Origin of the sequence: Kocuria sp. PD6 (assembly GCF_031844145.1) — a bacterium.
GTDB lineage: Bacteria > Actinomycetota > Actinomycetes > Actinomycetales > Micrococcaceae > Kocuria > Kocuria marina.
In genome coordinates, this window is record NZ_JAUZUS010000005.1 from 113,937 (window position 1) to 170,910 (window position 56,974).

Consider the following 56,974-nt stretch of genomic DNA (forward strand, 5'->3'; position numbering starts at 1 on the left):
TCTCCGAGTCCTTCGGGTGGGAACACGGCGTCTTCCAGGGAGCCACGCTGTCCTCCGAGACCACCGCGGCCGCCAAGGGCGCCGTGGGTGTGGTGCGCCGTGACCCCATGGCCATGCTCCCGTTCATCGGCTACAACGTCAATGACTACCTGGAGCACTGGCTGGACACCGGCGCCCGCGTGGGCGAGGAGAACATGCCGCGGATCTACTACGTCAACTGGTTCCGCCGCACCCCGGAGGGCGGTTTCGCGTGGCCCGGCTTCGGGGAGAACTCCCGCGTGGTCAAGTGGATCGTCGAACGCCTCAAGGGCACCGCGGAGGGACACGAGACCCCCGTGGGTGTGGTGCCGGGCAAGGAGGACCTGGACCTGACCGGCCTGGACATCTCCGACGCCGATCTCGAGGCCGCGCTGCGCGTGGACAAGGACGAGTGGCTCAAAGAACTGCCCGGGATCGACGAGTGGTTCGCGCGCCTCGGCGACGTGCCCGAGGTGATCCTCGAACAGCGCGCCGGGCTCGAGGACCGGTTGCGCAACAGCTGACGCCGGTCTCCCGATCCGCGTTGCCACGCGGGCCGGGCCATCCTGTATGATCACGCCGCGCGGCCAGACCGGCCGCGCGGCGTCGTCATCGGTGGGCTGAGGGCGGGCCGGTGACGAAGGGACAACTGTGCGGCTGACAGCTTTTTCGGACATCGCGCTGCGGGTGCTGCTGCTCATGGGAGGGCTGCCCCCGGACACCATGATGTCCACGCAGCGCATCGCGGACGGCGTGGGGGCGCCGTACAACCACGTGGCCAAGACGGTGGCCAAACTGCGCGGGATGTCCCTGTTGTGCTCGCAACGCGGGCGCGCTGGCGGGGTCATGCTCACGGACGAGGGCCGGGAGGCCAGTGTGGGCCAGGTGTTGCGGATCCTGGAGGCGGACACCGCGATCGTGGAGTGCGAGGCGGACGAGGTCGCGTGCCCGCTCAACCATGGCTGCCGGCTGCGCCGGGCCCTGGCCGGGGCGCGTGAGGCCTTCTACCGGGAACTGGACGGCATCACCATCGCGGACCTCGTGAACCCCCGCCAGGTGGGCCCCATCGCGGTGCAACTGGGGCTGCGTCCCCCGAGCGTGCGAACCCCCGCCACCAGGGATGGAGCGCCGGTTCTTTAACGTGCATTTCAAATGCTAAATTGACTCTCGTCACACCGCGATGAGAGGAAATCATCATGCTGTCCCAGAAGTCCCGCCCGGTCATCGAGCAAACCATCGGCGTGATCGCCGAGCGGATCCCCGCGATCACCCCCGAGTTCTACAAGTCCATGTTCAACGCCCGCCCCGATCTGCTGGACGGCATGTTCAGCCGTTCCAACCAGAAGAACGGCACCCAGCCGCAGGCGCTTGCCGGTTCCATCGCGGCCTTCGCCTCGCACCTGCTCAACCACCCGGACTCCTACCCGGACGAGGTGCTCTCGCGCGTGGCCCACAAGCACGCGTCCCTGGGGTTGCTGCCCGAGGAGTACCCCACCGTCCATGAGCACCTGTTCGGGGCCATCGCCGCGGACCTGGGTGACGCCGCGACCCCCGAGGTCGTGGCCGCATGGGACGAGGTGTACTGGCTCATGGCGGATGCGCTGATCAAGCTCGAGAAGGGCCTCTACGGTCAGCAGGCCAATGACGTCATGTTCGCGCCCTTCAGACTCGTGTCCAAGGAGGACATTGCCGAAGGCGTGGTGGCGTTCGAGTTCGAACCCGCGGACGACACCCCGCTGACCCGCTCCATCCCCGGTCAGTACGTGACCATCCAGGTCAAGGTCAAGGACGGGATCCGCCAGCCCCGCCAGTTCACACTGGTGCCGTCCCAGGAGGGCCACCGCCGCGTGGTGATCCGCAAGGATCCCCACGGCGAGGTCACGCCCATCCTGCACGAGGACATCAACGAGGGCGACGTCCTGGAGATCTCCAACCCCTACGGTGACGTGGTGTTGGACGAGGGCCACGGCTCGCTCGTGCTGGCCTCGGCCGGCATCGGCACCACACCCATCGTCGCGTTCCTGGACCGCCTGGCCAAGGAGGGTTCGCAGCGCAAGGTCACCGTGCTGCACGCGGATCATTCCAAGGAACGCTGGCCCGGCCGCCAGATCATGGAGCGTCTCGTGGACAGCCTGCCCAACGCCACGATGATCACCTGGATGGAGACCCCCGGTGAGGGCGACCACGAGGGCTTCATGAACATCGCGGACGTGGACCTGGACGTGGACGAGGACACCAACGCGTTCATGTGCGGCCCCCTGCCCTTCATGAAGGCGCTGCGCTCGCAGCTCATCGAGAAGGGTGTGCCGGGGCGCAACATTCACTACGAGATCTTCGGTCCCGACCAGTGGATGCTCCACGATGAGGCGCGCGCCGCGAACGCCTGAGCCTCCCTGACATGACGACGACGCCGCGTGGCCACCTGGGCCGCGTGGCGTCGTCGTGTTCTGCGGGCCGTCCCGGGCAGCCCGCGGCGGGTGCCCGGGGACGGCGTTTCGAGCGGGAGTGCCGCGGGTGGGACCCGCGGCGCCCGGGCAGGCTCAGTCCTGCCGGACGAGCTGCAGGACGGTGTCCCGCACCGACTCCATGGCGGCGGCGTCCGGGGCCTCCACGTTGAGCCGCAGGAACGGCTCGGTGTTGGACGGACGCAGGTTGAACCACCAGCCCTGCTCGGGGTGGGTGAACGTGGTGCCGTCCATGTCCTCGACCTGCACGGCGGGGTCCGTGGCTGCGAAGTGTGCCCGGACGCGGTCCACCGCGGCGGCCTTGTCCTCGATCTCGGAGTTGATCTCGCCGGAGGCCACGTAGGGGTCGTACGTGCGCATGAGATCGCTCAGCGGCGCGTCCTGTTCACCCAGCGCGGCCAGCACGTGCATCGCGGCGAGCATGCCCGTGTCCGCGTTGAAGAAGTCCTTGAAGTAGTAGTGCGCGGAGTGCTCACCGCCGAAGACGGCGCGCTCGGAGGCCATGACCGCCTTGATGAAGGAGTGGCCCACGCGCGTGCGCACGGCACGCCCGCCCGAGGCCTCGATCCGCTCGGGGACCGCCTTGGACGTGATGAGGTTGTGGATCACCACGGGCCGGTCCTCACCCGCGGCGCGGGCCCGGGTGATCTCGCGCTCGGCGACGATCGCGGCCACCGCGGACGGGGAGACGGGATCACCGTTCTGGTCCACCACGAAGCAGCGGTCGGCGTCGCCGTCGAACGCGAGCCCGATGTCCGCACCGTGCTCGCGCACGGCCCGCTGCAGGTCCTCGAGGTTGGCGGGCTCGAGTGGGTTGGCGGGGTGGTTGGGGAACGTGCCGTCCAGCTCGAAGTACAGCGGGACGATCTCGAGCGGCAGCGGGTCCAACAGTGCGTCCCCGAGCACCGCCGGAGTGGTCAGCCCGGCCATCCCGTTGCCCGCGTCCACCACGACCTTGAGGGGGCGGATCCCGGAGAGGTCCACCAGGCTGCGCAGGTAATGGGCGTAGTCACCCAGTACGTCCCGGCGCGAGACCTGGCCGCGGTGCTCGGAGGCCGGGATCTCCCCGGCGTCCAGGTAGCGCTGTGCGACGTCGCGGATCTCGTACAGGCCGGTGTCCGAGGAGACGGGGACGGCCCCGGCCTTGGCCATCTTGATGCCGTTGTACTCGGACGGGTTGTGGCTCGCGGTGAAGGTGACGCCGGCGCTGTCCAGGGTGCCGCACGCGAAGTACAGCTCGTCCGTGGAGATGCTGCCGATCACCGTGACGTCCGCACCGCGGCGGGTGGCGCCGGCCGCGAACGCCTCCACGAACTCGGGGGAAGAGGGGCGCATGTCGCCGCCCACGACCACCCCGGAGCCGGCCAGGCCCAGGACGTCCACGAACGCGGCACCGGTGGCGCGCACGCTGTCCGCGGTGATGCTCTCGCCCACGATGCCGCGGACGTCGTACGCCTTGAATGATGAGGAAAGATCTGTGGTCACCGTCCCGATTCTACGTGAGCGGGATCGGTGAACCCCGGTAGTCCGGCGTTTTCCGGGGCGCTGTGGTTACATGTTCGACATGGCCGAGTTCTTGAGGATGACCAATCCGATCCAGCACTACGCGTGGGGATCGCGATCGGTCCTCGCCGGCATGCAGGGGCGCTCCGCACCCACCGAGGAACCCGAGGCCGAGCTGTGGATGGGTGCCCACGCGAGCGCTCCGTCCCGGGTCACCCTCGACGGGGTCCAGCGCGGCCTGGACGAAGTGGCCCCCGACCTGCCGTTCCTCCTGAAGATCCTCGCGATCGCGGCGCCGCTGTCCATCCAGGTGCACCCGTCCGAGGAACAGGCCCGTGAGGGGTTCGCGCGGGAGAACGCCGCGGGCGTCGCGCGGGACTCGGTGCACCGTAATTACAAGGACGAGCGCGCCAAACCGGAGACGGTCGTGGCGCTGTCACCCATGTGGTTGCTCGCGGGTCAGCAGGACCGGGCCGACCTGAAGCGCCTCGCCCGGGAACTGAACCTCCCGTGGCTCGCGGACGCCGCGGCGTCCGAGTGTCCCGTGCAGTACGCGCTCGAGCTCGACGACGACGCCGCTGCCGCCGCCGTGCGCGCGTGCGTCACCGCTGCGGATACCACCCCGGCCACCTCGCCCCGCGGCGAGGACGCGGACAAACCCCGGTTGTCCGCGGAGGCGGATCCCGTGGAACGCGCGACGCACCTGATCCGGTTGTTGACCCACCACCACCCGGGTGACCGGGGTCTGCTCGTGGCCTTGTGTATGAACATGGTGCACCTGGCCCCCGGCCAGGCCCTGTTCACCCCGGACCGACAGGTGCACGCGTACCTCAGCGGCACCGCGGTGGAGATCATGGGGTGCTCGGACAACGTGCTGCGCGCTGGTCTGACCGCCAAGCACGTGGACGTCCCGGAACTGCTGAGGGTCATGGCCACCGCCCAGCAACCCGTGAGCGTCCTGGAACCGCGCGAGGTCGAGGACGGCGTGGTGCGGTACACGCTGTGGGACCCCGCCCTCTCCCTGGCCGCGGTGCGCGTGAGCCCGCAGCGCCCCGTCACCCGGGAGCTCGCGGGGGTGTGCATGGTGCTCGTGACCGAGGGGGACGTGGAGGTCTCCGCGCGCTCTGCTGGTGACGCGGACGCGGAGGGTGCGCGAGCGACGTCGGGCGAGTCCCTGATCTGCCTGGAGACCCCGAGCACGGTGACCCTGAGCGGGGACGGGCGCGTGTTCCTCGTGGAGGCGGTTACGCCCGCGCGCTGAGGGTTCCGGGTCTCACCCTTTAGGTTGTCGCGTAATTTCCTGTTTGAGCGTTCAATGGATGGGCACCCTTTCTACGACCCTGACATTGGAGCGCACATGGACCGGCGGATCGAACGCACCCGTGCGGCCGTGGTGGAAGCCGCCGTCGAACTGGTCGCGTGCCGGGGCTCCCAGGTGGGGATGACCGAGATCGCGCAGGCCGCGGGGGTCAGTCGTAAGGCCGTGTACGAGAACTTCGGCTCGCGGGACCAAGTGCTGCTCGGCGCCACGCAATCCTTGCTGGCCCGCGTCCCCCTGGACCCGAGCGCCCTGCAGAACCGCGAGGCCAGTCCGCTGGACCTGGTCCTGCCCCCGCTCGTGGCGCACCTGGACGAACACCAGGAGTTCTACCGGGCCATGCTGTGCGGGCCCGGTCCTTCCCTGGCACGTGGGGCGGTCGCGGAACACGCCATGACGGGTCTGCGCAGCCTCCGGGAGGATCGCGAGAGCGGGGAGGACCGCGGCGTCGTCGAGATCCGGGACCGGTTCGTGGTCCACGGCCTACTGGGCGTGCTCGCGGACGCGCTTGCCGAACAGCAGGAGGCGGACCTGTCGACCCTCGCCCGGGTGCTCAACGCGAGCCTCGCCAACGGCGGCCTCGAGGACTGAGGTCCCGCAGGGTGTGACGGGCCCGTGAGGCCGAGGCGTTCCGGCCCCGCCGGGCGCGGCGGACCCCCATATCGCGCGGCGGCAGGGGTACCGGGTGGGCCTCGGGGGTTCGGAATAATCCGCCGCTGACGCATGCTGTACTGGATGTCGGGGGCACGCGCTGTCCCCGCGACACCCGTTCCGACAGGAAGGACCCGCAATGTCCGAGATCACGATCATCGGTGGCCACGGCAAGGTGGCGCTGCAGCTGAGCCGATTGCTGTCCACGCAGGGGGACACCGTCAACGCGGTGATCCGCAAGCGGGAGCAGAGCCAGGACGTGGAGAACACCGGGGCCACCCCGGTCGTCGCGGACGTCCAGGAGCTGGACGTGCAGGCCATGACGGAGCTGTTCTCCGGCCAGGACGCCGTCGTGTGGTCCGCGGGCGCGGGCGGGGGCGACCCCGAGCGTACGTACGCCGTGGACCGGGACGCCGCGATCCGTTCCATGGACGCCGCACAGGCCGCCGGCGTCAGGCACTACGTCATGGTGTCCTACATGGGCGCCGGGCAGGACCACGGGGTCCCCGAGGACAACGACTTCTACTCCTACGCGCAGTCCAAGGCGGACGCGGACGACCACTTGCGCGCGAGCTCCCTCGAGTGGACCATCCTGGGCCCCGGGGCGCTCACCGACGACGACCCCTCGGGGGAGATCACGCTGGGCCGCGCCGGCAGCGACGACGAGAAGAAGACGGCACGCGGCAACGTGGCCCTCGTGGCCGCCCGGGCGCTCGCCGATCCGCGGGGCACCGCCGGGAAGTTCATCGAGTTCTCCGACGGTGACACACCGATCGCTGAGGCGCTCGAGAACCTGGGCTGACCTGCAGCCTTTGTCAGTCGTGATCGCCCGGTCCGTGGCGGGCTCCACCGGGGTCCGCGTGGGCCGGGCGATTTCTCACGCCCGGTCGCGGCAGATCGGGCCCCGCGAATCAGGCCCTGATGGTTCGGGCTCCAGCAGCTCGGCCCGACAGTCGGCCCCGGTGCCCGGTCCTGATAGCCGCCCCGGACCTGCGGGCCCTGTCTGCCGGGTGGCTGCGACCGGGGTCTTCTAGGCTGGGGGCATGGAGATGCCGTCGATTAATCCCGCCGCGTCAGCCGGCCGCAATCAGGACAAGCTGGACCTGAACGAGACCATCGCCCTCACCGCCGTGGTGCACGGGACCGTGCAGGGCGTGGGGTTCCGCTACTGGTGCTGGCGCCAGGCCGAGAAATTGGGGCTCGTGGGAAGTGCCACCAACAACCCGGACGGCACCGTGACCGTCGTGGCCGAGGGTCCGCGCTGGGCCGTGGGTGAGCTGCTGCAGGCGCTCATCTCCCGGGACACCCCCGGTGCGGTGATCACCGTGGACGAGCACTTCGGCCCGCCCACGGGGGCGTTCACCGACTTCAGCACGCACTGACCGCGGGCGGAGTTCACCTGCCGTTGATCTGCGCTTCGTGGCGCGGCACGCGGACATCGTGAACATGTCCTTCGTGCGCAGCGCGGACGATGTCGCGGATCTGCTGGAACAGCTGTCCGAGGTCGATGCCACGTCCATGGACGTGACTCTGAAGACCGAGACGGTGGGCGGTTTCGAGCAGCTGCCCATGATGTTGCTCGCGGCCATGCGGTGGCAGGACTCCGGGGTGAGCCGCGCGTGGGACGGGGCCGTGGCGGCGTCGTCGGCCGCGCGCATGATATGCGCCGGGGGTCGGGCACACCGAAAGCGCTGCGCGCTGTGGAATAGTAGTGCTGATGTGTTCGGCGGTACCCGCCGAACACCCCCAACCCGTTTCGAGGAGTGGTCGTTGATGGACTTGAACCCCCTGAACAAGGCGTTCGACGAGAACGGCAAACCCAAGCCCGGTGTCAACAAGTTCCTGGACCATGTGCTGCGCATCCAACAGCCGTGGGTGGTCAAGGCGCTCAAGCGGGAGCGTGCGCAGCACCCCAAGGAGACGCCCGCCCAGATCGCCAAGCGTGCCGAAAAGCTCTACCTGCGCTCCGTGACCATGGGCGGCGGCGCCGTGGGTGCCACCGCGGCGGTCCCCGGGATCGGCACCATCGCGTCCCTCGGGCTGTCTTCTGCCGCCGTGGCGGGCTACCTGGAGGCTACGGCCCTGTACGCGCAGGCCATGGCCGAACTGCACGGGGTGGAGCCCAAGGACGAGCAGCAGAACCGGACCATGATCATGGCGCTCATGCTCGGCGAGGACGGGAGCGCGCTCATGGGCCAGTTGCTGTCCAGCTCGTCCGCGAGCAAGAGCCTCACGAGCAAGTGGGGCCTGATGCTCGGCAAGTCCCCGGACAGCTCGCAGCGCTTCGACGTGGGCCGCTCGATCCGCAACATGTTCGTCAAGCGGTTCCTGGCCCGCCAGTCCGGCGCGGTGCTGGGCCGCGCGCTGCCGTTCGGTCTGGGCGCCGTGGTGGGGGGTGGCGCCAACCTGGCCATGGCCCGCCAGGTCATCAAGGCCTCACGCGAGGCCTTCGGGGATTTCCCGGACGAGTTCCCGCCCAACCTTGCCCTGGGTGAGCGCGCGGAGAAGTTCGAGGACGGTTCCCCCGACGGTGAACGGAAGGAACTGGAGTCCGACGCGAAGGGCCGGAAGAAGCGCAAGTAGGGCGCACAACCCCGGGCGGGGTCATGCGGTGCCCGGCGGCGCTCGTGAGTTCCGCCGGGCCCCCCGAATACATCTGTGTCCCGGAACAGCATGTGATCACGCGTGGCGCGTGCTGTTCCGGGACACAGGTGTTTGGTGCTGCCTCGGCCCTGCCCGGAGCCGCTCCGGGGGCGGGACCGGGCGGCGTCGGGCCGGGACCGGCGGCTCAGTCCAGGTAACGGTCCACGAGCTGCTCGGCCAGGCCCGTGTACTGCCCGGGGCCCAGCTCGCTCAAGCGCCGGGCGGTGCCCTCGGAGAGGCCGAGGCCCGCGATGAACTCGCGCATCCGGTCGGCGTCCACGCGGTGGCCGCGGGTGAGTTCTTTGAGCCGCTCGTAGGGGTTGTCCATGCCCTCGCGGCCCGCGATGGCCTCGGCGCGCATAGCGGTCTGCACGGCCTCGCCCAGGACCTCCCAGTTCTGGTCCAGGTCCTCGGCGAGCACCTCCTGTGCCACGTCCAGGCGGTCGAGGCCCTTGAGCACGTTGGACACCGCGAGCAACGAGTGACCGAACGCCACCCCGATGTTGCGCTGGGACGAGGAGTCCGTGAGGTCCCGCTGCCACCGCGAGGTTACGAGGGTTGCGGCGAGCGTGTCCAGCAGCGAACACGAGATCTCCGCGTTGGCCTCCGCGTTCTCGAAGCGGATGGGGTTGACCTTGTGCGGCATGGTCGAGGAGCCCGTGGCACCCTCCACCGGGATCTGGTGGAAGTAACCGATCGAGATGTAGGACCACACGTCCGTGCAGAGGTTGTGCAGGATCCGGTTGAACCGGGCCATGTCCGCGTACAGCTCGGCCTGCCAGTCGTGCGACTCGATCTGGGTGGTCAGCGGGTTCCACGTGAGCCCCAGGTGGCTCACGAAGGACCGGGAGGTCTCGGGCCAGTCCGTGTCCGGGGCCGCGGCGGTGTGCGCTGCGAACGTCCCGGTGGCGCCGTTGAGCTTGCCCAGGAACTCGGTGTCCGCCACGCGCTGCACCTGGCGGCCCAGGCGGTGCGCGAACACTGCGAGTTCCTTGCCCAGGGTCGTGGGCGTGGCTGGCTGGCCGTGGGTGTGAGACAGCATGGGGGTGGCCTTCGCGTCCCGCGCCATCGTGGCCACCGCCGCGACCAGTTCGCGCGCCGCGGGCAACCACACGTGGTTGATCGCATCGCGGATGCCGAGCGCGTAGGAGAGGTTATTGATGTCCTCGGACGTGCACGCGAAGTGCACGAGCGGCGTCAGGTGCTCGAGGCCGAGCCCCGGCAGCCTGCGCCCGATGTAGTACTCCACCGCCTTGACGTCGTGCACCGTGACGGCCTCGATCTCAGCCAGTTCCGCGACCGACGCGGCGTCGAAGTCCGTGACGATCGCACGCAGACCGCTCTTTTGCTCATCCGAGAGGGGTTCCAGACCCGTGAGCGCTCGCTGCTCGCACAGGTGGATGAACCACTCGACCTCCACGTGCACCCGTTCGCGGTTTAGCGCCGCTTCCGAGAGGTAGTCCACCAGCACGGCGGTCTGGGGGCGGTAACGGCCGTCCAGCGGTCCCAGCGCGATGGCGGGTGACTGCTGGCTCAGGGCCACACGTCCGGAGGGAAGGGTCTGCGCGGTATTCGACATGGCCCTTATTCTTTCATGCGCCGGGGCGCCCCTCGCCGCGGTGAACGTCCTGCACCGCGGTCCTCGGGATGGCCGAGCAGGGCGTGGATACACATGCTTCCGGGGCCGCCCGAGCACAGGATCGCCGTTCCCTAGCCTGGTCGCGTGGCGCCCGCGTGGTGGGGCGCGGGAAGGAACCGGTCATGTCACAATTCGCGAGCCCGGTGTTCCCGGGAACGTCCCCCTCGGCGGTCTCGGCGCTGGTCCACGAACGGCTCTGCCTCGTGGCACGTCATTACGACGACGCCGCAGAGCACCTCGCGGGGCTCGCCTCCCGGATCGCGTCCCTCGCGGAGACCCACGGTGCGTGGGAGGGCCCGGGTGCCAGGTCCTTCCGGGCCCGCGCCGATCGCCACGAGCAGGAACTGCGAGACGTTTCGCACCGCTGTCGTGAAACCGCTCAGCTCGTGCGGACGGGGGCGGCCGCGCTCGCGGAACGGGTCGCGGCTGTGGAGAGCATCGCCCAGGTGGGAGCTCCCATGGCCGCGGCACTGAGCACGGTGCTGGGCGTGGGACTCGCGATGGGTCACGCTGCGAGCGCGTCGTGGGGCGGGTCGCCGTGACCGCGGCGGCGCGGACGGTCCTGGGCTCGAGCACCGGATCTCCGGAGGACGCAGCTGTGCCAGCCGTGGGTGAGGAACAGGCCGGGAGGTCGGCCGTGCCGGTGGCGGGAGGTGGCCCCGCCGCCGTGCCGGTTGCGGAAGATGCGGCCGCCTCGTCTCCGCGGGACACTGCCGTGAGCATGGAACACGGCGTGACCGAGGTCCACGGACGGGCCGAGGACCTCCAGAGCGAACTGTTCACCCCTGGTTCCGGGGAACGCCCCGCGCCGGACGGCCACGCGGACCCGGAACGGGTCGCAGCCGCCGCGGAGGGCGCGAGAACCAGCATGGAGGTCTCAGGTGGCGTCCCGGGCGGCACCGCGGTCATGGTGGACACGGACGTCATCTCGGGGATCGAGGGCTCGCTCACCGCGGTGGTCGAGACCGTGGGCGGCGTCCTCGCCGGGCTCGTCCCGGTCACCGCCGAACTGCACCTGTGGTCCCTCACGGGGCAACCGTCCCTGGCGGGTGCGGGGGCGCTCGCCGATCTCGTGAGCCGCGACCTGCTCGCGCAGATCGCCGCACTGGAGGCCTCTGCCGCGCGACTGGTTCTCGCGCGGCAGAACTACGAGACCGTGGAGAGGGCCTTGACGTCCCTCCTGGCGGGGCCGGTGTGGGGCTTGCCACTGCACGGTGTGACCCGCCCTCTGGCCCGGGAATGCGGTCGGACCCTGGAAGACCTGGACGTCGCCCTGGCTCGCGCGGGGATCGACTCACCGCACGAGTTCCTCGAGCGGGTCCAGCCGTGGCAGTACGGGCTCCTCATCCGGGGAGGTGGTCCGCGCGGGACCGACGCCCTCATCCGCGGGCCTGGCCTGGACGATCTCATGGATGGGCTGCTTCAGTACCCCGTCGTGCCCGGCGGGAGTGCCTCCGGGTCCCACACCGTTCCGGGAGCCGGTGCGGACGCACCAGGGCCCGGCGCTGTCGCGGCGGAGCTGGGCGGGAGAACCGGCGGTGCGGCGTCGTCGGCGCCGAGGCCCTTAACGCTGGGCCAGCACGCGCGAGCGCTGGCCGTGGGGTTGCTCACCGCGTACGGCAGGTCCGAGAAAACCACTGGGGGTGCGGGCGACCCGTGGCGGGATGCAGCGGGGGAGGAACCCGGGGTGCTCGGGGCCATGCTCGCGCCCGCCTCGGCCGCCGTGCTGTCGGTTTCTCTGGCGGGCATCGCGTGGTACACGCCGTATCGCAAGGGGCGCCGGTTGACCCCGGCAGAGGCCTTCGACCGCGGTGTGCCGGCTGCCCTGCGACCGGTGCTCGCCCCGCGCGCGTTACGTGAGGCACGCCGGGAGGTGTTCACCGGGGTGACCGCCGCGAACGCGGCCCGCCACCACATGACGGGCATGCCCGAGCGACCGCTTCCGGCCGGGGTGCGGCACGCGGGAGCCGTGCCCACCACGCTCGCGGGGACCGCCGCGGCGCTCAAGGACGCCAAGAACATCGTCTCGGGCGCGGGCCCGGACGGGGCGCAGGTCGAGAACAGCACGGTCATGGTGCAGAAGGCCACGGACGGGAACGGGAGGACGGCGTACTCCGTGGTGCTGACCGGGACCGAGAAGTGGGAGGACAGTCCCGGCGTGCATGATCTGAAGGGGATCGGGCAGGGCATCACGGCGCAACCGGACGCCGCACTCACCGAGCTGCCCCAGGCGCAGCGCATGGCCGTGCAGGCGCTGCAGGACGCGGGCATCCGCTCCGGGGACGCCGTGGTGCTCACGGGCCACAGCCTGGGCGGGATCGACGCCGCGGGGCTGGCTGCCAACCGTGCGTTCCGTGAGCGTTATGACGTCGCCGCGGTCACCACGTTCGGTTCGCCCGTGGGGGACTTCGAGATCCCCGAGGGCACGTCCGTGATGGCGGTGGAACACGTGGACGACGTCGTGCCCACCCTGGACGGCGTGCCCAACCCGGATGCCGACCACCGATCCACGGTGCGCGTGAACACCCCCTATCAGGATGCGCTGACCCTGAAGCAGGGGCTCAGGGGGATCGGGGCGCATGAGATGTACGTGTACACGGTGGGCGCCCAGGGGATCACCGATTCGCGGCACCCGGTCGTGGTGGCCCATGAGCAGCGGCTCGCGGACGCGGTGCCCCATGGGCCCGGGACGCGCACCGAAACGTACGTCTACGAGGGACGGGAGGAACACTGACGCACCGACGAAGTGGGGCGGTCCCTGGCGTTAGCATGGCAGCTATGGAAACTTCCACGCCCGCTCCCGGATCGCAGGGGTCACCGCAGCGGACCACGCGCGTCACGCCGCGGGCGGCACTCGGCAAGCTCCCCGCGTACGCCGCGGGCAAGCCGGCCGCCGAGATCCCCGGTCTCGTGGCCTACAAGTTGGCATCCAACGAGAACCCCTTCGGTCCCGTTCCGGCCGTGCGGGAGGCGCTCGCGTCCTTCGACGCCTACAACCGCTATCCGGATCCCGCCGCGAGCGCCCTGCGTGAGGCCCTGGCGCAGTACCTGGACGTCCCTGCGCAGGACGTCGTGGCCGGTGCGGGCAGCCTGGGCGCACTCAACCAACTGCTCGCGGCCTTCGCCGGTTCCGGGGAGGACGGTCGCCCGGACGAGGTGATCCACGCGTGGCGCTCGTTCGAGGCGTATCCGATCTCGGTGGGTCTGGCCGGCGCGCTCGGCGTGCAGGTGCCCAACCTCCCGGACGGCTCGCACGATCTTGACGCGATGGCCCGCGCCGTCACCGACCGCACGCGGGTCATCCTGCTGTGCACCCCCAACAACCCCACGGGCCCCAGCCTGCGTGACGACGCCGTGCGCGAGTTCCTGAAGCGGGTCCCGTCCCACGTGGTGGTCGTCGTGGACGAGGCGTACTGGGAGTTCCAGCGCGCCGAGGGCCTGGCCGACGGCATCGAGCTCTACCGTGATCACCCCAATGTGGTCTCCCTGCGCACGTTCTCCAAGGCCCACGGTCTGGCCGGGCTGCGGGTGGGTTACACCGTGGCCCAGCAAGAGGTCACGCAGTACCTGCGCCAGAGCGCGCCGGCGTTCAGTGTCACGGAGGTGGCCCAGCTCGCTGCGATCGCGTCCCTCACGAACATCGACCAGGTCGAGGAACGGGTCCAGCGGGTCGTGGACGAACGGGAGCGCGTGCTGCGCGGACTCGACGACCTGGGGTGGCAGTACCCGCCCACCCAGGCGAACTTCGTGTGGCTTCCCCTCGGGGAGCACAGCGAAGCGTTCTCCCAGCTGTGCGATCAGCACGCCCTGTCCGTGCGGCGTTTCGGTGCGGAAGGGGTGCGCGTGAGTTTCGGGGAGCCCGAGGCGAACACCCGGTTCCTGGAACTGTGCGCCGCGTTCCCGCACCCCAGCACCATGCCCCTGCCTGGGCAGCCCTGAGACCGTTACGAGTACCGAGACCCCCGCGCACGCCCGGATCGCCGTGACGGTGGCGAGACGGCAGGCGAGGACAGCGGAAGGACCGACACCACCCATGGCATCACGCACCCACGCAGGCGCCGTGCCCAGCACGCTCCCGCGTCACCAGATCCTGGACGAACAGGGGGCGATCGCGGACGATGCCCTGTTGTCCCCGTACGTCGCGGACGTCACGGTCGAACAGTTGCAGCACCTCTACCGTTCCATGACCGGGGCGCGGCGCGTGGACGAGGAGGGTACCTCGCTGCAGCGTCAGGGCCAGCTCGTGCTGTGGGTGCCCCTGCGGGGTCAGGAGGCCGCCCAGGTCGGTTCTGTGTGGCCCACGCTGCCCACCGACCGGATCTTCCCGTCCTACCGCGAACACGCCGTGGCCTTAGAACGCGGTGTGGCGCCGTCCGATCTGATGCGGTTGTTCCGCGGCATCACGGCCGGGGGCTGGGACCCGGAGAAACACAACCTGAACCTCTACACCATGGTGCTCGCCTCCCAGGTCCCGCACGCGGTGGGTTACGCCATGGGAACCGCCCTGGACCGTAAGGCCGCCCAGGATGCGGGCACTCCGCCGGAAACCGACCCGGAGGCCGTCATCGCGTACTTCGGGGACGGTGCGAGCACCGAGGGTGAGATCCACGAGTCCATGGTCTTCGCGGCGTCCTACGACGCCCCCGTGCTGTTCTTCATCCAGAACAACCAGTGGGCCATCTCGGTCCCGTTCGCGACCCAGTCCCGCGTGCCCCTGGCCACGCGCGCGGCCGGTTACGGCTTCGAGGGGTTGCGCGTGGACGGCAACGACATCCTGGGCGTCGTTGCGGCCACGCGGTACGCGCTCGAGAAGATCCGCGCGGGAGAGGGGCCCGTGCTGATCGAGGCGGAGACCTACCGCATGGGGGCCCACACCACGGCGGACGATCCCACCAAGTACCGCGAACGGGACGAGGAAGAGCAGTGGGGTCACCTGGATCCCGTGGACCGGCTGCGGGCCCACTTGCGGGACGCCCACGGGGTCGAGGACGAGTTCTTCGAGACCGTGGCGCGCGAGAACGATGAGATCGCGCAGCGCATGCGCGCGGACGTCCTGGCCATGACCCCGCCCCGGTTCGAGGACTCCTTCGCCAAGGCGTACGCCGAGCAGCATTCACTGGTGGACGCCGAACGCGCCGAGTACCTGGACTACCAGGCGGGCTTCGCACCCCAGGACGAGATGGACGACCACGACACCCGAGGAGCCGGCGCGTGACACAGCTGACCGTGGCCAAGGCCATCAATGCCGGGCTCGCACGGTCCATGGAGGAGAACCCCAAGGTCATGCTCATGGGGGAAGACATCGGCTCCCTGGGCGGCGTGTACCGCGTGACCGAGGGGCTAAAGTCCAGGTTCGGTGCGCACCGCGTGCTGGACACACCCCTCGGTGAGGCGGGGATCGTGGGCACCGCGGTGGGCCTCGCCGAACGCGGGTACCGGCCCGTGTGCGAGATCCAATTCGACGGGTTCACGTTCCCGGCGTTCAACCAGATCACGACCCAGCTGGCCAAGATCCACGCCCGCTCGGACGGGCAGCTCACGGTTCCCGTGACGATCCGCATCCCGTACGGAGGTGTGATCGGCTCCGTGGAACACCACTCGGAATCCCCGGAGGCGCTGTTCGCCCACACGGCGGGACTGCGCTTGCTCGCGCCGTCGAACGCGCAGGACGCCTACTGGATGTCGCAGCAGGCCATCGCGTGCGACGACCCCGTCATCATCTTCGAACCCAAGCGCCGGTACTGGCTCAAGGGCGAGGTGGACGAGAAGACTTCCCCGGGGGACCCGTTCAAGGCCTCTGTGATCCGCGAGGGTGAGGAAGCCACGATCGTGGCGTGGGGACCGCTCGTGCCCGTGGCGCTCGCCGCCGCCGAGGCCGCCCGGGAGGACGGGCGCAGCGTGGAGGTCATCGACCTGCGCAGCCTGTCACCCATCGACTTCGACACCGTCACGGAGTCCGTGCGCAAGACGGGTCGCCTGGTGATCGCCCACGAGGCCCCCACGTTCGGTGGTTTGGGCGGGGAGATCGCCGCGCGCGTCACCGAGCGTGCGTTCTACTCGCTCGAGGCTCCCGTGCTGCGCGTGGGCGCCTACCATCTGCCCTATCCTCCCGCAGCCGTGGAGGAGAACTACGTTCCGGATCTGGACCGGGTGCTCGAAGCACTCGACCGGTCCTTCGCCTACTAGAGCATCCACCCCACCGTGATCCGGCGCGGACACGGTGGCCCGGAGGGAGAAGTCATGTCCCAGGTATTCACACTGCCCGACGTGGGTGAGGGTCTGACCGAGGCCGACATCGTGGCCTGGAAGGTGTCCGAGGGGGACACCGTGTCCGTCAACCAGGTGCTCGTGGAGATCGAGACCGCCAAGTCCGTGGTGGAGCTTCCCTCGCCGTTCGAGGGCACGGTCCAGGAGATCCTCGTCGCGGAGGGAGACACCGTGGAGGTGGGCACGCCCATCATCTCCGTGAGCTCCGCCGACGACGCTCCCGCCGGTGCCACTGACCCCGGCTACACGGGTTCCGCCCCGGAGGACGGTCTGGCCGACGCCCCCGCGCCCGACACCGCCGCGTCGACCGGTGAGGACGCCACGTCCGGTTCGGGGCGCAGCATGGACTCCGCCCAGGGCAAGGCCCTCGTGGGCTCGGGGCCCAAGGCGGACCCGGTGCGTCGGCGGCGTCGTACCCGCGTGGGCATGCGCACGGACGCCGAGGCGCCCCAGGGTCTGAGCGCCTCGACCTCCCGCGCCGACGACGCCGCGGGGCCGGCCGACGAGCGCAAGCACGGTTGGGCGGACCGGTTGTCCCGCACGGGACTGGGAAGTGCCGCCGTGGACCTCGCGGAGAAGGCCGGGAAGATCCGGGGCCGCGGGGAGTCCTGGTTGAAGTCTCGGGACGAGGGTGCCGAACAGGGGCCCGCGTCGGCGTCGATCCCGCGCCGTCCGAACCTGGCCAAGCCCCCGGTGCGCAAGGCGGCCAAGGAGATGGGCATCGATCTCGCGGACGTGCAGGCCACCGGCGACGGCGGCCAGGTCACCAAACGCGACCTGCTCGCCTACGCGGCGCACCTGCGCGAGGTGGAGGACGGCCCGGACACGTTCTGGACCCACACCGGCCAGCCGGCCACCGCGCGGGAGGAACGCATCCGCGTCAAGGGCGTGCGCAAGGCCACCGCCCAGAACATGGTCAAGTCCGCCTTCAGTGCGCCCCACGTGTCGATCTTCGTGGAGGTGGACGCCTCACGGACCATGGAGTTCGTCAAGCGGCTCAAGCAGTCCCCGCACTTCGAGGGTGTGAAGGTCACGCCGCTGTTGATCCTGGCCAAGGCCGTGATCTGGGCGGCCGCCCGCAACCCGCAGGTCAATGCCACGTGGACCGACACCGAGATCATCATCAAGCGCTACATGAACCTGGGCATCGCCGCGGCCACGCCCCGGGGTCTGCTGGTTCCCAACATCAAGGACGCGCAGGACCTCAGCCTCCGGGAGCTGGCGATCGCGCTGCACGAGCTGACGCAGACCGCACGCGCCGGGCGCACCCAGCCGGGGGACATGCAGGGTGGGACGCTGTCCATCACGAACATCGGTGCGCTGGGCATCGACACGGGAACCCCCATCATCAACCCCGGTGAAGCCGCCATCGTGGCCTTCGGGACCATCAAGCAGAAGCCGTGGGTCGTGGACGGGGACGTCATCCCGCGGTGGATCACGACCCTGGGGGGTTCCTTCGATCACCGCGTGGTGGACGGTGACCTCTCCGCGCGGTTCATGGCGGACGTGGCCCGCATCCTCGAGGAACCCGCTCTGCTGCTTGACTGATGCTCAACCGCCGTCGCCCGGCTCCGTGCGGAAGCACCTGGCGAGGTGGCCCGGTGCCCGGCCGATGCGCTGCAACCATCGGTAGGCGGTGACCGGGCCCACCAGCACGATGCCGTGGGATCGCAGCACCTGGGACAGTCGGCGGGACTCCGTGGAACTGTCCGGGAGTTCCAGCGCGTTGTCCGGCGCCGCTTCAGGGGCGTCACCCGGGAATGGCACCCCGGCCTCCTCGAGCAGCGCGAGCCACCGGTCCATGTCCCAGTCCCGGCACACCTCCGCGTTGTGGATCACGGCCTCGATCTTGGCGCGGTTGCGGATGAGTTCGGCGTTGACGAGGAGGTTGTCCACGTCGTCCTCGTCGAACAGGGACACGCGGGCGGGTTCGAGATCGGCCATGTGGAGGTACCACGAACCGTGGCGCGCGGACTGCGACCACCTGGCCAGCCCCGAGTCCACGAGTTCCAGGGTGAGCGTGGCGAAGTACTCGTCCGCGCTCGAAGGCGCCGTCCCCCAGTCGTAATCGTGATCCGCGAGCGCCCCGGGTGTGCTCACGGCCCACGGGCAGCGCCGCAACCCGTCCCCGCAGTGCACCACCCGGAAGGCGGTGTGGGGTGTGGAATGTGAGGTGTCCTGGGCATCTGCCGAGGTGGTGTCCGATGAAGTCGTCATGGCAGCACGCTAGGGCGCGTGGTGTCCTGTGATCCGCGCTCGCGGGCCCCCGGGTATCACCGGCGTGTGAACCCGCCCGGCGGGCGCGCTGTGCAGGGCGATTGCCGCGGGGCGGGACCGTCGTGGATGAGGCGGGCACATGGTGGGCGGGCCGGTCCATAGTGGGGTCCGGCCGTCGGGGGGTCGATCCGAACCGCGCGGGCCTTTGTGGTCCATGGAACGCTGTGGAGTGCCCCGTGATCCTGGCCTCCGCAGCAGCCCCCCCCGCCATGGCCATTTCCCCGTGCGCGTTGTACACGCCAGGACGGGCGCTGCCAGCCTCGACCTTCACGCTCACGTACATGTACGTGAACATCGAATCCCGGGGTTTAGTTCTCGATACATAAATCGCCCTGGAATTCGGGTTCCGGATCAGCGATGAAGCGCGGGCGTGCGGGGTCCGGAACACGTCGTTCACCTGAGGCAACCGAAGTGGTGTTTCGCGCGCGCGGTTGGCGAACAATACGTGGTACACGCTGACCCCGAACGAAACCGTTCCTGCCAACGGCAGCGCTGGGACTGTAAATGCCGCGTGCCGATTCGGAACTTCCGGCACCGAGGCTTGCAACCATGTTCTCGAGCGGGTTGCCGTCCACCACCAACAGGTCCGCCCACGCGCCCCCGTGCTCCTTGGCCCACTGTGCGCCACACGGCCCCAGTGGGACGTGGGTTCGGCCTTCTGAGCTGTTCCTCCGGGAGGTGTTGTCCCCCTTATCGAACGGTTGCAGCGACAACCACGCGTTCTTGCGTGCCATTTCGTCCGACCTCTCCTCGTCCACGAGGTGACCGTGCTCGATGGACCTCACGCCGGCTCGGATGGCCCTCTGGATGCCTTCCACGCTGTCGACGTGCGCACACACGTACGTTCCCCAGTCCGCTGTGGTCTGCACGACCGCACTGACCTCCTAGAAACGGGAAGGCCTCCCGCCCAGGGTGACCGGCGCGGCGTACGCGGGGCTGGCATCTCCGTGTCCCGCCGTCTGGGAGATCAGCGCACCGCGGGGGAAGACCCTCGGCCCCGGGAGGGATCCCGCGTCGATGGCCTTCCTCAGCCCGAACGTGGGCTCCGACGTCGCGCACCGTGGTTGCAACCCCGCAGGAGCGTGGAGTCGGCCTCGGCGACGGCATGGGCGTACATCAGCCCCGTGCCCGCCTCGAGCATGGTGTCCATCCTGTTGGGGGCGAAGATCATGTGCCAGTGCGCATCCGACATGCCGGGCATGAGAGCGCGGCCGTCGGCGTCGATCCGGCGTGCGCCGTCGGACGCGGTAGGCGGTTCCTCGGAGGCCTCGCAGATCTTCGACCCGGTGACCAGGAGCCGCGCGGCTAGTTCGTCACCCGTCCCGTCGAGACCTGGGCATCGCTGATCAGAACGGGTTGCTGGTCGGTCACGGGTCCTCCTCAGGGCCGGAAACGGTCTGGACGGCACGCCGTCCCTCCCTGCGAACCTACTCCGCTCCGGGCGCGGCCGGGTAGTTGCACCCGGGATGTCTTCCGATGACCAGGCGGGATGTTGGCGGTGGAGGATGTAATCTCTCGCGTGGAACGGCTGCCCCCTCGATGCCCCCGGCTGCCACGACCGAGAAAGTGAGTCACCCGCGTCGGTCCCCCCCCCCGCCGAAAACACACCCCACACCCTGTCGCGTCGAACCCTTGCGAAAGGGATCGCGTGGAGCACGCCGGTCATCATAACGAGTGCCCTGGCCCCCGGATACGCGGTGTCCGGTCCCGTCAGGGGGGTGCTACAACTACAGCTTTTCCCAATTCGCGGTGGGTACGGACGCGAACGGGCTGACGGGCACAGCCATCTCGCAGGGGAACCCGCCGTCCGCCAACGCGACGAGGGGTGCTGCGGGCGCCACCTTTTTTCGTTCGGCGGAGTACGTGAGTTCACAGACGAAAACGGTACGGAACGTCAGGAGCACGAATACGACATCGCGGTTCTCGTCCCTGACCTTCACCTATACGGCGCCGGTCGCGGGCGGGTGGGAATTCCTCGCCATTCCCAGCATCAGCTTCTGCGTGGCCTGACCGGGAGACGCAGCGCCGCGGCGTCGTCGTGCGGAATGCACGCTCGAGGCATCCGGGTTCAGAAAACGGAAACGGCCCCCGTGCCGTCCGCGATCTCCACGGCCACGGGATCGGCGTCCGGGTCCTGGGAGTCGTGGACGATGAACACCGCGGTGGGGTCACCCGGGGGCAGGGCCCGCACGGTCACGGCGCCGGAGCGGGCGTCCGCGAGGATCGCCGAGAGCTGCTGCGCGGTGGCTTCCAGAACCTCGGGCGACGGAGCACTGCCGCGCTCGTCCAGGATGTCCACGGTGATCCCCCGGGCACGTGCCGCGCGGGTGAGCTCCAGGATGTAGGGCGTCGCGATGGAGCGACCGCGGATGCTGTCCCGCAGTTGGGCCTCGGTGAGGCGGAACTGCTGGACGTCGTAGTCGGTCACCTCGGAGGAATCCTTGGCGATCTGCTCCAGCAGCCCACCGGCCAACCGGCGGACCTCGTCCACCCGCCGGTTGGAGGCGTAGCGCATCCCCTTCTCGGCCTCGTCGCGGCTGCGCGCGGTGGCCAGTAGGCGCTGGGTGTCCTGTCTGCGCCGCATGAAGAAGTCGTACTGCCGCTCGACCATCCACGTCACGAGCACCACGGCGATGCCTACCACGTGATATGCCTCGATGGGCATGATCACCCCGTTGACCACGGGCCACCGGCTCACGGACAACACCGTGACACCGAGCCACACCGCGAAGGCCCAGCCGGGGCGGCGTCGCATCCCCAAGCCGAACAACAGGGCGATAAACCCGAGATGGAACCACGGGGTCTGTCCCGCCTGCAGCGTCACGGGGGTCGCGGCGTAGCCCTGCTGAGCGGCCACCAGGAACAGGACGGACGTCAACGCGGTGGGGAGCAGGGGGAACTGGGAACCGTCCCAGCGGGGTAGCGCGATGATGGACCCGGCCAGCGCGTAGTTCACCACGGACACGGCCAACTGCTCGGGTCGGATGGAATCCTGGAGGTAGCCCACGGCGGCCACGAAGGGTGCGCAGAATGCCGCCAGCAGGATGAAGCGCATGTAGCGGTGGGCGAAGACCGCGCGCGTGGACCCGCTCATGCCGTCACGTCCTTGGGCCACACCAGCGTCACACGCGTCCCACGCCCCGGTGCGGTGTCCAGGGACACTCGTCCGCCGATGGACTCAAGGTTCTCCACGATGGACACGCGCACCCCGAGCCGCCGGTTGGGGACGTCGTGGTAGTTGAAGCCCCGGCCGTCGTCACTGATCGTGAACCGCAGGAAGAAGCCCTCGGGATTGGTCACGCTGGCGGGGCACAGCTCACCCTCCATCGACACGGTCGTGTACTCACTGCCCGAGTGCCGGGCGCTGTTGGACACCGCTTCCGTCACGGCCTGGGTCAAACCGTGCGCCACGTCCGCGGGAACGAATACTCGCGGTTCGCCCACGGGCCGCATGGGTGCCCGCAGGTTGGTGAATCGCACGCGCGCGCGCCACGGGGCGAGGGCCTCCATGAGCTCGTCCATGAGCACGTGGACCATCACGGTGTGGTTCGCGGAGGAGCGGTCGGACTCCTCGGCCAGGATGTCCAGGGCCCGTGCGGCGAGCTGGCGCGTGCGCTTGGGTAGGACACCCCGGGTGCGGGACGCGTCCAGCAGGGCGGCCATCACGTTGTCGTGGATCAACCGGTCGATCCGCTCCTGGTCGGCGGTCTCCGAACGGCTGCGCCGCAGCGCGAGCGTCTGCGACAAGGCCTCGGCGTAGGCGATGTCCATGCGCTCGACACCGTGCTTGCCGGCGGTGAGGACCACCACGAGCATGAGGCTGAACACCATGCGGGAGAGTCCCGCCGTGAGCAATGACTCCGGGATGGGCTCCGCGGTGATGAGCAGGGCGGAGATCAGGGCGTACACGCCCTCGTTCATGATCATGTACAGGATGGCGGCCGTGGGGCTCCACAGCACCGCCGCCGCTCCCACCGCCAGGATGATGAACCCCGAGATCCAGGGGTTCTGGGGCATGGGCTCACCCGTCCACGCGAACGGCAGGGCCAGGATGGCCGCGGAGACCACGGCCGTGTAGGCCAGGAACACCCAGGGGCGCACGGAATGACGCAACCCGTAGAACAGGGTGAGGCCGGTGAGCACCGCGAGCGCCAACAGGAAGATCGTGTACCACCCGTGGAGGGAGTGCTGCTGTTGCGCGAAGATGGGCAGCGCCTCGATCAGATGGGTCACGGCGAACACGCCGAAGCCGATCATCGCGAACCAGTGGGCGCGGTAGGTGTTCAGCCCGAGCTCGTCAGGGGCGGTGGTCGCGAAGAAGCGCTTCCACCGCAACCGCGTGTTGACCGTCCGGTAGGAGCGGGCCCGGCCCTCCGGTGACCTCCCCAGCAGGATCACGGGGTGTCCGGTGGGGGAATCACAGCTTCTTCTCGGCGCTCGTCACGTCGTCCTCGGGGTCCACGAGACCGTCCTCGATCGCGCGGATCCGCAGGTCGATCTTGGTGGGGGCCGGGCGCCCGATCCGCGCGTACTTCTCACGGATCCGGTCGATGTTGGTCTTCACCGCGGACTGCTTGATCCCCATGCGGCGGGCGACCTGCACCTGGGCGAACCCAGAGGCGTACAGGCGCAGGGTCTCGCGTTCGCGCGGGGACAGGGCGGCGCGGGAGAACTCGACGTCCCCGTCGATGGCCGCGGCCAGTTCCTTGGTGATCACGGGTTTGCCGTCCGCGATCGCCCGCGCCTCCTCGATGGCGTGCTCGAGCGGGTCCGATTTGCGCACCAACCCCAGGGCGCCGGCGCGCAGCGCCTCGCGGATCAACCCGGCGTTCTCGCCGATGCTGAAGATCAGCACCTTCATCCCGGCGCTGCGTAACCGTTCCACGTTGCCCGCCGGGCGTGACTTGTCCGCCAGGGACAGGTCCAGCAGGACGACGTCGCACTCGATGCGTTTCGAGCCCTGCGCGGTGAGGGCGGGATTCTCCGGGTCCCGGCCCAACTGGTCCAGCAGGGTGGACACGGAATCCGATGACCCCACGAGCTTGACGTCCGCGAGCGATGTCATGGACACCAGACGCACGCCTTCACGGACCACTTCATGATCGTCGACTACGGCGACGAGTGTTGAAGGCATAGAAAGTTCCTCCGTACTCCCCAGTGAGGACCCAGCCCAGGCCCTCGACAGAACGGAAGTCTACTAGCTTATTGCATTCGAAACCGTCCAGGCGTCCACTTTACGGTGGTAGCGCATGCCCCACACCCCGCCCAGGATCGCGCCCGCGAGTCCCAGCAGCACGAGACCCCCGAGCGCGATGAGCCCCATTCCCACATCGCTCCCGATCAGCTCCTGCGCGACCCAGCGGGGACCGGCCGCCGTGGCGGCGTCGGCCCACAGCCACACCACGACCGAGGCGACGGCGCGCGCCAGCAGGGACCACAGCCACACGCTCACGCCCTGGGCGACCCCCGAGAAGCGCGCCATGCGCCCGGCCACGTACCCTCCCGCGATCATCGAGAGCAGTTCCACGACGCCCAGGACGGCGACGGCGATCCACGACTGCGCCGCCCCCGGCGCCTGCCATGCCCGGGCCAGGGTGTCGCCCGCTCCCCGGGTCACGTCCAGGCCCAGCTGGGGTCCCAGCAGCCCGGCGAGCGTGAGCAACAGGCCACCCAGTGAGATGGCCGTGAGCAGTCCCAACACCCCGGGGATCAGTTGCATACCGCCGAAGTGCTGGCGCTGCCGCCGCCGCAGTTCCTCCACCGTGGGCCGGGCCGCGGCGGTGGAGCCCTCCGAGCGCACCGCGGGGCGCATGGAGTCCCACGCGGCCTCGGCCGAGATCCGCTCGCTCGGGGGTGTGAGGTGGTCGTCGCCCACGGGGTCCGTGTTGCCGGAGCGCTCGTCCCGCGGGTGCAGGCGTCCGGAGGCGACGCCGGTGCGTCCCGTGCGCGGCGCCGTGTCCCGGGTGGGGGAGCGGACGTCGTCGTACGGGGAGACCGACGGCAGGGCGGCGGTGTCGCCGGCCGCGGCGTCGTCGTGCCGGACCCCGGGACGGGGGAGGGGGCGCGTGGCCTGAGTATCGCCGGCGGGGCTCACCCGGGAGGTCGGCTCGGTCCAGGGTGCGTTGCCGTCATCGAGAGGATCGCGAGCGGTGGAGGGGGACATGGAGGGCCTCGATTCGGCGGGGATTCCGGTGGCGGGTCCCCAGAAGTCTATCGAGACCGGGACTATGGGACGGGTCCGGGGCGCCGGGTGCGACGTCGTCGTGGGACGCGGGCGAATGTCCCACGGCGGGATGGGCGGGACGGTAGCCTCGCTGACATGGCTGAGACGAATTCCCGAGACTTCCTGGCGACCCGCCCGTGGACGGCGAGCTACGACCCCGGCGTTCCCCGAGACCTGGAGCTGCCCGAGACCTCCCTGGTGCACATGCTCGAGAAATCGGTGGCCCGCCACGGCGCGAAGACGGCGGTCGAGTTCTTCGGCGCGGGAATGACGTACGCGCAGCTCGGTGACCAGGTGCGACGGGTCGCGGAAGGACTGCGGCGGCTGGGCGTGCAGGCCGGGGACCGCGTGGCCATCGTGCTGCCCAACTGCCCCCAGCACATCGTGGCCTTCTACGCCGCCCTGCGGCTCGGGGCCATCGTGGTGGAACACAACCCGCTGTACACGACCCCGGAACTGCGCCACCAGTTCGAGGACCACGGTGCGCGCGTGGTGATCGCGTGGGACAAGGTCGCCGCGAGGATCACCGGGATGCCCAAGGACCTGGCCGTCGAGCACGTCGTGGCCGTGGACATCACCGCGAGCATGCCCACGATGATGCGCGTGGGACTGCGCCTGCCACTCAAGAAGCTCGCCGAGCAGCGCCGAGAGCTCACCCAGCCGGCCCCGGGGACCATCGCGTGGAAGTCCCTCGTGGACTCCGACCCGATCCGTGAGGACCACCCCCGGCCCGCGGCCACGGACATCGCCCTGCTGCAGTACACGTCCGGGACCACGGGCCTGCCCAAGGGCGCCATGCTGAGCCACCGCAATCTGGAGTCCAACGCCGTGATGGGCCAGCACTGGTTGGACAGCTCGTCCGACGAGGTCGTCTACGGCGTGCTGCCCCTGTTCCATGCCTTCGGGCTGACCCTGGGTGTCACGTTCGCGATGTCCCTGGGCGCTAAGCTCGTCCTGTTCCCCACCGTGCGCGCGGACCTCATCCTGCGGGCCATGAAGAAGAGCATGCCCACGGTGCTGCCGGCCGTCCCGCCCGTGTACCAGAAGGTGCTCGACGCCGCCGCTGAGCAGGGGAAGGATCTCACCGGCATCCGGGTGGCGGTGTCCGGAGCCATGACCTTGCCCGTGCCCCTGGTCGAGACGTGGGAGGACGCCACGGGCGGGGTGCTGATCGAAGGCTACGGCCTCACCGAGTGTTCCCCGTTGGTCGCGTGCAACCCCCTCAACGAGCACCGCCGTTCGGGTTCGATCGGCATCCCCTTCCCCAGCACGGACGTGCGCATGGTGGATCCGGAGACGGGTGAGGACGTTCCCGTGGACGCGGAGGGTGAGCTGCTGGTCAGGGGCCCCCAGGTCACGCAGGGCTACTGGAAGCGCCCCGAGGAGACTGCGAAGCTGTTCACGGAGGACGGCTGGCTGCGCACCGGTGACATCGTGACGGTGGACCAGGACGGCTTCCTGCGCGTGGTGGACCGGATCAAGGAAGTGGTGATCACCGGCGGCTTCAACGTGGCCCCCACCGAGGTGGAGACCGCCCTGAAACTGCACGACAGTGTCGCGGACGCGGCCGTGGTGGGCATCCCCAACGACGACGGCAACGAGACCGTGGTTGCGGCGGTCGTGCTGGAACCCGGGGTCACCCTAGATGAGGACGCCCTGCGCAAGCATTGCTACGACAAGGTCACCCGCTACAAGGTGCCGCGCCGGATCGTGGCCATGGATGACCTGCCCCGCACGATGCTCGGTAAGACCCTGCGGCGAGCGGTCAAGCAGGACATCATCAAGAACAACCTGTTGGACTCCTGACACCTCATCGGCCGGGATCAGCTCGGTCGGAACAACTCCTGCCGAACGGGCGTGCGCCACGGGGGCCGGGTGGCGTACATGGGGTTCAACCACCCCGCCCTGCTGGAGACGTTCTTCGCCGCGAAATCGATCGGGGCGGCCGCAGTCCTGGTGAAACCCCGGCTGCGGCAGGCGGAAGTGGAATACATTCTGGGCGACTGCGGTGCCACCACAGTGGTCTTCGGGCAAGACCAACGCGAGAATGCTGCGGGCCTGGAGGCCGAACTGACCGGCGTGCGCTCCTGGGTGAGTGTGGACGGCGGCGGACCCGGGGAGGAGTACGAGCGGTTCCTGGCCTCCGGTTCCGAGGAGCTCGTGGACGAACCGGTGGAGCAGGACGACCTGGCCCTGATCATGTACACGTCCGGGACCACGGGCCGGCCCGAGGGTGCCACGCTCACGCACCAGACAACCTCTTCTACCAGTACGTCAACACCCTGATCTGTCAGGACCTGCGCCAGGACGAGGACCACCTGGCCGTGGCGCCCCTGTTCCACATTGCCGGGCTGAACATGATGACGCTGCCCACATTCATGCTGGGCGGGACCATTATCATCCACCGTCAGTTCCGCACCCCGGACGTGGTGACTCCGGGGGCATCGCCGTGGAGGACGAGGACGGGTACCTCTACATCAAGGACCGCATGAAGGACGTGTACATCTCGGGCGGGGAGTACGTGTACCCCGCGGAGGTGGAGAACGCCCTGCCGGGTCTCGAGGAGATCCAGGAAGCGGCCGTGATCGGTGTGCCGGACGGGCGTTGGGGCGAGACCGGCCGCGCGTTCGTCGTGCTGTTCGAGGACGCCCCCGAGCTGAGCGGGAACGAGATCCTCACCCGGCTGCGCGAGGGGCTGGCCACCTACAAGCTTCCCGCTCGGGTGGAGGTCGTGGCCGAACTGCCGCGCACCACCACGGGCAAGATCCAGAAGAACGTCCTGCGCGAACGCGCCTGATCCCGAGGAACCACCATGTCATCAACCACCGCCCCCGGGGACCGAGCTACGGCCCATGGATCGCAGGTCGCAGGACAGGGAAGCGCGCCGCGTGATCCTCTCCAGCTACCTTGGCTCCACCATCGAATACGACGACTTCCTGCTCTACGCCTCCGACTCCGCGCTGGTGTTCCCGCACGTGTTCTTCCAGGACCTGGACCCGGTGGCCGGCGTGATCGCCTCCTACGGGACGTTCGCCGCGGGTTACCTCGCGCGGCCCCTGGGCGGTGCGATCTTCGGTCACTTCGGGGACAAACTGGGCCGGAAGAAGATGCTCATCCTGCCCATGTTCGTCATGGGTATCGGCTCCACGCTGATCGGGCTGATCCCGTCCTCCGCGAGCATCGGTTCGTGGGGTGCGATCCTGCTCATCCTGCTGCGCGTATTTCAGGGCATCCCGGATTCCGCCGGCGTGCACTTCGGCGTCGTCAAATTCTGACAATATCTATTTCTAATCCCTGTGATTATGGCTAAACTCCATATCAAGGTGGCGGACGGGGACCGGGGAGAACCATGGAGCTTCGACAACTCAACTACTTCATCGCAGTGGCGGAGGAGCGGCACTTCGGCCGTGCCGCCAAACGCTTGCACATGGCGCAACCGCCGTTGTCGCAACAGATCCGTCAGCTCGAGGAACAGCTCGGCGTCAAACTGCTGGACCGCACGACCCGGCGCGTGGACCTGACCCCGGCCGGACAGGAGCTGCTGGACCGCGGACGCCAGATCATCAACGAGGTGGAGACGCTCAAGGCGGACGTCTACCAGGTGGGCAACGGCGCCACCGGGGTGCTGCGCGTGGGCTTCTCGGGCTCGGCCACCTACAGCGTCATGCCGCGGCTCGTGCGCCACGCCAAGGAGCAGCTGCCCGGGGTCTCCCTCACCCTGCAGGGCGAGATGCTGACGCCGGCCATGGAGGCAGGACTGCGGGACCACACGCTCGACGCCGCGATCCTGCGCCCTCCCGTGGCATCCCAGGACATCGAGTACCGGATCGTGGGTCGGGAGAAGCTCGTGGTGGCCATGCCCAGCGACAGCCCCCTGGCGTCCGGGCGGCCCGTGGCGGCGAACGAACTGCAGGAGCAGAACTTCGTGTCCTACCCGCCGGGATCGGCCGTGTACCGCACCGTGTCCGAGATGTGCCGCCGGGCGGGCTTCCAGCTGCGCATCGCGCAGGTCACCCACGAGACCTCCACCATGCTCTCGTTTGTCGCGGCCAGCAGCGGGATCGCCGTGGTCCCCGAGTCCGTGCGGGCGCTGCAGCTCGAGGGCGTGCTTTACGCGGGCCTCGAGGATTCCCCCGTGACCGAGATGGCCGTGGCCTGGCGGCGGGACGACCGCTCGGCCCTGCTGGGCAATTTCCTGAACCTCGTCATGGACGTCACCGACCACGACTGACCCGAGCACCACCCGCTCAAGAAAGGCGACCATGAACATCACCCGCATCGAGGCGATCCCCTACTCGATCCCCTACGTGCACCCCCTGCACTTCGCCTCGGGTTCCGTGACGGAAGCGGACCACGTCCTCGTGCGGGTGCACACGGACGAGGGCATCGTGGGCACCGCGGACACCCCGCCCCGGCCGTACACCTACGGTGAGACCCAGAAGTCCATCGTGGCGGTGATCGAGGACATCTTCTCCCCGCAGCTCAGCGGTCTAGACGCCTTCGCCCGGGAGCGGATGCAGACTGTCATGGACCGCACCTTCCACAACCAGACCGCCAAGGGCGCGGTGGACATCGCCGTGTGGGACGCGATCGGCCAGCTGCTCGGACAACCCGTGTCCACGTTGCTGGGCGGGTACACCGACCACATGAGCGTCTCCCACATGCTGGGGTTCAAGCCCGCGGAACAGCTGCTCGAGATCGCCCTGGAGTTCCGGGAGACCTACGGGATCACCACCTTCAAGCTCAAGACGGGGCGCCACCCCGTCTCGCTCGACGTCGAGGCCGCCCGCGTGCTGCGCGAGGGCCTGGGTCCCGAGGCCCGGATCTACATGGACGCCAACCGCGGGTGGAGCGCCAACGAGGCCTCCGAGGTCCTGCGTCTCACCGCGGACCTCAGCATGGAGTTCCTCGAGGAGCCCGACGACGCTCGGGAAGTCATGGGCCGACGTCGCCTCGTAAGCACCTCGCCCATCCCGATTGCCGCGGACGAGTCCGCCCCGAACCTGGGCACGGCGGCCAAGGAACTGTTGAGCGGGGGAGCGAACCTGCTCGCGATCAAGACCGCGCGCTCGGGCTTCACCGAGGCCACCAAGATAGTGGGTCTCGCGGAGGGCCTGGGCGTGGACGTCTACGTGGGCAACCAGATCGACACCCAGGTGGGGACCATCGCGTCCGTGACCTTCGGTGCGGCTTTCTCCCACACGTCCAAGCGCGCGGGGGAGCTGTCCAACTTCCTGGACATGGCGGACGACCTGTTGACCGAGCCCCTGCGGATCGTGGACGGGAAGATCCACGTGCGGGACGTCCCCGGGGTCGGCACCGTGATCGACGAGGACAAGCTCGCCTACTACCGGGCCCGCTGAGGCGGCCCGCCCCGTCCCTCGAGCGGGGCGGGGTGGGCGGGCCGCATCCTGCGTGCGGTCGTGGGCGGGTGGCGACACCGGGGTCGTCCCGGCTCTCGACTCCCGGCCCAGCAGGGCCCGTTATTCCTGCTCCGGTACAGGGCCGCGAGCTCGCTGCGGGAATAGATGCCGAACTTGGTATAGATCCCGGCCGCGGCTTCCTCGGCGTCGAGTTCGCTCACGGCCTTGTCCATGACCTGCTTCCAGTAGCCGTGCTGGACGGGGTGCAGGCCCTCGTCCTCGGTGCGCACACCGGAGGCCAGGACGTTGGTCACGCCGAGCGCGGTGGCCTGCTCGTTTGGGCCCTTGATCTCGTGGGCCATGCCGCGGCTCATGTCGTTCCACGGCGCGGAGGTGGCCTGGTACGTCTTCTGGCAGGAGCGGAACTCCTCGAGATCGTCCTGGGTGGCCATACCGGTGGCGTTGAAGAAGTCCTCGTACTGGCGGATCCGGTGGGCGCGGGACTTGTCCGACTCACCCTTGGGAGCGATGCAGTAGATGGTGACCTCGGTCTTGTCCACGGCGATGGGGCGCACGTGACGGATCTGGGAGGAGAACTGGTCCATGAGGTACACGTTCGGGTACAGGCACAGGTTGCGGGAGATGTTAATCATGAAGTTAGCTGTTGTTGGCCATGAGGTTGCTGACGGCGTCCGCGCCTCGGCCTGGTCACTGCCAGACATGAGGCTTGGATCTTAGCGACGAATTGACTCTGCCGTAACGTCAACCGACAGGGTGGTGTTCATGACTGAGAACCACGGGCCGGCGATTGACCGGTCGATCTATGTGATGCCAATGTTCGTGAACTTCGTGGTCAGCGACCTGGCGGCATCCGAAGCGCTCTATGCCTCGGCGGGGTTCGTGACGCTTGCGACCATCCCGGGGCCGGGCGGTGTGCCGTCGCTTGTGCATCTGCGCCGGGAAAAGTACCAGGACATCCTCATGACCCAGGGCGTAGCGGTGCGCGGGTCAGTATCCGTGTCGTTTGCGGCGGGCGACGTCGACCTCGGGGAAGTCGTTGATCGCCTTCGGTCGGCGGGTGCCGAGGTGGCGGGGCCGCTCGATACTCCGTGGTTCACGACCGATGTCACGTTCACGGACAAGGACGGGAACGCGGTCACTCTGACCGCTCCGCGGATGGCGGATCAGGCTGCCGCGCAGGCCTGGGCGAGCGATCAGATCACCGGTGACTTCGAGCTGCCCAAGGGAGCAGGCGCCCCGAACTGGAACCAAGGCTGAGGAGAGCAACGTGACGGAGTGGCCGATCAGAGACCTTGCGAAGGCGACCGGGCTCACCAGTCGAACGCTCCGACACTACGAGCAGATCGGCCTGCTCCTTCCCTCGCGGGTCGCGAGCAACGGATACCGCTTCTATGGTGACGCCGAGATCTCACGGCTCTACCGAATCCTGTCGCTCCGCGCGCTCGAACTCCCCCTCGCGACCATCCAACTCGCGCTCGATGACAAAACCTCTCTCGCTGACGCCATCGAAACGCATCTCGGGCTCCTGGAAGAACGCCGAGACAGAACCAACGAACAGATCGCCATCGTCCGACACACGCTCGAGACGGTGAAGAAGGGCCAGTCCATGTCCATCGAGGAAGTCTTCACAGGCGTCGACCAGAGTCAGTACGAGACCGAAGTGCGCGCCCGCTGGGGTGATGCGGCCTGGGAGCGCAGCGCTATGCGCCGTACCGGCATGACCGACGAACAACGAGAAAACGACGATAAGAAAAGCCGCGACGTCAACGCGGCGTTGCGGGCTGCGGCCGAGGATGGCGAGAACCCGAATAGTTCCCGCTTCCAAGGCTTGGTCGCGGACCACCATCGGTGGGTTACGGCGTACTGGGGAGGTAGAGAACCCGACCGTGAGGCCTACACCGGGCTCTCCGAGTTGTACGTGGCCGATCCTCGGTTCGCCGCAACCTACGGCGGTGAGAGCAACGCCGAAATCATTCGCGAGGCAATGCGGATCTGGGGCCGGGCCAACCTCGAATGACGGGTGGATGATGTTTCACCGGAACAGTCCGCTCACCTTGTAGGGCCGCCGCCGACTGATTGAGCGCTGCCAGACGCGGCCGATTTCACACGTCGCGGCCGAGATGGGCCTATCTCGTGCCACGGCCTCGAAATGGGTCAATCGGCACCGAGCCTTCGGCGACGAGGGTCTGCTCGACCGCTCCTCGACGCCATTGCGGCAGCCGACCGCCACGTCGGGTGCGGTCGTCCGGCGGGTCGAGTGGTTGCGCCGCGAGCACAAATGGTCGGCATCTCGCATCGCTTTTGAACTTGAGCGGGAAGGGGTCTGCCTCAGCCGCAGGACCGTGACTCGATTGCTGGGGCATCTCGGATTGAGCCACCGGCGGTTCATCGACCCGGCCGGCGAGACGAACCGCGAACCGCAGCGCATCATTGCCGAGCGACCCGGTCACATGGTCCACATCGACGTGAAGAAGGTCGGCCGAATCCCGGACGGTGGCGGCTGGCGCATTTACAGCAAGGGTAGCCCCCCAAGCCAAAGCGGTCGACCGCGCGAAGCGGCGCGGATCGCGGGCTGGATACGTCTACCTGCATTCCGCGATCGACGGCTACTCGCGACTGGCTTACACGGAAGCCCTCCACGATGAGAAGGGAATCACCGCAGTTGAGTTCCTGGCCAGAGCCCGCGACTGGTTCGCCGCCCACGGCATCGTCGCCATCGAACGGATCGTGACCGACAACGGAGCCTGCTATCGCTCGCGGGCCTTCGCTGCCGCTCTCGGCGGCAGCCGACATCAGCGCATCACGCCCTACACGCCGCGGCACAACGGCAAGATCGAACGCTACAACCGCATCCTCGCCGAGGATTTCCTTTACGCCCGAGCCTGGTCCTCAGAACAGCAACGCCGAGACGGGCTGCTCACCTGGAACCTGCACTACAACTACCACCGACCCCACAGCGCACACGACGGTCGCCCGCCAGCATCCGCGACACCGTTACGCGTCAACAACGTCCTGGCCTCCTACAGACGGCTCCGGCAACGAGGTTCAGTACGACTACGTGCTCGCCAAGGAAGGCGAGAGCCGCTGAGTCTTTCGGTCGGTCCCGTTACGACGGCGCACCCCGACCCCGTGTTCGCGCACGGCGGTGGGGTGCCTTCGTTGGCGTGCCCGCCGGTGGCGCCGGTCAGCGATGCCAGCTGGAGGTGGGTCACCGGCAGCGGACAGCTGCGCCAGCCGAGGATGGGTCATTGCAACGGTCGACTGCAGCGGTCAGTTGCACCGGTCAAGGGTGCCGAACCTCGGAGGGAAACAGGTGTAGACGATCACACCTGACCGGGGGACAATACAAAGCATGTGAATATAACGAAATAAGTCTACTTGTGATGCAGCGGACCCCCGGATTTCCGGGGGTCCTCGTCGATTCCGGGATCATCAGTAGCTTTACTTGCGTATCAATGTAGTTGCTGCATAAAATCATGTTGTCGGCCGAAGTGGCCCGGGCGCATCCCCCCAAATACGCGCCCGGATGATCCCCCGGCTGGCCGGCGTCCCGATCTCCCCCCAGATTCGGGATGTCCGACGGGTCCTGCCGATCCCCCAAGTGGCAGGACCCGTCCCCTGTTAACGGGCCTTTTTCCTGAAAACCCGCGGGACCCGTCGGCTGCGGCAATCCCCGGGGGTCCACCGCGAGGACCACGGCTCGAAGGCCCGTCAGGCGAGATCCATGGACCGCAAGCGCGGCAACACCTTGTCCGCGATGCTCACCAGGGCCGTCTGTTCCTCCTCGCTGAGCCGGTCCATGAACGCGGCACGCACCATGTCCAGGTGGGCGGGGGCCGCGCGCGCGATGACCTCGCGTCCGTGCTCGGTGATCCCCACCACGAGCCCGCGGGCATCGGTGGGGCTGGGGGAGCGGCAGATCATGTCCCGCCGTTCCATACGGGAGAGCATGTGGGACAACCGCGAGCGTTCCCAGCCCAGTTCCCGGAGCAATTCACGCGAAGGCAGTTCCCCCGAGTCGCTCTCGGACAGCGGGACGAGGACCTCGTACTCGGATCCGGACAGTTTGCTGTCACGTTGCAGCTGCCGGTCCACCGCGCGCTCCATGCTGCGGGACAGGGTCAGGAAGCTGCGCCACACCCGGTCCTCGGTGTCGCTGAGCCACGGCGTGTGCCGGGTGCCGGTCGTGCTGTCCATGGGTGTTTCCTCGTGGTGCGCCGCGCGGGGCGGGGGCTGGCGGGTGGACGGGGGGGTCAGTCCCGGGGGTCGTGTCTGATCCAGTCCGAATCGTAATAGTTGCCTTCGTCTCGCCGGTCCCGGTCACGCAGTCGCTCGGCGTAGTCCGTGGGACGAAGGGGCGAATCGTCGTCGTCGGGCCGGGTGAGCCGGGACGTGGCCACGAGGCCGAAACCGAGCCCGGCACCCACGATCATGGTCATCCCACCCACGATGAACGCCAGGATGTAGTCGTCCAGCAGGTCCGCGGGCACGGAGGGCCCGAGCCACGAGGGGACTACGAAGGCTGTGGCGATGCAGCCGAGGCCCAGGAGCAGCAGGGCCGCAGGGATCAGCCACAGCTTGGACCACGCACGGCGCACGGGTTGCGTGGGATCCCGGAAGATCGGCAGCGCCCGGGTCTGCACGAGCGCGTACCCCGCGACCCCGGCGACCGTGAGGACCGCCCCGATGACCCAGCCGAGCCACGCGCCCTGCGCGATCAGACCGAGGCCGACGAGCAGCCCCAGCAGGACCACGGTGAAGGACAGCCCGCGGCCCATGCGCCGCGCCGCACGCGACGACGCCGCGCGGGCCCCCGCTGACGGGGACGCAGCCAGGCGCGGGGTCGCGGCGGACGGGGACCCAGTGGACGGCGCCGCGGTCGGGGAGCCGGGGGAGGCGGCCGAGCCGGGCGCCGTCGTTCCGCCCGAAGCAGACTGGGTGTCCCGGTCAGCGGAACCCTGCGGGCCCCCGGGACCCTGCGCGTCCCCGGGACCCGTGGTGCGGATGCCGTAGGTCGGGCGTTCGCGGGGAGCGGGCACGGGTGACCGCGCGCCGCCGCGTGACGGTGCGTCCTGGGAGGGGGAATCGGACGGGTCGTGCTCGTCCCGTGGGTGTTGGGCAGAAGTCATGGACAAGTTCTCGGGTGAGGGGACAACGGGCTCACGCGGGGTGTTTCGACAGGGCCACTGTAGCCCTCCGCGCGAGTCCTCCGCGCGGTCCAGGGCACCCCGGGGCTACCCCACTCAAGGATTGGTGACGTATCATCAAAATATATTCACGGAAGGTACAGCATGTCGGATTCCACGACCCAGAACATCGAACAGGCCGAGGACGGGCGCTACTCCACCGCCGGGGCCTACGTCCACGAGGGCGAGGAGTACAACCGCGACACCACCTACATCGAGGACCGCATCGTGGCGGACCCGGAGCACGCGGAACTGGCCGAAGGCGCCCGGGCGTGGCCCGTGGAGGCCGGTCGGTACCGGTTGGTGGCCGCGCGGGCGTGTCCGTGGGCCAACCGCACGCTGATCGTGCGCCGCCTGCTGGGCCTGGAGGACGCCATCTCGGTGGGCCTGCCCGGACCCACGCACGATTCCCGTTCGTGGCGTTTCGACCTGGACCCGGACGGGCGCGACCCCGTGCTGGGCACCGAGCGGCTGCAGGAGAACTACTTCAAGCGCTTCCCGGACTACCCCCGGGGGATCACCGTGCCGGCCATCGTGGACATCCCCACGGGCCAGGTGGTGACCAACAACTTCCCGCAGATCACCGAGGACTTCAGCACCGAGTGGAAGCAGTTCCACAGGGAGGGCGCCCCCGATCTGTGGCCCGAGGAGCTCGTGCCCGAGATGCGCGAGGTGATGCACCGCATCTACACCGAGATCAACAACGGTGTGTACCGCTGCGGTTTCGCGGGCTCGCAGGAGGCCTACGAGTCTGCGTACGAGCGGTTGTGGGCGGCCATGGACTGGGTCGAGGAACGGCTCTCCGGCCAGCGCTACCTCATGGGCGATCACATCACCGAGGCGGACGTGCGCTTGTTCACCACCCTCGCACGTTTCGACCCGGTGTACGTGAGCCACTTCAAGGCGTCCCGGAACAAGCTCACGGAGATGCCCAACCTGTGGGGTTACGCGCGCGATCTGTTCCAGACCCCGGGCTTCGGTGACACCGTGGACTTCCAGCAGATCAAGGAGCACTACTTCGTCGTGCACCGGGACATCAACCCGTCCGGCATCGTGCCGCTCGGCCCGTCCCTGGAGAACTGGACGAGCCCCCACGGTCGCGAGTCGCTGGGCGGCTCCCCGTTCGCCCCCGGTGCCACGGCATCGGGTCCCGTGCGGGACGACGAGCGAGTGGACCCGGACCACACCCCGCTCGCCTCCTGATCACCTCACGCGGCCCCCCGACGATGCGCAGGACCCGTCCGGGGGCCGCGCGGTGCCGCGTGCGCCCGTGTGGTGTTGAGCACCCTCACCGGGGGTACGCCATGCCGTACGGAGGTCGCTTCTCATCGTGCGACGCCGGGGTGGTTCGCGCATCCTCGTGGGATCCCCACAAACCCCCGGCAGGGGCTTTTGTGCCCCGGCCCGACGGCGCTCGATGGCCCCTCGTACTAGGGTTGATGTCGCGTGTCGGGTGACTTCACCCGCGCGGCACCGCCGCCGTACCGCACCCGATGGGCGCTCGTCGCGGTCCCGGACGACACCCCGATCCCACGGTTACGAATCGCGCCCTGACGCCGTCGTCCCGCGGGGTGCGACGAGCCGCCCCGAACGCCCCCAGACCGATCCCACCCACTTCCCCAGGAGACCCATGGCCCCGTACCGTAACCAACGCGCCGCTGCACTTCCCGCGCGACTCTCCCGCTCGTGGTTGCTGACGTCCGCGGCGGACACGTCGCTGTTCGCGCCCGCGCTGGCCTCGGAAGCGGACTCCGTGATCCTGGACATCGAGGACGCGGTGCCGGAGGAAGACAAGGACCGCGCCCGTGAGGACATGATGGAGGCCATGCACCAGGGCGTGAGCGCATGGGTGCGGATCAACGACATCACCACCCCGCACTGGGAGAAGGACCTGGCTGCGCTGAATGAGGTCGACAACCTGCGGGGCATCGTGCTCGCCAAGACCGAGCACCCGGACCACATCACCAAGACCGCCATGATGAGCCAGGCGGGAATCCCTGTGGTCGCACTGATCGAGTCCGCCGTGGGCCTCATGAACGCGTACGACATCGCGCGCGCCCCGGGCGTGTTCCGGCTCGCGTTCGGTGTGGGCGACTTCCGCCGTGACACCGGCGCCTCGGGGGACCCCATGGCCCTGGCGTTCGCGCGCTCGACCCTGGTCACGGCGTCGCGGGTGGGTGAGCTGCCCGGTCCCATCGACGGCCCCACCAACGGGGTGTCCGGGGCGGAGCTCGAGGCCGCGTGCAAGGTCACGCAGTCCATGGGCATGACGGGCAAGCTGTGCCTGAACCCGGACCAGACGGACGGCATCAATCACGCGTTGGCCCCGAGCGATCAGGAGATCCGCTGGGCCCGTGAGATGATCGAGCAGGCCGAGTCCGGTCACGCCGGTGCGGACGGTTCCTACCTCCCGCGCCTCGCGCGCGCCAAGAAGGTCTCGGAACTCGCGGAGACCTACGGCCTCTGGAACAGCTGATCCGCCGCGGGGTCCGTCCAGCGGGCCCAGCTGCGGACTCCCCGCACCTACAGCGGCAGTCCCCACACCCGCAGCATGTCCCCGACCGCGGGGTCGGCCAGCGACTCCGCCCGGAAGTGGGACGTGATGGGTTCGTCGTGGCCGTGGGGCACTCCCAGCACCCACAGTCCCGCGGCGACCGCGGCTGCGGTGCCCGCGGGGGAGTCCTCGACCGCGAGCGCGTCCGCGGGCTCCACTCCCAGGCGCCGCGCGGCCTCCTCGTAGATGTCCGGGGCGGGTTTGCCGCGGGGTACGTCCTGCGCGCTGACCCACGTCACGACGACGTCCGCGAGGCCGATCGCGTGCATCTTCCGATCCAGGATCCCGCGGGTGGAGTTGCTCGCCACGGCTACCGGGACCCGCTGGGCGCACGCCCGCACGGTCTCGATCGCGCCCGGTAACGGTTCCAGGACTTCACCGACCACGTCCTCCTCGGTGCGCACGAGCCGCTCGTACACGGCGTCGAACCCGGGAGCGGGCTCGTCCCGCTGCTCGGCCACGGTTGCCGCGCGCCGCGAGATGTCCCGGGCCACGTCCGCGGCGGACAGCCCCATGAGGGACGTGCCTGCGCGCTCGTCGAGCGTCACGCCGAACGATTCGGCGACCTGGGCCTGCACACGCGCCCACGCGCTCTCGGTGTCCATGAGCACGCCGTCGCAGTCGAAGACGACGGCGCGCGGGCGCCAGTGCGGGCCCGGGCCGGGCAGGGTGGTATCCATACCCTCCAGTCAACCACGTGTCCCCGACGCGTCCGGCGTGTCCGCGCGGCGCTCCGGGCGTGATCCCGGTGGGCAGCGGCGTCGTCGTCGACCGAGGGGACCCGTCCCCGCTGGCTAGAGTGGGGGCATGGCGGAGAACGCAGGAACTTCAGGGAAAACGACTGTGCAGCGCTTGGCCACCGAGTACGGGGTGGCCACCGAGTACCGGGGCTTCGACGGGGGAGTCGAGACCGTGCCGGAGCGGACGCTGCGCCGTGTGCTCACGGCACTTGGCGCGGACGTCTCGGACGACGACGCCGCGCGGCGCAGTCTGCGCGACCGCGAGCTGGCGCCGTGGCGCGAGCTGCTGCCGCCCGTGGTGATCGCGGAGGAGCAGTGTGAGGCCATCGTGCCCGTGGCCACCACGCAGGGGGACACCGTGCGGGTGCGGTTGTGGCCCGAGAACGATCCGGACGCGGTGCGCGAGCTGCACCCGGCGCCCGACGTGGCTCCCGAGACCCGCGAGGTCGATGACACGGTCCGCGAGCGCGTGCCCTACGAACTGCCCCGAGACCTCCCGCTGGGCTGGTACCGTCTCGAGGCCCGGACGGGCTCGGGGCAGCGCAATAGCATCGACGTGGCGGTGACCCCGCAGCGCCTCAGCACCACGGACCGGCTGCGCGGGCGCCGCCGGTGGGGCTACATGGCCCAGCTGTACTCGGTGATGTCCTCCCGCTCGTGGGGCGTGGGGGACCTCTCGGACCTCGCGTCCCTGGCCGCCATCAGCGGTGTGCAGGGCGCGGACTACGTGCTCATCAACCCCCTGCATGCCGCGGAACCCACGCCTCCCGTGGAGCCCTCCCCGTACCTGCCCTCGAGCCGACGCTTCTTCAACCCGCTGTACCTGCGGATCAGTGACGTCGCGGAGTTCCCGTACCTGCGTCCCGGGGACCGTGAGGTCGTGGCCCAACTCGCCGCGGTGCAACGCAAGGCCGTGCTGGACCCCAGCACGATCGACCGCGATTCCGCCTACGCCGCGAAGCTGAAGAGTCTCGAACTGCTGTTCACCGTGCGCCGTTCGCCCTACCGCCAGCAACAGCTCGAGGCGTTCGTGGCGCATGCCGGGCAACCCCTGCAGGACTTCGCGCTGTGGTGCGCCCTGCGGGAGGAACTCGGGGAAGACTCACCCCTGTGGCGGGACGAGGCGAGTTCCCCGGAGGCGCCGTACGCCCAGGAGGCGCGTACCCGGTTGCGCCACCGGATCAGTTTCCATGTGTGGTTGCAGTGGTTGCTCGACGAGCAGCTCGAGGCCGCGCAGCGTGCCGCGTACCGGGCCGGGATGGACATCGGTGTGGTGCACGATCTCGCGGTGGGGGTGCACAAGCAGGGCGCGGACGCTTGGGCGTTGCAGGACGTCCTGGCCCCCGGGGTGAGCGTGGGCGCCCCCGCGGACATGTACAACCAGCTGGGCCAGGACTGGAGTCAGCCGCCGTGGGATCCCCGCAAGCTCGCCGAGGCGGGGTACCGGCCGTGGCGGCAGATGCTCGGCAACATCTTCCGTCACGGCGGGGGTGTGCGGATCGACCACGTGGCGGGACTTTTCCGGTTGTGGTGGATCCCCGATGGCAACCAGGCCTCGGACGGGACCTACGTGTACTACGACCACGAGGCCATGGTGGGCATCCTGGCCCTCGAGGCCGAGCTCGCCGGCGTGGTGGTCGTGGGTGAGGACCTCGGCACCGTGGAGGACAATGTGCGCGAGTTCCTGGAGCGCAAGGGCGTGCTGGGAACCTCCATCATGTGGTTCGAGATGGACGGGGACGTCCCCCTGGACCCCTCCCGCTACCGCGAACTGTGCATGGCCTCCGTGAACACCCACGACCTCCCGCCCACGGCGGGCTACCTCGAGGGCGTGCAGCTGCAACTGCGCGAGGACCTGGGACTGCTCGCGCGCTCGCCGGAGGAGGAACGGGAGGAGGCACGCCGTCAGCTGGACACTTTCTTCACCGCGGTCGCGGATGCCGGCTATCTGCCCCCGGATGAGGACCCGGGGGAGCAGGCCAGGATCGAGGCGATCCACCGCTACCTGTGCGACGCACCGTCCGTGTTGATCAACGTCTCCCTCGTGGACGCGGTCGGGGAGAAGCGGATCCAGAACCAGCCCGGCACGAGCGACGAGTACCCGAATTGGCGGGTCCCGCTCGCGGACTCGGATGGCCGGCCCGTGATGCTCGAATCCCTCCCGGGGTCCGAGCGGGTCAATTCGCTCGTGGACGTGGTCAACGGCGCGCTGGGTACGCATCGCCGGGATCCCAAGACCAAGGCGCCGGAACAGCCCGAACACTGGGACGTGGCGGACCCGTTCACGGGCGAGTTCTGAGCACTCGCTCCGGCGCGATCCTGTCAGGGGGTTGCCCCGCCGGAGGGATTAGGTAAGAATTGCCTTACCTAATCTCCTGGGTGAGGGGATGGGGCCGAAGAAAACGTGTCGGGGTGGCGGACCGGGTCATGGACGGACCGCCACCCTCGCGTGTTTCCCGTTGTGTTCTTCGGCGGCTTTTCCGGGGGCTCTTCCCGGAGGGATTCTCCCCTGGGTGCGCCGTTCGTGGAGCCCGTCACGGCGGGGCGGACGAGTTGGTCCGTTGCGAACCAGCGGCTAGGATCGAGGGGCGCGCAATCGCACCGCTTCCGCCTTCGGATTTGCGAGCGAGTCCGTAGAAGCCTAGAATCTAAGGCTGTCGTGTGGTGGAGTCCATCTACCGGCGCCTTGATCTTCACCGTCTTCGTCGTAGCGAGTGCCCTGACCGGTACTGCCGCGGGGTAAACCCATCACGCCCGGCGCGCGAACGGTGGCATTTTCTTGAGGTGACGGACCACTCTTGGCTATGGCTGCCGGCGGAAAACCGCTCGGCGGCGACCATGCGTGCCGTCATTTCGTCGACATTGGACATTGGAGGAGAACACTATGGCAGCGCACTGCCAGGTGACCGGGGCCCAGCCGGGCTTTGGCCACAGCATCTCGCACTCGCACCGCCGCACCAAGCGTCGGTGGAACCCGAACATCCAGAAGAAGCGTTACTGGGTGCCCTCGTTGCGTCGCAACGTCACGCTCAACCTGAGCGCCAAGGGCATCAAGGTCATCGATGCGCGCGGCATCGACGCCGTGGTCAACGAACTCATCGCACGTGGGGAGAAGATCTGAGATGGCCAAGGACAAGGACGTACGTCCCATCATCAAGCTCAAGTCCACGGCCGGTACCGGGTTCACCTACGTCACCCGTAAGAACCGCCGCAACAACCCCGATCGCCTCGTCATGAAGAAGTACGACCCGGTGGTCCGCAAGCACGTCGATTTCCGCGAGGAGCGCTGAGACATGGCCAAGAAGTCAAAGATCGCCAAGAACGAGCAGCGCAAGGTCGTCGTCGAGCGTTATGCCGCCAAGCGCGCTGAACTGAAGAAGACCCTCGTGGACGAGAACGCGTCCCCCGAGGCTCGCGAGGAGGCCCGCCTGGGTCTGCAGAAGCTCCCCCGTGACGCTTCCCCCGTGCGCGTGCGCAACCGCGACCAGATCGACGGTCGCCCCCGCGGCACCTTCCAGCGCTTCGGGATCTCCCGCGTGCGCTTCCGCGACATGGCTCACCGCGGCGAATTGCCCGGTATCTACAAGTCCAGCTGGTAATTTCTGCACCGGAAGGACCCGACCCCCGGTCGCCCCTTCCCCAGCGAATGCCAACCCAGTCCAGGAGGACAAGCACATGGCTATGAACCGCAGCGAACTCGTCGCAGAGGTTGCCGAGAAGTCCGGTAGCACCCAGGCCGCCGTCAACGGCGTTCTCGACTCCCTGTTCCAGGTTTTCGAGAGCTCCGTTTCCAAGGGCGAGAAGATCACCATCCCCGGCTGGCTCTCCGTGGAGCGCACCGACCGCGCCGCACGTCAGGGTCGCAACCCGCAAACCGGCGAGGCCATCCAGATCCCGGCTGGCCACGGTGTCAAGCTCACCGCGGGCTCCAAGCTGAAGGCTGCTGTTTCCTCCAAGTGAGGTAAGACCAGCGGGTCCCAGGACCCGGTGCTCGAAGGGACCGTTCACTCACTCCGTGAACGGTCCCTTCGACATGTGCGCCACCCCACCCCTTCCGCGGGGCCGCCGGGTTCGTGGTTCCCCGCGCGGTGGCGCATAATGGAATCCCATCCTTTCCCCGTGAGTCCCGGAGGTGTTCGGTGTCCCCTCGCGCGCGCCGACTTGCCCGGGGCTGGGCGGCCGCCTTCGTGGCCACCACACTCGCGGCCGGTTCGCACGCCGCGGTGGACGGGACCTGGCCCTCCCCGCTGATCATCGCGCTGTCCATGTGTCTGGCGGCCCCGCTGTGCATGCTGCTGGCGGGACGGGTGCTCTCACGCTGGAGCGTGGCCGGTAGCGTCCTGCTGAGTCAGGCGCTGCTGCACACCCTGTACGCCCAGTCCGGCGGGATGGTCCACGCGATCGACTACACCCACCACCACGCGACCCCCACGGCGGACGGTCCCGCCGTGGTGATCTCGGTGTTGCCCGCGGCGCATCACGGGTGCGGCATGCTCGCCGCCCACGCCGTGGCGGCCGTGGCCACCTACGCTCTGCTGCGCCACGGCGAGACCGCGGCGTTCCGCCTGCTGGACGCCGTGTCCCTGCGCGTGCTGCGCATCCTTGTCCTGGCCCTGCGCCCGGTCACCACGGCCGTCCCGCGGCGGACCTCCTGGGCCTCGCCGCGCGCACTGGCCGATCAGCTCCTGCTCTCCTCCGTCTGCGGATACCGCGGACCGCCCGCCTTCGCCTAGGCATCGGCGGGAACACCCCTGGATCCGATGCCGCCCCGAGCATCCATCGCATCCATCGGCAGCCCACCTCGCGGCCCCCACGCCCCAGGGCGCAGGAGAGAACACCCATGAACCCTTCGTACTCAACACCACCTCAGCCACGGCGCACTCTGCGGACCCCGGCGCGGACGGGTGACACCGCGGCGTCGTCGGCCGCGCCGCACGCCCGCCTTTCGCAACGTTCGGTGACGTCGCTCGCGGCCCTGTTCGCCGCGCTGCTGGCCCTCGCGCTGGTCGTCACCACGGCGGGGCCCGCGAGCGCCCACGACGAACTTGTGCGGACCAACCCGCAGGCCGGCGCGAAGCTCGAGAAGGCCCCCACGGCGCTCGAACTGACGTTCTCCGGGAACATCCAGGACATCGGCAGCGAGGTCCGGGTCACCGACTCCCACGGCACGGACATGACGCGCGGCACGCTGGCCGCGCAGAACACCACGGTGTCCCAGCCGCTGCGCGAGGGCGGGGGCGAGGACGAGACCTACACGGTCACGTGGCGCGTGGTCTCCCAGGACGGGCACCCCATCGAGGGCACGTTCACGTACACCGTGGGCGACGGCGCCGCGACCGCTGCGTCCCCGGCCTCCGCGGCCTCTGCGGGCGCCTCCCAGGGCGCGGCCCAGGACGGGAACGGGTCCCAGGAGGACGTGAGCGGCACGGGCATCCCGAGTTGGGTACTGCCCGTGGCCGGTGGCGCCATCGCGCTGGTCCTGCTGCTGGTGATCCTGGCCTTCGCCACCCGCCCCAAGCAGCGCTGATTCCCTGACCCGGGCGGCCCGCCCGGATCATCCTTTTCCCGTCAGGCTCCCGCCGCCGCGCTCACGCGTTCCGGCGCGCCGCTGATGCGGCCCGTCACTGACTCGGCCCACCGTTGACTCGATACCGGCTCGATGTGATCGACGGACGTGACCGCGCTGCCGCTCGGACGAGCACCGTTCGTACGACACCGGCTGCTCTGGCACCCCGGTACTCAGGGAGCGGCCCGTGGCTCGGGCATCAAGTGGGCACAGCCCGTCTGTCGAGCGGGCATGGTCCCGGTGTCGAGTAGGCACAGTGCCGCGTCACTCGACGCCGCGTCCGACGACACGCGCAGCGGACGGGCGAGCCGGAGCACGATTCACTCCTAAGGACTCACATATGAACTACAACCTGAACACCACGTCCGTTCCCGCCCCGCGCCGTGCGCTGGCAGCTGTGGCCGTCGTGGGCCTCGGCCTGGCTACGCTGAGCGGGTGCTCAGCGCAGGGTGGGGAGGCGGCGTCGTCGCCCGCGGGGACGGACTCCGCGACGCACAGCACCGCCGCCGCGCCCCTGGAACTGAGCGACGGCTGGGCCAAGGCGGCTGACTCCGGGATGACCGCCGTGTTCGGCAAGCTCACGAACACCTCCGGGCAGGAGGTCACGTTCACCGGGGCGGGCGCGGACGGCGTCGCGCGCTCGGTCGAGCTGCACGAGACCGTGGCGGACGGCGGCTCCGGCGCCACGCAAATGCGGCAGAAGGAGGGTGGCTTCACCCTCGTACCGGGGGAGAGCCTGGACCTGAAGCCGGGCGGCAATCACATCATGCTCATGGGGCTCACGTGCTCGCTCAAGGCCGGTAGTGACCTCACACTGCAGCTGCGCACCGACAGCGGGACCCGGGACGTCACCGTCCCGGTGCGCGACTTCACGGGCGCGAAGGAGCGGTACGCGCCCGGCGAGGACGAGCACGCGGGCCACGGAGGCGAGCACGGCTCGGGGGACGGACACTCGTCGTCGGATGCCGCCCACGACCACGGGTCGCACGAGGGCATGAGCACGAGCCCATCCTCGAGCGCACTGCCCACGTGTCATGACCACTGATCGGGGCCCTTCCGCTTCGGGGTGGAGCCGGCGATCGTTGCTCACGGGCGCGGTCGCCGGCGCCGGCGCCACGGGACTGGGGGCGGTTTCCGCTGCGGCCCTCGGCGCCGTGGACCCCCGGCTCGCGGCGGCGGGACAGGACAGCCAACGGCCCGGGCTGCGGACCGAGGCCTTCCACGGCCCACGACAGGCGGGCGTGGCCACGCTGCCGCAGGCGTTCTGCGTGTTCATCGCCCTGGACCTGCACCGGGAGGTGGACCGGGACGCACTTCGGCGGTTGCTGCGCGTGCTCACGGACGACGCCGCGGCCCTCACGCAGGGCACCGCCCCCGTCAACGACCAGGAACCCTGGCTCGCCCAGAACCCCTCGCGGCTGACCGTCACGGTGGGTTTCGGGCCGCGGGCCATGGCCGTGATCGACGCCGGCCGGGCCCCGCAATGGCTCAAGCCCTTGCCCGCTTTCACGATCGACAAACTGCAGGACCGGTGGAATCAGGGGGACCTGTTGCTGCAGCTGTGCTGCGACGACAAGCTGACCCTGGCCCACGCCCAGCGGGTGCTGCTCAAGGACGCCCGGTCCTTCGCGACCGTGCGCTGGGTGCAGGACGGGTTCCGCAACACCGTGGGCGCCACCCCGGACGGTCAGACCACGCGCAACCTCTTCGGTCAGGTGGACGGCACCGTGAACCCATACCCGGGGGAGGCTGATCACGAGAAGGTCGTCTACGGTCAGGGCGGGTTCACCCCGTGGATCGAGAACGGGACATCCGTGGTGATCCGGCGGATCCACATGAACCTGGACACGTGGGACGAGGCCGACACCCCCGCGCGCGAGGACTCGGTGGGGCGCCGGTTGTCGAACGGCGCACCGTTGACGGGCGCCGCCGAGCACGACGAACCGGACTTCGAGGCCAAGGGTTCCCTGGGATTCCCGGTCATCTCGTCCTACAGTCATATGCGGCGTTCGCGCAGCGACAACCCGGACGAGAAGATCTTCCGCAGGGTGTACAACTACGATCTGGCGGTGAGTGATGCGTCCGGGCACAGCCGCTCCGGGGACGTCCGGGGCGGGGTGTCCAACACGGGGCTGATCTTCGCGTCCTACCAGTCGGACCCCGTGAAACAGTTCGTGCCCATCCAGCGGCGGCTGGCGCAGTTGGACATGCTGAACACGTGGACCGTGCCCATCGGATCCGCCGTGTTCGCTATCCCGCCGGGCTGCGAAGTGGGTGGGTTCATCGGGGACACGTTGTTCACGTGACCCGCGTGCGCGGAGCAGCACAACGAGAGAATCAACGGGCCGGAGGAATGCCACGATGAGTACCAGCGCACGCACCAGGGACACCGGCCCGCGCCGGGACGGATCGCGGGGCGACGTCGCTCCCGGCCGTGAGCGCGATAGCGCGCCGGATGTCGGGCGCCCGCTCGGCGCCGGCTCATCGAAGGGCGCGAGCTCGTCGAACGGCGCGAGTTCACCGAACGGCGGGACCGCTCCCGCGGGAGCGGTGAGTGTGAGCCCGTGGACCATCACGGTCGTGCTCGTCGCGGCCATGATCGGGATGACCGCGGCCCTGGTCTACGGGGGAGCGGCGGCCCCCCGGCAGGTCGCGGACCCGGGAACGCTCGTGCGCTGGGGGCTGCCCGTGGTGGAGACCGTCCACAACATCGCGATGACGGTGGTGATGGGCGGGTTGCTGCTGGCGATCGGCGTGGTGCCCCGTTTCGCAGACCGCTCCCGGAAACGGCCACCGCGCAACAGCAGGGACCAGGCGGGCGAACCGGAACACCCGGTCTTCCGCAGCGTCATGCAGCTCGTCGAGGCGGCGGCCGTGGTGTGGACCGTGGCGGCCGTGGCCGTGCTGATCTTCACGTACTCGGACGTCTCCGGATCCGGTATCGGCACGGGGGGCAACTACACCCAACAGTTGCTGCACTACATGACCGGGATCTCCACGGGCCAGTCCCAATCGGTGATCGTGATGGTGGCCGCCGTGGTCACGACCCTGGTTTTCGGCGTGCGGGCGCTGCTGGGACTGTTCTGCACCCTCGCGCTGTCCTTCGTGGCGATCGTGGCGCTGGCACTCAACGGTCACGCCGCGGGGGGTGCGGACCACATGGGTGCGGTGAACTCCCTGGGGCTGCACCTGCTGGGAGTGTGCCTGTGGGTCGGCGGGCTGCTGGTGCTGATCTGGGTGGGGCCGTTGCTGTCCCGTGAGTTCACGGTCAGCGGCCGCGGGGGCTCCCGCCACACCGATCCCCTGCTCGCGGTCGTACTGCGGCGCTACTCCGTGGTGGCTCTGGGTTGCTACCTGCTGGTGTTGCTCTCCGGGATCATCAATGCCGCGGTGCGTATCGGAACGTGGGAGCAACTGACGTCCTCCTACGGGATCCTGGCGCTCACCAAACTTGTGCTGACCCTGTTGTTGGCGCTGGCGGGTTTCGCGCACCGGCAGTGGCTGATCCCCGGGGTCGCGGACGGCTCCCGGTCCCGCGCGGCCACCATGTGGCGCGTGCTCGTGGTAGAAGTCGTGCTCATGGGGCTACTCATGGGCATCGCCACGGCCCTGAGCCGCACCGCCCCGCCCGTCCCGGAGGAGCTTGCACCGGACGCCTCCCCGGCGCGGATCCTCACGTGGTACGAACTGCCCCCGGAGCCCACGTTCGCCCGCTGGTTCACCACGTGGCGCCTGGACTGGTTCTGGGTGGCCGTAGTCGTGTTCATGGCCGTGGTGTACCTGTGGGCCGCGATCAAGGTGTGGCGCCGCGGGGACTCGTGGTCCGTGCTGCGCACCGTGTCCTGGTTCAGCGGGCTGGCTGCACTGCTCTACGCGACGAGCGGCGGGGTGGCGGTCTACGCCCGCGTGCTGTTCTCCGCCCACATGGTCGAACACATGAGCCTGACCATGATCGTGCCGTTGTTCTTGGTCTCGGGCGCACCCGTCACCGTGGTGCTCAAGGCCCTCGAACCACGAGGGGACGGTACCCGCGGTCCGCGTGAGTGGATCCTGCGTCTCGTGCACTCCACGTGGGGCAGGATCGTGACGCACCCGATCTTCGCGGCCGCGAACTTTGCGTTCTCGATCGTGCTGTTCTACTTCACGGACCTGTTCCGCTTCACGCTGCGCTACCACGTGGGCCACGAGTTCATGATGGTGCACTTCCTGTTCACGGGGTACATGTTCGCGCTCGTGCTGATCGGCATCGACCCCATCCCGCGCCGGCCCAGCTACCCCATGCGTCTCGTGCTGCTGCTCGCGACCATGGCCGCGCACGCGTTCATTGGCATCAGCATCATGAGCCTGACCACGGTGCTGCAGGCCTCGTGGTTCGGCAACATGGGCCGCCCGTGGGGTCCCAGCGCCCTGGACGACCAGCAGCTCGGCGGCATGCTCATGTGGGGGATCGGCGAGTTCCCCACGTTCCTGCTCGCCGTCATCGTGGCCGTGCTGTGGGCCATGGAGGGCGCCAAGGAGAACCGCCGGGTGGACCGGCAGGCCGATCGCACGGACGACGCCGAACTGCGCGCCTACAACGAGATGATGGCCGAGCTCGCGGAGCGGGACGAGCGGCGTCGTTGACGTCCGCCGGGACGGGCGCCGGCGAGGCCGGGCGGTTGGCGGACGGGTCCGCGGGGTGTGCGGGAGCGTCACGTAACGCACGGGAAGCTCTGCCCCGCGGATAACGTTGTCCCAGGAAGAAACCCTTGACCCCCGGTGGAAGGACCCAGACACCGTGACCTCCGCACGCATGAACACACCCGTCCGCGCCTCGGAACTTGAGGGCAGAGCCTGGCTGAACACCGGCGGTGAGCGACTGGACCTGCAGGCGCTACGGGGCAAGATCGTGATCCTGGACTTCTGGTCCTTCTGCTGCATCAACTGCCTGCACGTGCTGGACGAGCTGCGCCCCCTCGAGGAGAAGTACGCGGACGTGCTCGTGACCGTGGGCGTGCATTCCCCCAAGTTCGAGCACGAGGCGGACCCGGATGCACTGGCCGCGGCGGTGGACCGCTACGAGATCACCCACCCGGTGCTCGACGACCCCCGGTTGAGCACGTGGGACGCCTACACGGCGCGCGCGTGGCCCACCCTGGTGGTCGTGGACCCCGAGGGGTACATCGTGGCGCACCTCTCGGGTGAGGGCCACGTCCAGGGGCTGGAATCCCTCGTGTCCGAACTCGTGGCCGAGCACGACGCCAAGGGCACCCTGCACCGCGGGGACGGCCCCTACGTCCCGCGCCCGCAGCCCGAGGGGGACCTGCGCTTCCCCGGCAAGGTCGTGGCCCTTCCGGACGGTTCCTTCATGGTCAGCGACACCGGTCACCACCGCCTGGTCCATCTCGAGGAGGACCTCACCACGGTTCGTCGAGCCATCGGTTCCGGCACCAAGGGCTGGGCGGACGGCCCCCGGGACGCCGCGCGGTTCAACGAACCCCAGGGCATCGCGGTGCTCCCCGAACGCGTGCGTGCCGACGTCGGCTACGACCTCGTGGTCGCGGACACCGTCAACCACCGGCTGCGCGGCGTGGAACTGGGCACCGGCGCGGTGCGCACTCTGGCGGGCAACGGCGTCCAGCGCCTGCTCGACGACGCCCGCGCGCGCGGCGTGGACCCCAACGAGATCCCGCACGACGCCTCGGCCACGTCCGTGGCGCTGTCCTCCCCGTGGGACGTGACGTGGTCCGACGCCGCGGACACCCTGGTGGTCGCGATGGCCGGGACGCACCAACTGTTCTCGTTCGACCCGCGCACCGGGGCGCTCGCCGTGCTGGCCGGGACCGGGGACGAGGGACTGCGCGACGGTTCCGCGCCCGAGAGCTGGTTCGCCCAGCCCTCCGGCCTGGCTCAGGACGCCCACGGGGCCGTGTGGGTCGCGGACTCCGAGTCCTCCGCGCTGCGCCGTGTGCGCTTCGGCGAGGACGGGTCCACATCGGTGGAATCCGCCGTGGGACTCGGACTGTTCGACTTCGGGTTCCGGGACGGGCCGGCCGATCAGGCACGGTTCCAGCACTGCCTGGGGGTGTGCGTGCTCCCGGACGGATCCGTGGCCGTGGCGGACACCTACAACGGTGCGGTGCGCCGGTTCGACCCCGCAACCGGTGAGGTCTCCACGCTGACCCGCGGACTCGCTGAACCCTCCGACGTCCTGCTCGACACGAGCCACGACGAGCCCGTCCTGGTGGTCGTGGAGACCAATGCCCACCGCCTCGTGCGGGTGGCGGTGCCCAAGCAGGCCCAGACCGTGGACGAGGGTGCGGCCAGCATGCAGCGTAAGCGCACGCCGGTGGCCCCCGGGGAGCTCGAGCTCACGGTGCGGTTCTCGGCCCCCACGGGTCAGAAGCTCGACACCCGGTGGGGTGATCCCACGCAGCTGAAGGTGTCCTCGTCCCCGGAGGATGCACTCGTGCAGGGTGACGGGACGGCCCAGGGGCTGACCCGCTCCCTGCGGATCGCGGACGGTGTCACGGAGGGGGTCCTGCACATCACGGCCCGCGCGGCGGCGTGCGACGGCTCCCCGGACGGGGAGATCCCGGAGCACGCGGCGTGCCACCTGTACCAGCAGGACTGGGGGATCCCGTTCACGGTGGACCCGCAGGCCCCGGCAGGACTCACGCTGGACCTGCGCGGAACGGACTGAGCGGGGCCCACGGGCACCACGGCCCACCCTTCTCCCACGCCCCGCCCCGGGCGCACATGCACCCCGGGCACACCCGTCAGCGCGGCGCCCGCCCGTCAGCGCGGCGTGAGGGTCACCTCGTCCCCGGTGACCCTCACGTCCGCGCTCAGCAGGAACGGGACCTCATCGGTGACCTGGGATGTGGTGCCGTCATAGAGGTCCACCGCGGTGAACTCGATGCGCGCGATCCCCCGGCTGTCGGACACGTGCCAGCGGCCCGCGGCGGCGTCGTCCAGGGAGACGTAGGGCGTGGGGTAATCCTTGATGCTCCAGGAGACGCGGCCCTGGATGCGTCCGTCGAACTGGTAGGAGAACGGGCATCCCGCGGGGTAGAGGCTGTCCTGCGCGGCACACTCGTCCAGGTGCACGTGGATCTGTTTGTCCACCTGGTGAGTGAGGCGTTCGGACGGCTCGGCCTTGAGCTTCATGGTGGTGTTCTCCCGGGCGTCGCTCACGGCCGCCTCCTGCGGCTCGGCGCGCACCATGGGGGAGGTGTAGGAGCCCGTGTAGATCCCGGGGTAGAAGACCGCGAACTCACGGGAGGACCCGGGGAGCGCCACGGACGCGCCGTTGATGTCCACCGCGGTGGAACCCGGCATGGCCACGTTCATGGTGGGCAGTGTGGAGGGATCGAAGTCCCACACCGTGAAGAACCCCCATTGCGTCTCCGCGGGGTGGAGCGTGAACTCGGAGGACGCCTCATGACCGTTCAGCGTGTAGCTCGCCCGCACCACCGCCCGGTCCCCGGACAACGCGACGGTGCGCACGGATACGTTCTCGAGTCCCTTGCTTGCCTCGGCCAGGGGTTCGCCGTCCAACAGGGCCGCGTTGGAGTCCGGGACCTGGGCGTTGAGCAACCCCAGGGCCTTGCCGCCGTCGCCGGCCTGGAGGGCCTGGAAGTAATCGCGCACGTCCGTCTCAGGCCCGTACGCGTACTTGTTCACGAGCGCAATGGTCACAGCCGCACCTGCGAGCGCCAGCAGAATCAGGACGAACCATGCCCCCACGGCCCTGACGATGCGTTCACTGCGTTCCATGAGTCCCCACGTTAGTGGACGTCCCGGGGAGCGGGCCCCGCGTGTCCCGGCGGTAACCCGTCCGCTGCCGGGCCGCTAGGCTGAACCGGGCGGCCCGGGGGGCACCGCCCCCGGACGGCGCGATCGCCCACTCCGGTGTGATCCCCGAGGACGGCAGGCACGAGGGCGGCTCATGGCGGAAACCATCCGACAGATCCCGGCGAAGTATGGGGCACCGGAACACGTGTTCCACCCCCGAATGGGGTCGTACGGCCGCCGGCTCGGCGCGGCACTTCCCCCGCTGTTGCTCGTGGTCGTCGCGGTGTTCGTGATCGGGTACCGCCGCCCGGCCGGCCCCGCGATGGGCGTGCTGCTCCTGCTCGCCCTCGTGGGCCTCGTGACGGCCTACGCCTACCTGCGCCCCGCGCTCGTGGTGCTCACCGCGCACCACGTCCTGCTCTCCCGCTGGGTCGGTTTCCGGGCCGTGCCCCGCGAGCGGATCGCCCAGGTGGTCACGGTCCGGACGCTGCTCGCGGCGCGCCCGCGCAGCGGCGGGTCCCGCGGTCGACCCTGCCTCTGGTTCGTCACCCCGGCCGGGCGCTCGGCGCTCTTCCTGGACGGGACGGTCTGGGACGCGCGCACCCTGGACGAGCTGGCCCGGGCGAGCGGCGCCCAGCACGTCAACTTCCAGCGGGCCACGCCGGCGCAACTCACGGAGCACTGGCCCCGGCTCGTCGCATGGCGGGTGCGCTACCCGCGTGTGCGCTACGTCGCGACGTCGTGCGCGCTGATCGCGGCGGTCGCCCTGTTCGCCTGGTGGGCTTTCACACGGGGCCCCGCCTGATGCACCCGCCCCAGTCGGCAGCAGAGCCGTCCGGGTACGACGGCGCTCGGTTCCCACGCAGGGGCCAGGCGGGGCCCTGACCCCCCGGCTTCGGGTCCCACCGCGGGCCGTGGCGCCTCCAGCGCTGCCCTGGACCACAACGACGCTCGGTTCCTTTCGGGGGTCGGGCGGAGACGTGCCCCGCACCCTCCGACTTCCGGCCCGGCCGCGGACCGAAGCGCCCGAGCGGGCCCGGGCGGCTCCGGGTACGACGACGGCCGGTCCCCTTCTCGGGAACCGGCCGTCGTACGGTCGGCGGGCCGCGATATGCCGCGGCCCGTGCCGGACGCTCAGCGAGCAGCGGTGCTGCCGTCCATGTGGTTGCCGGTGACCGCGCCGTCGGACCGTTCGGTGGAACCCGCCGAGCCCACGTGCCGACGCGAACGCTCGATCTCCGCCTTGCGCTCCTCGTTGGCCTCGCGGGTCAGCTCCGCACCGGCCTCCGCGTCACGCGTGAGGTTCTCGCCCGTCTCCGGGTTGAACACGTGCATCTTGCGGCCGTCCAGCCAGATCTTTGCCGTGGAGCCACCGCGGATGCGGGAGGACGCGTCCAGGGAGACGACCACCTGGGCGGGCATCTCGTCAGCGTCCAGCTCTTGGGCCAGCTCGTTGAGCTTGTGCTGCACGGCGGCATCCTGCTGGTAGTGGATGTAGCCGTACTGCTGGTTGCCCAGCCACTCGGTGTGCGTGAACTCGGAGTCGAAGACGGTCCCGTGGGGGATCTTCGTCTCGTCCACGAACTTCGCGTCCTCGAAGTGCTCCGGGCGCAGGCCCAGCAGCACGATCTCGGGGGCGTTCGTGAGCTTGCCCTGCACGCGCTCCGGAACCTCGATGTCCCCGATCGGGGTGTGGAACACCGAGCCGTTCACGCGCGCCGGGATGAAGTTCATGGACGGAGCGCCGATGAACCCCGCCACGAACAGGTTGACGGGCTGTTCGTAGAGCTCCCGCGGGGACGCGATCTGCTGGAGCTGACCACGCTTGAGCACGGCCACACGGTCACCGAGGGTCATGGCCTCGGTCTGGTCGTGGGTCACGTACAGCGACGTGATGCCCATGCGGCGCTGCAGCTGCGCGATCTCCGTGCGCATCTGGCCGCGCAGCTTGGCGTCCAGGTTGGACAGGGGTTCGTCGAAGAGGAAAGCGTCCGCGTCACGCACGATCGCGCGCCCCATGGCCACGCGCTGGCGCTGACCGCCGGAGAGGTTCGCCGGCTTGCGCTCGAGGTGCTCGTTGAGGTCCAGGGTGTCCGCCGCCTCGCGCACCTTGCGGTCGATCTCCTCCTCGCTGAACTGCCCCTTGGACAGGCGCAGCGGGAAGGCGATGTTCTCGTACACCGACAGGTGCGGGTACAGCGCGTAGTTCTGGAACACCATTGAGAGGTTGCGATCACGCGGCTGCTTGTCGTTGACGCGCACCCCGTTGATGTTCAGGTCCCCGGAGGTGATGTCCTCGAGCCCCACGACCATGCGCAGGAGCGTGGACTTTCCGCAGCCGGAGGGGCCCACGAGGATCAGGAACTCGCCGTCGGCGACGTCGATGGAGATGTCGTTGACCGCGGGGAAACCGTCGTCGTACTTCTTGACGAGGTGTTCCATGGTGATTGCTGCCATGTCTACTCAGTCCTATCTATGTCTAAGCGTGGATGGTGCGGCGGGCTCAGCCCTTGACCGCGCCCTGGGTCAGGCCTGAGACGATCTGGCGCTGGAACGCCAGAACGAGCAGCACCACAGGGATGGTCACGATGATCGCCGCCGCGGAAATCGCGCCCGCAGGGGCCTCGAACTGCGAGGCGCCGGTGAAGAACGCGAGTGCCGCCGGGACGGGACGCGCCGCGGAGGTCGAGGTCAGGCCGATGCCGTACACGAAGTCGTTCCACGCGATGAAGAACGCGATGATCGCCGTGGTGAAGACACCCGGCAGCGTGAGCGGCACGATCACCTTGCGGAACGCCTGCCACGTGGTGGCGCCGTCCACCTGGGCCGCGCGGTCCAGGTCCCAGGGGATCTGCTGGAAGAACGCCGCCAGGGTCCAGATGGAGATCGGCAGGGTCAGGGACAGGTAGGGGATGATCAGGCCGAGCCACGTGTCGTAGAGCCCCACCTGGCGCCACAGGTTGAACAGCGGCGTGACGATGGAGATCACCGGGAACATCGAGACCATCAGCGCGGTGGTCAGCACGATCTTCTTGCCCGGGAAGTCCAGGCGTGCGATCGCGTAGGCGCACAGTGTCGCGAGCACGACGGCCACGAACGTGGAGATCAGTGAGATGCCGATCGAGTTCCACAGGGCCGGCAGGAACAGGTCCTTGGCATCGCCCACGAAGATCTGCTCGTAGTTGCTCGTGACGAACTTCGTGGGGATGAACTTGCCCGAGTTCAGGTCCGAGGAGGACTTGAAGGACGTCATCAAGATGGACAGGACGGGGAAAAGCGCGTAGACCAGCACCGCGATGCTGATGACGGTCCAGCCGATTTTCTGCTTGGTGCTCAACATGGCGGTTACTTCCCCTTCCCAGAGCCACCGGTGAGGTCCACCTTGAAGACCTTGATGGCCACCAGCGCGATCAGCATCACGCAGATGAACAGGATCACCGAGATGGCCGAACCAAGGCCGATTTCCAGACGACCAATGGACGTGCGGTAGGCGAGCAGCGAGAGCGTCTCGGTGCCGTACTGGCCCTTGGTCATGATGAAGACGTTGTCGAAGATGCGGAAGGCGTCCAGGGCACGGAACACCACGGCCACCATGATGGCGGCCTTCATGTTCGGCAGGACCACCTTGCTCAGGCGTTGCCATGCCGAGGCGCCGTCCACACGGGCGGCCTCGGTGAGCTCACCGGGGACCTGTGCGAGCCCGGAGAGCAGCAGCAGCGAGATGAACGGGGTGGTCTTCCAGATCTCCGAGGCCATGATCACGAACAGGGACGGGCCCGCAGAGGCAAACCAGTTGAAGTCCGGACCGATCATGGGCAGCCACGAGAGCCAGTTGTTCACGTAGCCGGTGGTGATGTCGAAGGCGTAGAACCACGCGAACGCGGAGACCACCGTGATGATGCCGTAGGGCACCAGGATGGCGGTGCGCAGCAGGCCGCGCGTGGCCTTGATCGCGCTGTGCATCACGAGCGCGAGGGCGAGGCCCAGGACGAGTTCCACGACCACCGTGACCACGGTGATCAGCAGGGTCACGCCCAGGTCCCGCCAGAACACGATATCCGACAGGGCCGTGGAGTAGTTGCCCAGGAACACGAACTCCTTGTCACCGGGTGCGGTGAGTCGGAAGGAGAACAGCGAGTCCCACAACGCCTGGACGATGGGGTACAGCGTGACCAGGAGCATGATCACGAACGCGGGGCCGGCGAGCAGCCACCCCAGTTTCCGCTCCGAACGGGCCCGGTCCGAGAGATGGCCTCTACGGCGGGACTCCTCCGGCGTGGACGCGCGAGCGCGCGAATCGACGGTGCTACTCACAACAGCGCATCTCCCTTCAGGACTTCCTGGATGAATTCGGTGGTCTCACGCGGAGTGTCCTCGGTGACTTCCGCCGGCGGGGTCCAGTTCTGCTGGATGGCCGTGGAGATCTCGTTGTAGTACGGGGTCTGCGCGCGGGGCTTCGCGGCGTCGAGGGACTTCCGGATGGTGTCGGCCATGGGGTACGCCTTCTTGACCTCGGGGTCGTCGAAGGCCTTCATGGAGGACGGCGGGTTGCCGTTGGTCGCGAAGTACTGGGCCTGGTGCTCGGGGGAGACGATGCACTGCACGGCCTCCCACGCGAGGTCCTGGTTCTCGGACTTGGCGCCCACGCCCAGGTTGATGCCGCCCAGCGGCGGGTGCGCCTCGGTGTCCGCGTCGACACGGGGCCACGTGGTCCACTTGATGTCGTCCAGCACCGACTTGTCGAGGGTGCCCTCGTCCACGGAG

52 protein-coding genes and 2 pseudogenes (2 of these 54 only partly in view) are annotated in these 56,974 nt (G+C 69.0%); 37 read left to right on the plus strand and 17 right to left on the minus strand.

Annotated features, from left to right (window positions below):
• The 3 genes from Q9R22_RS06185 to Q9R22_RS06195 form a co-directional block, all read left to right on the plus strand.
• Positions 1-542 carry the end of a phosphoenolpyruvate carboxykinase (GTP) gene (locus Q9R22_RS06185; RefSeq protein ID WP_311254125.1) on the plus strand. 1,324 nt of this gene lie to the left of the window's left edge, so the window shows 542 of its 1,866 coding nt (coding positions 1,325-1,866); its start codon lies off the left edge, out of view; the stop codon is at positions 540-542.
• A 127-nt stretch (positions 543-669) separates the two neighbouring features.
• Complete coding sequence (locus Q9R22_RS06190; protein ID WP_131332265.1) at positions 670-1,158, plus strand: Rrf2 family transcriptional regulator; 489 nt, start codon at positions 670-672, stop codon at positions 1,156-1,158.
• Between the two features lie 56 nt (positions 1,159-1,214).
• On the plus strand, positions 1,215-2,405 hold the full coding sequence (locus Q9R22_RS06195; protein ID WP_085106108.1) for a globin domain-containing protein: 1,191 nt from the start codon (positions 1,215-1,217) through the stop codon (positions 2,403-2,405).
• A gap of 153 nt (positions 2,406-2,558) precedes the next feature.
• On the opposite strand, the gene Q9R22_RS06200 is transcribed toward Q9R22_RS06195, so the two are convergent.
• The gene (locus Q9R22_RS06200) at positions 2,559-3,968 is read right to left on the minus strand and encodes a phosphomannomutase/phosphoglucomutase (protein WP_131332266.1); all 1,410 of its coding nucleotides are present in this window, start codon (positions 3,966-3,968) and stop codon (positions 2,559-2,561) included.
• A gap of 79 nt (positions 3,969-4,047) precedes the next feature.
• Between Q9R22_RS06200 and manA the strand changes: the two genes are divergently transcribed.
• The 5 genes from manA (at position 4,048) to Q9R22_RS06225 (ending at position 8,538) form a co-directional block, all read left to right on the plus strand.
• Entirely contained in the window at positions 4,048-5,247 is a 1,200-nt protein-coding gene (gene manA / locus Q9R22_RS06205; protein WP_242670569.1) for a mannose-6-phosphate isomerase, class I, read from the plus strand.
• 96 nt (positions 5,248-5,343) lie between these two features.
• On the plus strand, positions 5,344-5,895 hold the full coding sequence (locus Q9R22_RS06210) for a TetR/AcrR family transcriptional regulator (RefSeq protein WP_131332268.1): 552 nt from the start codon (positions 5,344-5,346) through the stop codon (positions 5,893-5,895).
• Between the two features lie 199 nt (positions 5,896-6,094).
• Positions 6,095-6,757, plus strand: a complete 663-nt coding sequence (locus Q9R22_RS06215; protein WP_131332269.1) for an SDR family oxidoreductase — start codon at positions 6,095-6,097, stop codon at positions 6,755-6,757.
• A gap of 241 nt (positions 6,758-6,998) precedes the next feature.
• Positions 6,999-7,337, plus strand: coding sequence for an acylphosphatase (locus Q9R22_RS06220; protein WP_131332270.1), 339 nt, complete (start codon positions 6,999-7,001; stop codon positions 7,335-7,337).
• A 37-nt stretch (positions 7,338-7,374) separates the two neighbouring features.
• The gene (locus Q9R22_RS06225) at positions 7,375-8,538 is read left to right on the plus strand and encodes a hypothetical protein (RefSeq protein WP_242670570.1); all 1,164 of its coding nucleotides are present in this window, start codon (positions 7,375-7,377) and stop codon (positions 8,536-8,538) included.
• 205 nt (positions 8,539-8,743) lie between these two features.
• Here Q9R22_RS06225 and purB read toward each other — a convergent pair whose 3' ends face one another.
• Positions 8,744-10,177: an adenylosuccinate lyase gene (purB, locus tag Q9R22_RS06230; protein ID WP_131332271.1), complete on the minus strand. Its 1,434-nt coding sequence runs from the start codon at positions 10,175-10,177 to the stop codon at positions 8,744-8,746.
• A 182-nt stretch (positions 10,178-10,359) separates the two neighbouring features.
• On the opposite strand from purB, the gene Q9R22_RS06235 reads away from it, so the two are divergent.
• The 6 genes from Q9R22_RS06235 (at position 10,360) to Q9R22_RS06260 (ending at position 18,052) form a co-directional block, all read left to right on the plus strand.
• Complete coding sequence (locus Q9R22_RS06235) at positions 10,360-10,779, plus strand: hypothetical protein (protein WP_131332272.1); 420 nt, start codon at positions 10,360-10,362, stop codon at positions 10,777-10,779.
• Between the two features lie 179 nt (positions 10,780-10,958).
• Positions 10,959-12,971, plus strand: a complete 2,013-nt coding sequence (locus Q9R22_RS06240) for a lipase family protein (RefSeq protein ID WP_165489839.1) — start codon at positions 10,959-10,961, stop codon at positions 12,969-12,971.
• A 44-nt stretch (positions 12,972-13,015) separates the two neighbouring features.
• Positions 13,016-14,176, plus strand: a complete 1,161-nt coding sequence (locus Q9R22_RS06245) for a histidinol-phosphate transaminase (protein ID WP_131332274.1) — start codon at positions 13,016-13,018, stop codon at positions 14,174-14,176.
• Between the two features lie 94 nt (positions 14,177-14,270).
• Positions 14,271-15,452: a thiamine pyrophosphate-dependent enzyme gene (locus Q9R22_RS06250; RefSeq protein ID WP_064847425.1), complete on the plus strand. Its 1,182-nt coding sequence runs from the start codon at positions 14,271-14,273 to the stop codon at positions 15,450-15,452.
• Positions 15,449-16,423: an alpha-ketoacid dehydrogenase subunit beta gene (locus Q9R22_RS06255; protein WP_131332275.1), complete on the plus strand. Its 975-nt coding sequence runs from the start codon at positions 15,449-15,451 to the stop codon at positions 16,421-16,423. The genes Q9R22_RS06250 and Q9R22_RS06255 overlap by 4 nt, the downstream gene beginning before the upstream one ends.
• Before the next feature lie 54 nt (positions 16,424-16,477).
• Positions 16,478-18,052: a dihydrolipoamide acetyltransferase family protein gene (locus tag Q9R22_RS06260; protein ID WP_131332276.1), complete on the plus strand. Its 1,575-nt coding sequence runs from the start codon at positions 16,478-16,480 to the stop codon at positions 18,050-18,052.
• A 3-nt stretch (positions 18,053-18,055) separates the two neighbouring features.
• Here Q9R22_RS06260 and Q9R22_RS06265 read toward each other — a convergent pair whose 3' ends face one another.
• The 6 genes from Q9R22_RS06265 to Q9R22_RS06290 form a co-directional block, all read right to left on the minus strand.
• Positions 18,056-18,721 (minus strand): DNA-3-methyladenine glycosylase I, encoded by a 666-nt coding sequence (locus tag Q9R22_RS06265; protein WP_131332277.1) that lies wholly within the window; start codon positions 18,719-18,721, stop codon positions 18,056-18,058.
• A gap of 1,087 nt (positions 18,722-19,808) precedes the next feature.
• Positions 19,809-19,973, minus strand: a complete 165-nt coding sequence (locus Q9R22_RS06270) for a hypothetical protein (RefSeq protein WP_165489767.1) — start codon at positions 19,971-19,973, stop codon at positions 19,809-19,811.
• Positions 19,974-20,849: 876 nt separating this feature from the next.
• A complete protein-coding gene (locus tag Q9R22_RS06275) occupies positions 20,850-21,875 on the minus strand; it encodes a hypothetical protein (protein ID WP_131332278.1) in 1,026 nt (341 codons plus the stop codon).
• Positions 21,872-23,179 carry a sensor histidine kinase gene (locus Q9R22_RS06280; RefSeq protein WP_242670571.1) on the minus strand — a complete coding sequence of 436 codons (1,308 nt, stop codon included), beginning with the start codon at positions 23,177-23,179 and terminating at the stop codon, positions 21,872-21,874. The genes Q9R22_RS06275 and Q9R22_RS06280 overlap by 4 nt, the downstream gene beginning before the upstream one ends.
• A gap of 19 nt (positions 23,180-23,198) precedes the next feature.
• Entirely contained in the window at positions 23,199-23,915 is a 717-nt protein-coding gene (locus Q9R22_RS06285; protein WP_085106122.1) for a response regulator transcription factor, read from the minus strand.
• A 63-nt stretch (positions 23,916-23,978) separates the two neighbouring features.
• The gene (locus Q9R22_RS06290; RefSeq protein WP_131332279.1) at positions 23,979-24,944 is read right to left on the minus strand and encodes a hypothetical protein; all 966 of its coding nucleotides are present in this window, start codon (positions 24,942-24,944) and stop codon (positions 23,979-23,981) included.
• Between the two features lie 156 nt (positions 24,945-25,100).
• On the opposite strand from Q9R22_RS06290, the gene Q9R22_RS06295 reads away from it, so the two are divergent.
• The 6 genes and pseudogenes from Q9R22_RS06295 (at position 25,101) to Q9R22_RS06320 (ending at position 30,367) form a co-directional block, all read left to right on the plus strand.
• A complete protein-coding gene (locus tag Q9R22_RS06295) occupies positions 25,101-26,810 on the plus strand; it encodes a long-chain-fatty-acid--CoA ligase (RefSeq protein ID WP_131332280.1) in 1,710 nt (569 codons plus the stop codon).
• A 78-nt stretch (positions 26,811-26,888) separates the two neighbouring features.
• Positions 26,889-27,290 carry an AMP-binding protein gene (locus Q9R22_RS06300; RefSeq protein ID WP_131332281.1) on the plus strand — a complete coding sequence of 134 codons (402 nt, stop codon included), beginning with the start codon at positions 26,889-26,891 and terminating at the stop codon, positions 27,288-27,290.
• A gap of 163 nt (positions 27,291-27,453) precedes the next feature.
• Entirely contained in the window at positions 27,454-27,801 is a 348-nt protein-coding gene (locus tag Q9R22_RS06305; protein WP_131332282.1) for an AMP-binding enzyme, read from the plus strand.
• Positions 27,802-27,856: 55 nt separating this feature from the next.
• Positions 27,857-28,237 (plus strand): annotated as a pseudogene (locus Q9R22_RS06310) (MFS transporter); the annotation flags it as partial.
• Between the two features lie 116 nt (positions 28,238-28,353).
• Positions 28,354-29,235 (plus strand): LysR family transcriptional regulator, encoded by an 882-nt coding sequence (locus Q9R22_RS06315; RefSeq protein ID WP_064847414.1) that lies wholly within the window; start codon positions 28,354-28,356, stop codon positions 29,233-29,235.
• Positions 29,236-29,266: 31 nt separating this feature from the next.
• A complete protein-coding gene (locus Q9R22_RS06320) occupies positions 29,267-30,367 on the plus strand; it encodes a mandelate racemase/muconate lactonizing enzyme family protein (RefSeq protein ID WP_131332284.1) in 1,101 nt (366 codons plus the stop codon).
• On the opposite strand, the gene Q9R22_RS06325 is transcribed toward Q9R22_RS06320, so the two are convergent.
• Positions 30,352-31,020 (minus strand): SRPBCC family protein, encoded by a 669-nt coding sequence (locus Q9R22_RS06325; RefSeq protein WP_276401451.1) that lies wholly within the window; start codon positions 31,018-31,020, stop codon positions 30,352-30,354. The genes Q9R22_RS06320 and Q9R22_RS06325 overlap by 16 nt on opposite strands.
• A gap of 130 nt (positions 31,021-31,150) precedes the next feature.
• Here Q9R22_RS06325 and Q9R22_RS06330 point away from each other — a divergent pair, with 130 nt between their 5' ends.
• From Q9R22_RS06330 to Q9R22_RS06340, 3 genes and pseudogenes are all read left to right on the plus strand, one after another.
• Positions 31,151-31,645 (plus strand): glyoxalase/bleomycin resistance/extradiol dioxygenase family protein, encoded by a 495-nt coding sequence (locus tag Q9R22_RS06330; protein WP_131332285.1) that lies wholly within the window; start codon positions 31,151-31,153, stop codon positions 31,643-31,645.
• A 10-nt stretch (positions 31,646-31,655) separates the two neighbouring features.
• Positions 31,656-32,405: a MerR family transcriptional regulator gene (locus Q9R22_RS06335; RefSeq protein ID WP_131332286.1), complete on the plus strand. Its 750-nt coding sequence runs from the start codon at positions 31,656-31,658 to the stop codon at positions 32,403-32,405.
• Positions 32,406-32,460: 55 nt separating this feature from the next.
• Positions 32,461-33,412, plus strand: a pseudogene (locus tag Q9R22_RS06340) (IS481 family transposase); the annotation flags it as partial.
• Positions 33,413-34,099: 687 nt separating this feature from the next.
• On the opposite strand, the gene Q9R22_RS06345 reads toward Q9R22_RS06340, so the two are convergent.
• A complete protein-coding gene (locus Q9R22_RS06345; protein WP_131332287.1) occupies positions 34,100-34,585 on the minus strand; it encodes a MarR family winged helix-turn-helix transcriptional regulator in 486 nt (161 codons plus the stop codon).
• A 56-nt stretch (positions 34,586-34,641) separates the two neighbouring features.
• The gene (locus Q9R22_RS06350; RefSeq protein ID WP_131332288.1) at positions 34,642-35,517 is read right to left on the minus strand and encodes a hypothetical protein; all 876 of its coding nucleotides are present in this window, start codon (positions 35,515-35,517) and stop codon (positions 34,642-34,644) included.
• A gap of 162 nt (positions 35,518-35,679) precedes the next feature.
• Here Q9R22_RS06350 and Q9R22_RS06355 point away from each other — a divergent pair, with 162 nt between their 5' ends.
• Together Q9R22_RS06355 and Q9R22_RS06360 are read left to right on the plus strand one after the other, a co-directional pair.
• On the plus strand, positions 35,680-36,777 hold the full coding sequence (locus Q9R22_RS06355) for a glutathione S-transferase family protein (protein WP_098053684.1): 1,098 nt from the start codon (positions 35,680-35,682) through the stop codon (positions 36,775-36,777).
• 427 nt (positions 36,778-37,204) lie between these two features.
• Complete coding sequence (locus Q9R22_RS06360; protein WP_085106133.1) at positions 37,205-38,050, plus strand: CoA ester lyase; 846 nt, start codon at positions 37,205-37,207, stop codon at positions 38,048-38,050.
• Positions 38,051-38,097: 47 nt separating this feature from the next.
• Here Q9R22_RS06360 and Q9R22_RS06365 read toward each other — a convergent pair whose 3' ends face one another.
• Positions 38,098-38,808 (minus strand): HAD family phosphatase, encoded by a 711-nt coding sequence (locus Q9R22_RS06365; RefSeq protein WP_131332289.1) that lies wholly within the window; start codon positions 38,806-38,808, stop codon positions 38,098-38,100.
• Positions 38,809-38,935: 127 nt separating this feature from the next.
• Here Q9R22_RS06365 and malQ point away from each other — a divergent pair, with 127 nt between their 5' ends.
• From malQ to Q9R22_RS06420, 11 genes are all read left to right on the plus strand, one after another.
• A complete protein-coding gene (gene malQ, locus Q9R22_RS06370; protein ID WP_131332290.1) occupies positions 38,936-41,167 on the plus strand; it encodes a 4-alpha-glucanotransferase in 2,232 nt (743 codons plus the stop codon).
• A 585-nt stretch (positions 41,168-41,752) separates the two neighbouring features.
• Positions 41,753-41,989: a 50S ribosomal protein L28 gene (gene rpmB / locus Q9R22_RS06375; RefSeq protein ID WP_012397434.1), complete on the plus strand. Its 237-nt coding sequence runs from the start codon at positions 41,753-41,755 to the stop codon at positions 41,987-41,989.
• A gap of 1 nt (position 41,990) precedes the next feature.
• Positions 41,991-42,158 (plus strand): 50S ribosomal protein L33, encoded by a 168-nt coding sequence (gene rpmG / locus Q9R22_RS06380; RefSeq protein WP_012397435.1) that lies wholly within the window; start codon positions 41,991-41,993, stop codon positions 42,156-42,158.
• 3 nt (positions 42,159-42,161) lie between these two features.
• Entirely contained in the window at positions 42,162-42,467 is a 306-nt protein-coding gene (gene rpsN, locus Q9R22_RS06385; RefSeq protein ID WP_064847405.1) for a 30S ribosomal protein S14, read from the plus strand.
• A 76-nt stretch (positions 42,468-42,543) separates the two neighbouring features.
• Positions 42,544-42,828 carry an HU family DNA-binding protein gene (locus Q9R22_RS06390; protein ID WP_064847404.1) on the plus strand — a complete coding sequence of 95 codons (285 nt, stop codon included), beginning with the start codon at positions 42,544-42,546 and terminating at the stop codon, positions 42,826-42,828.
• A 179-nt stretch (positions 42,829-43,007) separates the two neighbouring features.
• Positions 43,008-43,601: a hypothetical protein gene (locus Q9R22_RS06395; RefSeq protein WP_131332291.1), complete on the plus strand. Its 594-nt coding sequence runs from the start codon at positions 43,008-43,010 to the stop codon at positions 43,599-43,601.
• A 224-nt stretch (positions 43,602-43,825) separates the two neighbouring features.
• Complete coding sequence (locus tag Q9R22_RS06400) at positions 43,826-44,395, plus strand: copper resistance CopC family protein (RefSeq protein ID WP_242670572.1); 570 nt, start codon at positions 43,826-43,828, stop codon at positions 44,393-44,395.
• Between the two features lie 379 nt (positions 44,396-44,774).
• Positions 44,775-45,479, plus strand: a complete 705-nt coding sequence (locus Q9R22_RS06405; RefSeq protein ID WP_131332293.1) for a copper chaperone PCu(A)C — start codon at positions 44,775-44,777, stop codon at positions 45,477-45,479.
• Entirely contained in the window at positions 45,469-46,740 is a 1,272-nt protein-coding gene (locus Q9R22_RS06410) for a Dyp-type peroxidase (protein ID WP_131332294.1), read from the plus strand. Before Q9R22_RS06405 ends, Q9R22_RS06410 begins: the two co-directional genes overlap by 11 nt.
• Before the next feature lie 289 nt (positions 46,741-47,029).
• A complete protein-coding gene (locus tag Q9R22_RS06415) occupies positions 47,030-49,057 on the plus strand; it encodes a cytochrome c oxidase assembly protein (RefSeq protein WP_131333856.1) in 2,028 nt (675 codons plus the stop codon).
• A gap of 169 nt (positions 49,058-49,226) precedes the next feature.
• The gene (locus tag Q9R22_RS06420; RefSeq protein ID WP_131333857.1) at positions 49,227-51,116 is read left to right on the plus strand and encodes an NHL domain-containing thioredoxin family protein; all 1,890 of its coding nucleotides are present in this window, start codon (positions 49,227-49,229) and stop codon (positions 51,114-51,116) included.
• Between the two features lie 95 nt (positions 51,117-51,211).
• Here Q9R22_RS06420 and Q9R22_RS06425 read toward each other — a convergent pair whose 3' ends face one another.
• Complete coding sequence (locus tag Q9R22_RS06425; RefSeq protein WP_131332295.1) at positions 51,212-52,192, minus strand: hypothetical protein; 981 nt, start codon at positions 52,190-52,192, stop codon at positions 51,212-51,214.
• Between the two features lie 172 nt (positions 52,193-52,364).
• On the opposite strand from Q9R22_RS06425, the gene Q9R22_RS06430 reads away from it, so the two are divergent.
• The gene (locus Q9R22_RS06430; protein WP_131332296.1) at positions 52,365-53,015 is read left to right on the plus strand and encodes a hypothetical protein; all 651 of its coding nucleotides are present in this window, start codon (positions 52,365-52,367) and stop codon (positions 53,013-53,015) included.
• 329 nt (positions 53,016-53,344) lie between these two features.
• On the opposite strand, the gene Q9R22_RS06435 is transcribed toward Q9R22_RS06430, so the two are convergent.
• The 4 genes in view from Q9R22_RS06435 to Q9R22_RS06450 are tightly spaced (at most 46 nt apart) and all read right to left on the minus strand, a layout consistent with a single transcriptional unit that may run on beyond the window.
• Positions 53,345-54,667, minus strand: coding sequence for an ABC transporter ATP-binding protein (locus tag Q9R22_RS06435; RefSeq protein ID WP_239319422.1), 1,323 nt, complete (start codon positions 54,665-54,667; stop codon positions 53,345-53,347).
• A gap of 46 nt (positions 54,668-54,713) precedes the next feature.
• Positions 54,714-55,550, minus strand: coding sequence for a carbohydrate ABC transporter permease (locus tag Q9R22_RS06440; RefSeq protein WP_064847496.1), 837 nt, complete (start codon positions 55,548-55,550; stop codon positions 54,714-54,716).
• A gap of 5 nt (positions 55,551-55,555) precedes the next feature.
• Entirely contained in the window at positions 55,556-56,524 is a 969-nt protein-coding gene (locus Q9R22_RS06445; RefSeq protein WP_131332297.1) for a carbohydrate ABC transporter permease, read from the minus strand.
• Positions 56,521-56,974, minus strand: the 3' end of a protein-coding gene (locus Q9R22_RS06450; protein WP_242670574.1) for an extracellular solute-binding protein. Its footprint extends 863 nt past the window's final position; 454 of the gene's 1,317 nt are visible here — the last part of the coding sequence; the start codon falls outside the window, past its right edge; the stop codon is at positions 56,521-56,523. Before Q9R22_RS06450 ends, Q9R22_RS06445 begins: the two co-directional genes overlap by 4 nt.

Bases quoted from the DNA above. Each gene is read 5' to 3' on its own strand.
- Q9R22_RS06365 (WP_131332289.1), bottom strand. From the start codon at position 38,808: ATGGATACCACCCTGCCCGGCCCGGGCCCGCACTGGCGCCCGCGCGCC.
- Q9R22_RS06355 (WP_098053684.1), top strand. From the start codon at position 35,680: ATGTCGGATTCCACGACCCAGAACATCGAACAGGCCGAGGACGGGCGC.
- Q9R22_RS06405 (WP_131332293.1), top strand. From the start codon at position 44,775: ATGAACTACAACCTGAACACCACGTCCGTTCCCGCCCCGCGCCGTGCG.
- purB (WP_131332271.1), bottom strand. From the start codon at position 10,177: ATGTCGAATACCGCGCAGACCCTTCCCTCCGGACGTGTGGCCCTGAGC.
- rpmG (WP_012397435.1), top strand. From the start codon at position 41,991: ATGGCCAAGGACAAGGACGTACGTCCCATCATCAAGCTCAAGTCCACG.
- Q9R22_RS06315 (WP_064847414.1), top strand. From the start codon at position 28,354: ATGGAGCTTCGACAACTCAACTACTTCATCGCAGTGGCGGAGGAGCGG.
- Q9R22_RS06350 (WP_131332288.1), bottom strand. From the start codon at position 35,517: ATGACTTCTGCCCAACACCCACGGGACGAGCACGACCCGTCCGATTCC.
- Q9R22_RS06320 (WP_131332284.1), top strand. From the start codon at position 29,267: ATGAACATCACCCGCATCGAGGCGATCCCCTACTCGATCCCCTACGTG.
- Q9R22_RS06330 (WP_131332285.1), top strand. From the start codon at position 31,151: ATGACTGAGAACCACGGGCCGGCGATTGACCGGTCGATCTATGTGATG.
- rpmB (WP_012397434.1), top strand. From the start codon at position 41,753: ATGGCAGCGCACTGCCAGGTGACCGGGGCCCAGCCGGGCTTTGGCCAC.
- Q9R22_RS06410 (WP_131332294.1), top strand. From the start codon at position 45,469: ATGACCACTGATCGGGGCCCTTCCGCTTCGGGGTGGAGCCGGCGATCG.
- Q9R22_RS06425 (WP_131332295.1), bottom strand. From the start codon at position 52,192: ATGGAACGCAGTGAACGCATCGTCAGGGCCGTGGGGGCATGGTTCGTC.
- Q9R22_RS06345 (WP_131332287.1), bottom strand. From the start codon at position 34,585: ATGGACAGCACGACCGGCACCCGGCACACGCCGTGGCTCAGCGACACC.
- Q9R22_RS06290 (WP_131332279.1), bottom strand. From the start codon at position 24,944: ATGTCCCCCTCCACCGCTCGCGATCCTCTCGATGACGGCAACGCACCC.
- malQ (WP_131332290.1), top strand. From the start codon at position 38,936: ATGGCGGAGAACGCAGGAACTTCAGGGAAAACGACTGTGCAGCGCTTG.
- Q9R22_RS06390 (WP_064847404.1), top strand. From the start codon at position 42,544: ATGGCTATGAACCGCAGCGAACTCGTCGCAGAGGTTGCCGAGAAGTCC.
- Q9R22_RS06220 (WP_131332270.1), top strand. From the start codon at position 6,999: ATGGAGATGCCGTCGATTAATCCCGCCGCGTCAGCCGGCCGCAATCAG.
- Q9R22_RS06440 (WP_064847496.1), bottom strand. From the start codon at position 55,550: ATGTTGAGCACCAAGCAGAAAATCGGCTGGACCGTCATCAGCATCGCG.
- Q9R22_RS06415 (WP_131333856.1), top strand. From the start codon at position 47,030: ATGATCGGGATGACCGCGGCCCTGGTCTACGGGGGAGCGGCGGCCCCC.
- Q9R22_RS06360 (WP_085106133.1), top strand. From the start codon at position 37,205: ATGGCCCCGTACCGTAACCAACGCGCCGCTGCACTTCCCGCGCGACTC.
- Q9R22_RS06250 (WP_064847425.1), top strand. From the start codon at position 14,271: ATGGCATCACGCACCCACGCAGGCGCCGTGCCCAGCACGCTCCCGCGT.
- Q9R22_RS06215 (WP_131332269.1), top strand. From the start codon at position 6,095: ATGTCCGAGATCACGATCATCGGTGGCCACGGCAAGGTGGCGCTGCAG.
- Q9R22_RS06325 (WP_276401451.1), bottom strand. From the start codon at position 31,020: ATGATTAACATCTCCCGCAACCTGTGCCTGTACCCGAACGTGTACCTC.
- Q9R22_RS06295 (WP_131332280.1), top strand. From the start codon at position 25,101: ATGGCTGAGACGAATTCCCGAGACTTCCTGGCGACCCGCCCGTGGACG.
- Q9R22_RS06245 (WP_131332274.1), top strand. From the start codon at position 13,016: ATGGAAACTTCCACGCCCGCTCCCGGATCGCAGGGGTCACCGCAGCGG.
- Q9R22_RS06210 (WP_131332268.1), top strand. From the start codon at position 5,344: ATGGACCGGCGGATCGAACGCACCCGTGCGGCCGTGGTGGAAGCCGCC.
- Q9R22_RS06265 (WP_131332277.1), bottom strand. From the start codon at position 18,721: ATGACGACTTCATCGGACACCACCTCGGCAGATGCCCAGGACACCTCA.
- Q9R22_RS06285 (WP_085106122.1), bottom strand. From the start codon at position 23,915: ATGCCTTCAACACTCGTCGCCGTAGTCGACGATCATGAAGTGGTCCGT.
- manA (WP_242670569.1), top strand. From the start codon at position 4,048: ATGGCCGAGTTCTTGAGGATGACCAATCCGATCCAGCACTACGCGTGG.
- Q9R22_RS06435 (WP_239319422.1), bottom strand. From the start codon at position 54,667: ATGGCAGCAATCACCATGGAACACCTCGTCAAGAAGTACGACGACGGT.
- Q9R22_RS06235 (WP_131332272.1), top strand. From the start codon at position 10,360: ATGTCACAATTCGCGAGCCCGGTGTTCCCGGGAACGTCCCCCTCGGCG.
- Q9R22_RS06270 (WP_165489767.1), bottom strand. From the start codon at position 19,973: ATGTCGGATGCGCACTGGCACATGATCTTCGCCCCCAACAGGATGGAC.
- Q9R22_RS06420 (WP_131333857.1), top strand. From the start codon at position 49,227: ATGAACACACCCGTCCGCGCCTCGGAACTTGAGGGCAGAGCCTGGCTG.
- Q9R22_RS06260 (WP_131332276.1), top strand. From the start codon at position 16,478: ATGTCCCAGGTATTCACACTGCCCGACGTGGGTGAGGGTCTGACCGAG.
- Q9R22_RS06240 (WP_165489839.1), top strand. From the start codon at position 10,959: ATGGAACACGGCGTGACCGAGGTCCACGGACGGGCCGAGGACCTCCAG.
- Q9R22_RS06275 (WP_131332278.1), bottom strand. From the start codon at position 21,875: ATGAGCGGGTCCACGCGCGCGGTCTTCGCCCACCGCTACATGCGCTTC.
- Q9R22_RS06430 (WP_131332296.1), top strand. From the start codon at position 52,365: ATGGCGGAAACCATCCGACAGATCCCGGCGAAGTATGGGGCACCGGAA.
- rpsN (WP_064847405.1), top strand. From the start codon at position 42,162: ATGGCCAAGAAGTCAAAGATCGCCAAGAACGAGCAGCGCAAGGTCGTC.
- Q9R22_RS06195 (WP_085106108.1), top strand. From the start codon at position 1,215: ATGCTGTCCCAGAAGTCCCGCCCGGTCATCGAGCAAACCATCGGCGTG.
- Q9R22_RS06300 (WP_131332281.1), top strand. From the start codon at position 26,889: ATGGGGTTCAACCACCCCGCCCTGCTGGAGACGTTCTTCGCCGCGAAA.